This is a genomic window from Sphingorhabdus sp., assembly GCF_040079335.1.
Taxonomy (GTDB): domain Bacteria; phylum Pseudomonadota; class Alphaproteobacteria; order Sphingomonadales; family Sphingomonadaceae; genus Sphingorhabdus_B.
This window is the reverse complement of record NZ_JBEBKL010000011.1, coordinates 1-56123: the sequence shown is the minus strand read 5'-3', so window position 1 is coordinate 56123 and position 56123 is coordinate 1. Positions and strand designations below refer to the sequence as shown.

At 58.9% G+C, this 56123-nt stretch carries 56 protein-coding genes (1 of these 56 running past the window's edge); 22 read left to right on the top strand and 34 right to left on the bottom strand.

The features are described 5' to 3' along the window. A protein-coding gene (gltB, locus tag ABL922_RS05305) for a glutamate synthase large subunit (RefSeq protein ID WP_349023165.1) crosses the window boundary here: on the top strand, positions 1-459 show its end. 4065 nt of this gene lie to the left of the window's left edge; only the last 459 of its 4524 coding nucleotides appear in the window; its start codon lies off the left edge, out of view; its stop codon occupies positions 457-459. Positions 460-624: 165 nt separating this feature from the next. Next, positions 625-1167: a hypothetical protein gene (locus tag ABL922_RS05300; RefSeq protein ID WP_349023164.1), complete on the top strand. Its 543-nt coding sequence runs from the start codon at positions 625-627 to the stop codon at positions 1165-1167. Between the two features lie 88 nt (positions 1168-1255). Here the strand turns inward: ABL922_RS05300 and ABL922_RS05295 are convergent, their stop codons facing one another. Together ABL922_RS05295 and ABL922_RS05290 are read right to left on the bottom strand one after the other, a co-directional pair. Beyond that, on the bottom strand, positions 1256-4225 hold the full coding sequence (locus ABL922_RS05295) for an L-glutamate gamma-semialdehyde dehydrogenase (RefSeq protein ID WP_349023163.1): 2970 nt from the start codon (positions 4223-4225) through the stop codon (positions 1256-1258). Positions 4226-4277: 52 nt separating this feature from the next. Continuing rightward, positions 4278-4616 carry a glycine zipper 2TM domain-containing protein gene (locus ABL922_RS05290; protein WP_349023162.1) on the bottom strand — a complete coding sequence of 113 codons (339 nt, stop codon included), beginning with the start codon at positions 4614-4616 and terminating at the stop codon, positions 4278-4280. A gap of 139 nt (positions 4617-4755) precedes the next feature. Between ABL922_RS05290 and ABL922_RS05285 the strand changes: the two genes are divergently transcribed. Next, positions 4756-5808, top strand: coding sequence for an esterase-like activity of phytase family protein (locus ABL922_RS05285; RefSeq protein ID WP_349023161.1), 1053 nt, complete (start codon positions 4756-4758; stop codon positions 5806-5808). A gap of 6 nt (positions 5809-5814) precedes the next feature. On the opposite strand, the gene rpmB is transcribed toward ABL922_RS05285, so the two are convergent. From rpmB to ABL922_RS05270, 3 genes are all read right to left on the bottom strand, one after another. Further along, a complete protein-coding gene (rpmB, locus tag ABL922_RS05280) occupies positions 5815-6105 on the bottom strand; it encodes a 50S ribosomal protein L28 (protein WP_349023160.1) in 291 nt (96 codons plus the stop codon). A 107-nt stretch (positions 6106-6212) separates the two neighbouring features. Then, positions 6213-7334, bottom strand: coding sequence for an acyl-CoA dehydrogenase family protein (locus ABL922_RS05275; protein ID WP_349023159.1), 1122 nt, complete (start codon positions 7332-7334; stop codon positions 6213-6215). Positions 7335-7423: 89 nt separating this feature from the next. Next, entirely contained in the window at positions 7424-8713 is a 1290-nt protein-coding gene (locus ABL922_RS05270) for an adenylosuccinate synthase (RefSeq protein ID WP_349023158.1), read from the bottom strand. 150 nt (positions 8714-8863) lie between these two features. Between ABL922_RS05270 and ABL922_RS05265 the strand changes: the two genes are divergently transcribed. Continuing rightward, entirely contained in the window at positions 8864-9913 is a 1050-nt protein-coding gene (locus tag ABL922_RS05265; RefSeq protein ID WP_349023157.1) for an alpha/beta hydrolase, read from the top strand. 41 nt (positions 9914-9954) lie between these two features. Here the strand turns inward: ABL922_RS05265 and ABL922_RS05260 are convergent, their stop codons facing one another. From ABL922_RS05260 to ABL922_RS05250, 3 genes are all read right to left on the bottom strand, one after another. Next, a complete protein-coding gene (locus ABL922_RS05260) occupies positions 9955-11016 on the bottom strand; it encodes an ATP phosphoribosyltransferase regulatory subunit (protein WP_349023156.1) in 1062 nt (353 codons plus the stop codon). An 18-nt stretch (positions 11017-11034) separates the two neighbouring features. Beyond that, positions 11035-12618 carry a phosphoglycerate dehydrogenase gene (gene serA / locus ABL922_RS05255; protein WP_349023155.1) on the bottom strand — a complete coding sequence of 528 codons (1584 nt, stop codon included), beginning with the start codon at positions 12616-12618 and terminating at the stop codon, positions 11035-11037. Positions 12619-12714: 96 nt separating this feature from the next. Continuing rightward, complete coding sequence (locus tag ABL922_RS05250) at positions 12715-13836, bottom strand: phosphoserine transaminase (RefSeq protein WP_349023154.1); 1122 nt, start codon at positions 13834-13836, stop codon at positions 12715-12717. Between the two features lie 208 nt (positions 13837-14044). On the opposite strand from ABL922_RS05250, the gene ABL922_RS05245 reads away from it, so the two are divergent. Both ABL922_RS05245 and ABL922_RS05240 read left to right on the top strand, forming a co-directional pair. Then, on the top strand, positions 14045-14695 hold the full coding sequence (locus ABL922_RS05245) for an extensin family protein (protein WP_349023153.1): 651 nt from the start codon (positions 14045-14047) through the stop codon (positions 14693-14695). A 38-nt stretch (positions 14696-14733) separates the two neighbouring features. Beyond that, positions 14734-15609, top strand: a complete 876-nt coding sequence (locus tag ABL922_RS05240) for a TIGR00730 family Rossman fold protein (RefSeq protein ID WP_349023152.1) — start codon at positions 14734-14736, stop codon at positions 15607-15609. 41 nt (positions 15610-15650) lie between these two features. Here the strand turns inward: ABL922_RS05240 and ABL922_RS05235 are convergent, their stop codons facing one another. Both ABL922_RS05235 and ABL922_RS05230 read right to left on the bottom strand, forming a co-directional pair. Continuing rightward, on the bottom strand, positions 15651-16076 hold the full coding sequence (locus tag ABL922_RS05235; protein WP_349023151.1) for a cytochrome c family protein: 426 nt from the start codon (positions 16074-16076) through the stop codon (positions 15651-15653). 16 nt (positions 16077-16092) lie between these two features. Then, positions 16093-16731: a cytochrome c family protein gene (locus ABL922_RS05230; RefSeq protein ID WP_349023150.1), complete on the bottom strand. Its 639-nt coding sequence runs from the start codon at positions 16729-16731 to the stop codon at positions 16093-16095. A 150-nt stretch (positions 16732-16881) separates the two neighbouring features. Between ABL922_RS05230 and ABL922_RS05225 the strand changes: the two genes are divergently transcribed. Next, positions 16882-17775 (top strand): prephenate dehydratase, encoded by an 894-nt coding sequence (locus tag ABL922_RS05225; RefSeq protein ID WP_349023170.1) that lies wholly within the window; start codon positions 16882-16884, stop codon positions 17773-17775. On the opposite strand, the gene ABL922_RS05220 is transcribed toward ABL922_RS05225, so the two are convergent. Beyond that, positions 17772-18815 carry an acyl-CoA desaturase gene (locus ABL922_RS05220; RefSeq protein WP_349023149.1) on the bottom strand — a complete coding sequence of 348 codons (1044 nt, stop codon included), beginning with the start codon at positions 18813-18815 and terminating at the stop codon, positions 17772-17774. The two genes, ABL922_RS05225 and ABL922_RS05220, sit on opposite strands and share 4 nt — an antisense overlap. 172 nt (positions 18816-18987) lie before the next feature. On the opposite strand from ABL922_RS05220, the gene ABL922_RS05215 reads away from it, so the two are divergent. Beyond that, entirely contained in the window at positions 18988-19503 is a 516-nt protein-coding gene (locus ABL922_RS05215) for a hypothetical protein (RefSeq protein WP_349023148.1), read from the top strand. A 6-nt stretch (positions 19504-19509) separates the two neighbouring features. Here the strand turns inward: ABL922_RS05215 and ABL922_RS05210 are convergent, their stop codons facing one another. The 3 genes from ABL922_RS05210 to ABL922_RS05200 all read right to left on the bottom strand — a co-directional run bounded on the left by ABL922_RS05210 (position 19510) and on the right by ABL922_RS05200 (position 23642). Continuing rightward, positions 19510-20061 carry a lipocalin family protein gene (locus tag ABL922_RS05210; RefSeq protein ID WP_349023147.1) on the bottom strand — a complete coding sequence of 184 codons (552 nt, stop codon included), beginning with the start codon at positions 20059-20061 and terminating at the stop codon, positions 19510-19512. A 62-nt stretch (positions 20062-20123) separates the two neighbouring features. Beyond that, entirely contained in the window at positions 20124-22940 is a 2817-nt protein-coding gene (gene polA / locus ABL922_RS05205; RefSeq protein ID WP_349023146.1) for a DNA polymerase I, read from the bottom strand. A gap of 42 nt (positions 22941-22982) precedes the next feature. Beyond that, positions 22983-23642 carry a hypothetical protein gene (locus tag ABL922_RS05200; RefSeq protein ID WP_349023145.1) on the bottom strand — a complete coding sequence of 220 codons (660 nt, stop codon included), beginning with the start codon at positions 23640-23642 and terminating at the stop codon, positions 22983-22985. A 132-nt stretch (positions 23643-23774) separates the two neighbouring features. Here ABL922_RS05200 and ABL922_RS05195 point away from each other — a divergent pair, with 132 nt between their 5' ends. Both ABL922_RS05195 and ABL922_RS05190 read left to right on the top strand, forming a co-directional pair. Then, a complete protein-coding gene (locus ABL922_RS05195; RefSeq protein ID WP_349023144.1) occupies positions 23775-24815 on the top strand; it encodes a helix-turn-helix domain-containing protein in 1041 nt (346 codons plus the stop codon). A 91-nt stretch (positions 24816-24906) separates the two neighbouring features. Next, a complete protein-coding gene (locus ABL922_RS05190) occupies positions 24907-25728 on the top strand; it encodes a sterol desaturase family protein (protein WP_349023143.1) in 822 nt (273 codons plus the stop codon). Here the strand turns inward: ABL922_RS05190 and ABL922_RS05185 are convergent. Beyond that, complete coding sequence (locus ABL922_RS05185; protein ID WP_349023142.1) at positions 25725-26198, bottom strand: SH3 domain-containing protein; 474 nt, start codon at positions 26196-26198, stop codon at positions 25725-25727. The genes ABL922_RS05190 and ABL922_RS05185 overlap by 4 nt on opposite strands. 109 nt (positions 26199-26307) lie before the next feature. Between ABL922_RS05185 and ABL922_RS05180 the strand changes: the two genes are divergently transcribed. Continuing rightward, positions 26308-27306 (top strand): D-glycerate dehydrogenase, encoded by a 999-nt coding sequence (locus ABL922_RS05180; protein ID WP_349023141.1) that lies wholly within the window; start codon positions 26308-26310, stop codon positions 27304-27306. Between the two features lie 142 nt (positions 27307-27448). Next, a complete protein-coding gene (locus ABL922_RS05175) occupies positions 27449-28717 on the top strand; it encodes an ammonium transporter (RefSeq protein WP_349023169.1) in 1269 nt (422 codons plus the stop codon). 13 nt (positions 28718-28730) lie between these two features. Here ABL922_RS05175 and ABL922_RS05170 read toward each other — a convergent pair whose 3' ends face one another. From ABL922_RS05170 to ABL922_RS05155, 4 genes are all read right to left on the bottom strand, one after another. Beyond that, the gene (locus ABL922_RS05170) at positions 28731-29063 is read right to left on the bottom strand and encodes a PilZ domain-containing protein (RefSeq protein WP_349023140.1); all 333 of its coding nucleotides are present in this window, start codon (positions 29061-29063) and stop codon (positions 28731-28733) included. A gap of 66 nt (positions 29064-29129) precedes the next feature. After that, the gene (locus tag ABL922_RS05165) at positions 29130-30533 is read right to left on the bottom strand and encodes a nitronate monooxygenase (RefSeq protein WP_349023139.1); all 1404 of its coding nucleotides are present in this window, start codon (positions 30531-30533) and stop codon (positions 29130-29132) included. A gap of 70 nt (positions 30534-30603) precedes the next feature. After that, a complete protein-coding gene (locus tag ABL922_RS05160; RefSeq protein ID WP_349023138.1) occupies positions 30604-31752 on the bottom strand; it encodes a glycosyltransferase family 4 protein in 1149 nt (382 codons plus the stop codon). A gap of 5 nt (positions 31753-31757) precedes the next feature. Continuing rightward, a complete protein-coding gene (locus ABL922_RS05155; protein WP_349023137.1) occupies positions 31758-32615 on the bottom strand; it encodes an alpha/beta hydrolase in 858 nt (285 codons plus the stop codon). Between the two features lie 40 nt (positions 32616-32655). Between ABL922_RS05155 and ABL922_RS05150 the strand changes: the two genes are divergently transcribed. From ABL922_RS05150 to ABL922_RS05130, 5 genes are all read left to right on the top strand, one after another. Then, positions 32656-34041 carry a protein adenylyltransferase SelO family protein gene (locus tag ABL922_RS05150; protein ID WP_349023136.1) on the top strand — a complete coding sequence of 462 codons (1386 nt, stop codon included), beginning with the start codon at positions 32656-32658 and terminating at the stop codon, positions 34039-34041. Positions 34042-34141: 100 nt separating this feature from the next. Further along, complete coding sequence (gene astD / locus ABL922_RS05145) at positions 34142-35593, top strand: succinylglutamate-semialdehyde dehydrogenase (RefSeq protein WP_349023135.1); 1452 nt, start codon at positions 34142-34144, stop codon at positions 35591-35593. Positions 35594-35601: 8 nt separating this feature from the next. Then, the gene (nth, locus tag ABL922_RS05140) at positions 35602-36252 is read left to right on the top strand and encodes an endonuclease III (protein WP_349023168.1); all 651 of its coding nucleotides are present in this window, start codon (positions 35602-35604) and stop codon (positions 36250-36252) included. Positions 36253-36346: 94 nt separating this feature from the next. Beyond that, a complete protein-coding gene (locus ABL922_RS05135; RefSeq protein ID WP_349023134.1) occupies positions 36347-36598 on the top strand; it encodes a DUF465 domain-containing protein in 252 nt (83 codons plus the stop codon). Positions 36599-36600: 2 nt separating this feature from the next. Beyond that, positions 36601-36933, top strand: a complete 333-nt coding sequence (locus tag ABL922_RS05130; RefSeq protein ID WP_349023133.1) for a TraR/DksA family transcriptional regulator — start codon at positions 36601-36603, stop codon at positions 36931-36933. Here the strand turns inward: ABL922_RS05130 and ABL922_RS05125 are convergent. Next, positions 36930-38033: an AI-2E family transporter gene (locus tag ABL922_RS05125; RefSeq protein WP_349023132.1), complete on the bottom strand. Its 1104-nt coding sequence runs from the start codon at positions 38031-38033 to the stop codon at positions 36930-36932. The two genes, ABL922_RS05130 and ABL922_RS05125, sit on opposite strands and share 4 nt — an antisense overlap. Positions 38034-38278: 245 nt before the next feature. On the opposite strand from ABL922_RS05125, the gene ABL922_RS05120 reads away from it, so the two are divergent. Continuing rightward, entirely contained in the window at positions 38279-38536 is a 258-nt protein-coding gene (locus tag ABL922_RS05120) for a YjhX family toxin (protein ID WP_349023131.1), read from the top strand. A 152-nt stretch (positions 38537-38688) separates the two neighbouring features. On the opposite strand, the gene ABL922_RS05115 is transcribed toward ABL922_RS05120, so the two are convergent. Both ABL922_RS05115 and uvrC read right to left on the bottom strand, forming a co-directional pair. Then, positions 38689-39579 (bottom strand): alpha/beta hydrolase, encoded by an 891-nt coding sequence (locus tag ABL922_RS05115; RefSeq protein ID WP_349023130.1) that lies wholly within the window; start codon positions 39577-39579, stop codon positions 38689-38691. After that, positions 39579-41519: an excinuclease ABC subunit UvrC gene (uvrC, locus tag ABL922_RS05110; RefSeq protein ID WP_349023129.1), complete on the bottom strand. Its 1941-nt coding sequence runs from the start codon at positions 41517-41519 to the stop codon at positions 39579-39581. Before uvrC ends, ABL922_RS05115 begins: the two co-directional genes overlap by 1 nt. Before the next feature lie 45 nt (positions 41520-41564). Here uvrC and ABL922_RS05105 point away from each other — a divergent pair, with 45 nt between their 5' ends. Continuing rightward, positions 41565-42290, top strand: coding sequence for an SDR family NAD(P)-dependent oxidoreductase (locus ABL922_RS05105; protein ID WP_349023128.1), 726 nt, complete (start codon positions 41565-41567; stop codon positions 42288-42290). A 159-nt stretch (positions 42291-42449) separates the two neighbouring features. On the opposite strand, the gene ABL922_RS05100 is transcribed toward ABL922_RS05105, so the two are convergent. The 8 genes from ABL922_RS05100 to ABL922_RS05065 all read right to left on the bottom strand — a co-directional run bounded on the left by ABL922_RS05100 (position 42450) and on the right by ABL922_RS05065 (position 49115). Continuing rightward, the gene (locus tag ABL922_RS05100) at positions 42450-43067 is read right to left on the bottom strand and encodes a F0F1 ATP synthase subunit B (RefSeq protein ID WP_349023127.1); all 618 of its coding nucleotides are present in this window, start codon (positions 43065-43067) and stop codon (positions 42450-42452) included. Next, entirely contained in the window at positions 43067-43555 is a 489-nt protein-coding gene (locus tag ABL922_RS05095; protein WP_349023126.1) for an ATPase, read from the bottom strand. The genes ABL922_RS05100 and ABL922_RS05095 overlap by 1 nt, the downstream gene beginning before the upstream one ends. 86 nt (positions 43556-43641) lie before the next feature. Then, entirely contained in the window at positions 43642-43869 is a 228-nt protein-coding gene (locus ABL922_RS05090) for a F0F1 ATP synthase subunit C (RefSeq protein ID WP_115548870.1), read from the bottom strand. Positions 43870-43920: 51 nt separating this feature from the next. Then, complete coding sequence (locus ABL922_RS05085) at positions 43921-44676, bottom strand: F0F1 ATP synthase subunit A (protein WP_324332965.1); 756 nt, start codon at positions 44674-44676, stop codon at positions 43921-43923. 116 nt (positions 44677-44792) lie between these two features. Then, entirely contained in the window at positions 44793-45110 is a 318-nt protein-coding gene (locus ABL922_RS05080; protein WP_349023125.1) for an AtpZ/AtpI family protein, read from the bottom strand. Between the two features lie 194 nt (positions 45111-45304). Further along, entirely contained in the window at positions 45305-45709 is a 405-nt protein-coding gene (locus ABL922_RS05075; protein WP_349023124.1) for a YdbL family protein, read from the bottom strand. Beyond that, on the bottom strand, positions 45709-46002 hold the full coding sequence (locus ABL922_RS05070; RefSeq protein ID WP_349023123.1) for a YnbE family lipoprotein: 294 nt from the start codon (positions 46000-46002) through the stop codon (positions 45709-45711). Before ABL922_RS05070 ends, ABL922_RS05075 begins: the two co-directional genes overlap by 1 nt. Beyond that, positions 45999-49115 (bottom strand): YdbH domain-containing protein, encoded by a 3117-nt coding sequence (locus tag ABL922_RS05065; protein ID WP_349023122.1) that lies wholly within the window; start codon positions 49113-49115, stop codon positions 45999-46001. The genes ABL922_RS05070 and ABL922_RS05065 overlap by 4 nt, the downstream gene beginning before the upstream one ends. 94 nt (positions 49116-49209) lie before the next feature. On the opposite strand from ABL922_RS05065, the gene radC reads away from it, so the two are divergent. Next, positions 49210-49905 (top strand): DNA repair protein RadC, encoded by a 696-nt coding sequence (radC, locus tag ABL922_RS05060; protein ID WP_349023121.1) that lies wholly within the window; start codon positions 49210-49212, stop codon positions 49903-49905. A gap of 4 nt (positions 49906-49909) precedes the next feature. Here radC and ABL922_RS05055 read toward each other — a convergent pair whose 3' ends face one another. From ABL922_RS05055 to ABL922_RS05040, 4 genes are all read right to left on the bottom strand, one after another. Beyond that, positions 49910-50488, bottom strand: coding sequence for a hypothetical protein (locus ABL922_RS05055; RefSeq protein WP_349023120.1), 579 nt, complete (start codon positions 50486-50488; stop codon positions 49910-49912). 2 nt (positions 50489-50490) lie between these two features. After that, a complete protein-coding gene (gene fdxA, locus ABL922_RS05050; RefSeq protein WP_349023119.1) occupies positions 50491-50829 on the bottom strand; it encodes a ferredoxin FdxA in 339 nt (112 codons plus the stop codon). Between the two features lie 91 nt (positions 50830-50920). Continuing rightward, entirely contained in the window at positions 50921-51181 is a 261-nt protein-coding gene (locus ABL922_RS05045) for an RNA-binding S4 domain-containing protein (protein ID WP_349023118.1), read from the bottom strand. Between the two features lie 2 nt (positions 51182-51183). Beyond that, positions 51184-54015 (bottom strand): helicase-related protein, encoded by a 2832-nt coding sequence (locus ABL922_RS05040; protein ID WP_349023117.1) that lies wholly within the window; start codon positions 54013-54015, stop codon positions 51184-51186. Positions 54016-54129: 114 nt separating this feature from the next. Here ABL922_RS05040 and ABL922_RS05035 point away from each other — a divergent pair, with 114 nt between their 5' ends. Together ABL922_RS05035 and ABL922_RS05030 are read left to right on the top strand one after the other, a co-directional pair. Next, positions 54130-55296 carry an isovaleryl-CoA dehydrogenase gene (locus ABL922_RS05035; protein WP_349023116.1) on the top strand — a complete coding sequence of 389 codons (1167 nt, stop codon included), beginning with the start codon at positions 54130-54132 and terminating at the stop codon, positions 55294-55296. Then, positions 55293-56030 (top strand): gamma-glutamyl-gamma-aminobutyrate hydrolase family protein, encoded by a 738-nt coding sequence (locus ABL922_RS05030; protein WP_349023115.1) that lies wholly within the window; start codon positions 55293-55295, stop codon positions 56028-56030. Before ABL922_RS05035 ends, ABL922_RS05030 begins: the two co-directional genes overlap by 4 nt. The last annotated feature ends 93 nt before the right edge of the window (positions 56031-56123 follow it).

Below are 56123 nucleotides of genomic sequence, written 5' to 3'. Positions count from 1 at the left end.
TATGGCGCGACCAGCGGGAAGCTGTTTGCCGCTGGTCAGGCGGGCGAACGCTTTGCCGTGCGCAATTCGGGCGCGAAGGTAGTTGTTGAAGGCTGCGGCGCCAATGGCTGCGAATATATGACCGGTGGGATCGCCGTGATTCTCGGCGAAACTGGCAGCAATTTTGGCGCAGGGATGACAGGCGGCATGGCGTTTGTCCTCGATCCCGATGGTCGTTTTGCAGAACGCGCCAACCCCGACGGTATCGTCTGGCAACGCCTCGATAGCGCCTTTTGGGAAGCAGGGCTGAAGGCACTGATCACCGAACATGCCGCGGCCACCGACAGCCAGTGGTCGAACTCGATCATCGAGGATTGGGAACGGCGACGCGGCGAGTTTTGGCAGGTGTGCCCGAAAGAGATGCTGTCTCGACTCGAACATCCGCTCTCAGATGCTTTGGCGAGCGTGGCCGCCGAGTAGGCGCAGTCGGCACGGAATTTTACAACCATTTACCTTGCTTGCTGTTTATTGACAGCATTGTTCAGTGCGACGTCAGCCTTGGTTTGCTAATGGCAGCGAGTTCAGACCGAAATGGGGTCTGTCGCGCGCCTGCATGAACAGCAGGCAATTTTGGGGTGATGGGCCATGCGCTCGATTGATTTGCGGGTTCCGGCAGTGGCCGGTTTTGCAGTCTTGCTTCTCGCATTCGCGCCGGGAGCGAAAGCTGCTGAGTATCAGGAAATCCAGTTCGTTGCTGGAACAGGTGAAGTGTCGACCGCTGCGCCGCTAGCACTTGCGAATAGCGAGCGCGACAGTCGTGATGCCGAAGCCAAACTAAACGATTTGGCCAAAGATCTGATCGACCCACGGGTCCAGAATGGAGTTGCCGCTATCGTCGAACGCATGGGTGAAACCATGCTCGACCTACCCGTCGGTAAATTTGCCGCTGCTATAGAAAAAGCGCGTCCGGGAACAATCGAGAAGCGTATCCGCGAAGATGCGACCGTTGCCGATCTGGCAGGTCGCGATGCGGAACGCCTTCCGCGTGAGTTGGGCAAGGGCAGCCGTCAGATGATGACGATGCTGAGCGGATTTGCATCAGCCTTCGCAACCATGATGCCCGAGTTTGAGGCGATGGGTCGCGATCTGGAACGCAGCATGAAAGACATCAAGGCCACGCGCGACTGAGAATTTTCGTCAACAGGGACACCGTTAACGGGGGGCAATTTCGTTAACGGGGGAGGGGCGGTGCCGGATCGCGCACCGCCCCTTTTCTTTAGCTATCCTCCAGCGAAAGCAAAGACGCATTGCCTCCCGCGCTAGTTGTGTCGATGCTGGTCGTCCGTTCGGCGCAGAAGCGGTGCAGATAATTGGGCCCGCCTGCTTTAGAACCAGTGCCCGAAAGCCCCTCACCGCCAAAGGGCTGGCTGCCGACGACGGCACCAATCATCGACCGGTTGATGTAGAGATTGCCGACCCGTGCTGTGCTTTCGACCAGTTCAGAAACCCGCGCGATGCGGCTGTGCAGACCCATGGTCAGGCCAAAGCCCTTTGCGTTGACCGCCGCTATGGTCTCTTCCAGTTTGCCTGCAGGCCAAGTCGCCACATGGACGATCGGGCCGAACCATTCGGTGTTGAGGTCATCGAGGCTATCAAGGCGCACCAGCGTTGGCGGGATGTACAGGCCGTCGGTGGGCACCGGAACCTCAAACACGATCCGGTCGGCGACTTTCTGACGATAGGCCATCAGCCGGTCATAGGCCGCTTTGTCGATAACCGGGCCGATGTCATTCGCTGGATTGGCAGAATCACCGACCACCAGTTCTTTCATCGCGCCGACAAGCATTTCGATGGTGTGCTCGGCAATTTCGTCCTGCAGCAACAAGAGCCTGAGAGCCGAACAGCGCTGTCCGGCGGACTGGAAGCCGGAGATGACGACATCGCGTACGACCTGTTCGGAAAGCGCAGTCGAATCGACGAACATCGCGTTCAAACCGCCGGTTTCGGCGATCAGCGGTACCAAAGGTCGGGCATCGTCGATGAGGAGGTTGCGGGCGATGGCTTTGGCGGTGGGGACGGAGCCGGTGAAAACGGTGCCGACGATGCGGCGATCATTCAGAAGAACCTGACCTATGTTACCGTCTCCGGTCACAAGCTGGATGGCGCCTGCGGGGATGCCGGCCTTGCGTGCAAGGTCGATAGAATATCGCGCAATATCAGGTGTTTGTGGAGCAGGCTTAGCAACAACTGTATTGCCGGTGACGAGTGCAGCCGCCACTTGCCCTAAAAAGATAGCAAGCGGGAAGTTCCACGGCGCAATCGCCGCCCAGACGCCGCGGCCTTCATAGCGCAGCACATTACGCTCCCCTGTCGGCCCGGGCAGTTCGACCGGCCGCATATCCTCACGCGCCCGCGCCGCATAATAGCGACAGAAATCGACCGCCTCGCGCACTTCGGCGAGCGCATCGGGAATCGTCTTTTTGGCCTCTTGCACCGCAATCGCCATCAAGGCCGCGCGATGTTCCTCCAACAGGTCAGCGAGCCTATCGAGACAAGCGGCCCGCTCTTCAACCGGCGTCGCAGACCAAGCCGGATAGGCCGCCTCTGCCGCAGCAATCGCGGTTGCCACATCGACATCGATGTCCGCTGGCACCGCTGGCATAGAAGCAACCTTGCCAGCTATCTCGGCCAGCACCGCTGCATCCTCCAGATCCATTCCCTCACTATTCGAGCGTTCGGGCAAGAACAATTCGGACGGCAGGCGGATGGCCGGATGGCGTGTGCCGCCAACTTCCATGACTTTCTCGACCGGATCGGCGAGCAGTTCGTCTTCGCTCACTTCCTCATCGGCCAGCTGGTGCACGAAACTGCTGTTCGCGCCATTTTCGAGCAGGCGACGGACCAGATAGGCGAGCAGATCGCGATGCCCGCCCACTGGCGCGTAAATGCGGCAGTGATAGCCGTCATCCTGCACCAACCGTTCGAACAGCCCCTGCCCCATGCCGTGCAGCCGCTGAAATTCGAAATCGCGCGTCTGCCCGGCCCATTCGAGGATGGTCGCAACGGTCAGCGCGTTGTGCGTGGCAAAGGCGGGGCGGATATTGGAGGCGCGCAACATATCTTTCGCGCAGGCTAGATAAGAGGCATCGGTCGAAGGCTTGCGTGTGAACAACGGATAATCGGAAAGCCCGCGTTCCTGCGCCCATTTGATCTCGCTATCCCAATAGGCACCCTTGACGAGCCGGACCTGCATGATGCGGCCGGTATCGCGCCCCAATGCATCGGCCCATGCGAGCACCGGGCGGGCGCGCTTTGAATAGGCCTGCACAGCCATACCAAGCCCGTCCCAGCCCTTGAGCTGCGGATCGCGCGCTGCGGCCTCGATGATGTCGAGGCTCATTTCCAGCCGCGCGGCCTCTTCGGCATCAACCGTCAGTTGCACACCAGCCGCTGCAGCCTGACGCGCCAGATCGATCAGCATCGCGGACAATTCGGAAACACAAGTAGCTGCCTTGGCGGTTTCATAGCGCGGATGAAGCGCGGAGAGCTTTACCGAAACGCTATGCCCGCGTGCCGGATTGGCACCTACAGCAGCAATGGCGCCCCGATAGGCCTCGAAATAACGTTCGGCATCGGCGCGGGTGCGCGCAGCTTCGCCCAGCATGTCAAAACTGGCGGTGAAGCCTTTATTCTCTGATGCCTCCATGCGCTTGATCGCTTCGTCGATGGTGCGGCCCATGACAAACACCTGCCCCATGAGGCGCATGGCAGCGCCTACGGCCTGACGGACGAAAGGTTCGCCTGCGCGCGACACCAATTTGCGCAACACGCCGCGTCCATCTTCGCCGACCATCGCTTTGCCCAGAACCAATCCCCAGGTCGCGCTGTTGACCAGCAGGCTTGCGGATTTGCCGCTGTGCGAACGCCAATTGGCATCGCCCAGCTTATCGGCGATCAACAGGTCGGCCGTGTCCGCATCGGGCACGCGCAGAAATGCCTCGGCGAGCGAGAGAAGCGCGGTACCTTCTTCAGTGCCCAGGCGATATTCCTGAAGGAACTGGTTGACCCAGCCGTCGGTCTGCGCCGCGCGCAATTCGCCCAGCAGGTCGCGCGCTCGGGTAACCACACCATCGCGCTCAGTTGCCGAAAGCTGTGCTGCGGCGACTAGCGGTGCGAGAGTTTCGGGTTCGGATGCGCGGAACATCGGCCGGATGGCCGCACGCGCGGAATCGACTGGATTTGCCATGCCGCCGCATAGCGCCAGTGGCTATGCGGCGACAAGTTTCAATTGTTACCAATTAACGATAGCGACGGCGGCAGTTGCTGTCCGACTTGTCGATCGCACGGCCGGCGAGTGCACCAACTGCGGCACCGATGATGGCGCCTTCGGTTTTGCTTCCCCGACGCGCTATCTCATTGCCTGCCAGTCCGCCAGCAACTGCGCCAATGATCGTGCCGCCGGTACCCTTGTCGCAACGATATCCACGATCGCGGCGGCTGTAACGATGATTGTCGCGGTCACGATAGCTGTAATAGCCATCATCGTCATAACGATCGGCAAAGGCCGGGGTCGCCGAAAAGCCGGTAACCAGAGTTGCGGCTGCGACCAGTGCGCCGAGTGACTTTTTCATGTTCATCTTCTTTCTCCTTTGCGCTGGCGGGTTCTTGCTCCCAACCCGCCTCGAATTTTGCCCTGTTGAGCATTGGCTAGGCGATTCGGCTTGAGCCTTTGCTGAATGCGGATGTTATCTCCTGTTCAGGCTTGGGCTTTTTTAGATGAATGCTATGAGTGCGACGATGCGCCACCGCCTGCCCCGGATATTGCTGCTCTTGCTGCTGATGGCGGCCTCGGTCGGTGGCCACCGCGTCTATTCGCGCAACGATAGCCAAAGGATCGAGCTGCTGCCGTTGGCGCTTGATGAAACCAATCTCGAACGCACGAAAGTGGGCGCACTGACATTTCTGAACGCGTGGGAATTGCAGAGTGATAATAGCAATTTCGGCGGAATTTCCGCTTTGGTCGTCACACGCGACAGCCGATTTCTTGCGGTCAGCGACGCCGGAACCTTGATCGGCTTCACCCTTGGACAGAGCGACCGGATGGAGAATAGCTTCATCGCCGCCCTTCCCGGCGCCTTTGGCGATACAATCGATTATCGGGATCGCGACAGCGAAGGCATGGCCTATGATCCCGCCTCTGGACGCATCTGGATCAGTTACGAAGCGCACCACGCGGTTCGCCGTATTTCCCCTTCCTTGGGGAGAGTGGATGGCATCAACAAACTTACCTTCACCATTGGATGGAGGGCAAATGGCGGTATCGAAGCAATCGCCCGGTTGCGCGATGGCAGGTTCGTGCTGTTTTCCGAAGCGCATCAGCGTGCAGATGGCAGCAATAGTGCTTATCTCTATTCTGGTGATCCCGTTGAGCCCGGTTCGCGAGCGACAGTCTTCGGTTATGTAGCGCCGGAGGGATATCGCCCGACCGATGCGACGCTGCTGCCCGATGGTCGCTTGCTGATCCTCAATCGCCGGATCAGTTTTCCCAACGGCTTTACCGCGAAACTGGCAATTCTCGACCCGGCCGAAATAGAATCAGGCAAGGCGGTAGCACCAAAAGTCATCGCAACACTCGCGCCGCCACTTCTGGTCGATAATATGGAGGGTGTGGCAATCACCGAGGAGGAAGGCCGCATCATCGTCTGGATGATTTCCGACGACAATTTCACCGCGCTGCAGCGCACGATCCTGATGAAATTCGCGCTCAATCTGCGCATTAAAAAACCGGAGGCGGAAACCGCCCCCGGATTTGAAACTCTATCAAATTAGGCGCGATTAAGCGGCTACAGCCTGCTTCTTCGAAACGGCCTTCTTCACTTTGCGGGCGTTGGTGCTCAGCTTCTCGTCCGAGGTCTTGAGCAACCAGTTGTCGAGGCCGCCAACATGCTCGACCGAACGCAGGCCCGAAGCCGAAACGCGGAACTTGAATGCCTGTTCCAGAGCGTCTGAAAGCAGCGTGACATTCTGCAGGTTGGGCAGGAAGGTGCGCTTGGTCTTGTTGTTAGCGTGGCTCACATTGTTGCCTACCATGCGACCCTTACCGGTCAGTTCGCAAATGCGCGACATCTTCAAAATCCCTATAAATATAAGAGTTACGGGAATCGCTGTTCCCGGAAAGTGGCTGCCCCTAACCTTGTGCCCGTCAAAGGTCAAGCCTTTGCGCGGCATGTTGCTCAAACCAGCAGCAAATCCGCCAGTTTTTTGCGGTGCCAGGCGGCATCGCCAAATTGCGAAGCGTGGAATATCGCCGCCCGGCGGTGGAGCCCGGCATCGCAATCATGGGTGAAACCGAATCCGCCGTGAAACTGGATCGCCCGGTCTGCAGCAAAGCTATAGGCACCATCCGCCGAAGCCTTGGCCATGCGCACGGCAACCTCACCCCTGCCCTGATCCGAAATGCTGTGCGCCGCGCTGTACAAATGCGTGCGCGCTTTTTCATAACCGACATAGGCATCGACCATCGGATGTTTGAGCGCCTGATATTCGCCGATCAACTTGCCGAACTGCTTGCGGGTACGCAGATAATCCAGCGTATAGTCAATCACCGCCTGCGACCCGCCGCACATTTCAGCGGACTGAAGCAGGTTTGTAGAAAGTTCGATCTGGGCCAGTGCTGCACCAGTCCGCGACACATCGAGGGCCGCGTTTTCGGCCACCGATATTCCGTCCAGTTTGAGTGCAAAGCTGCGTTTGGTTTCATCGGTGATGATTTCACGGCGAAGTGCACCTTCGGGGATGGCCCCCTTTTCAACCAGAACGAGCGCTGGCTTACCGTCGAGTTGGACCGAAACCAGCACCACTGCGGCACTATCGGCCCACAGCACGAAATGCTTGATTCCCGACAACTCGATCTGGCCACCCGCGCGCTTCGCCGTTGCCGTGATATTGGCGAGGTCCCAATCGCCATGCGCCTCTCCCAGCGCCAGCGTTCCGATTTCGCCGGCAGCCAGACGCGGCAGCCATTCGGCCTGTTGTTCAGATGTGCCGCCCGCGAGCAACGCCTGCTGCGCCACGATAGTGGACACAAAGGGAGAGGCCAGAAGATTGCGGCCCATCTGCTCGACCACTGGTACAACTTCCGCCAACGACAAGCCGACGCCGCCTTGTGCTTCGGGAACGGCGATGGCCAGCCAGCCCAGCTCGGCAATTTCCTGCCAGACGTCGGCATCGAAGCCGCTTTCGCTTTCGAGCAGTGCTCGCACCTTGGAAATCGGCGATTTTTCGCGGCAAAATTCGCTCGCCACGTCGAGCAACTGGATCTGCTCCTCGCTATAGCCGATGCCTGCAAATTCCATGATACGTTCCTCTTTCCAAGCCTCCTGCTTGAGTTAATCGAATGATTAAATCAAGCAGGGAATTCGGAAAATGCGCGTTTCTGGCAGCCTCAATCGGCGAACGGATCGCGCACCAATATGGTGTCTTCACGCTCGGGCGAGGTGCTGACCAGCGCCACCGGTGTTTCGATCAATTCCTGGATGCGTTGGACATATTTGATCGCCTGTGCAGGCAAATCGGCCCAGCTGCGCGCGCCTGCCGTGGTTTCCTGCCAGCCGGGCATGTCCTCATAGATCGGCTCGACATTGGCCTGATCGGCAGAGTGGCTCGGCAGATAGTCGAGGATTTTGCCGTTGAGGCGATAGCCGGTGCAGATCTTGATCGTCTCGAAACCGTCAAGCACATCAAGCTTGGTGAGCGCGATACCGGTGACACCTGAGACCGCACAGCTTTGCCGCACGATCACGGCATCGAACCAGCCGCAACGGCGCTTGCGCCCTGTCACCGTGCCGAATTCATGGCCGCGTTCGCCAAGGCGCTGGCCGACTTCGTCTTCCAGCTCGGTCGGGAACGGACCCGAACCGACGCGGGTGGTATAGGCCTTCACAATGCCGAGCACGAAACCAGTGGCATTGGGGCCAAGGCCTGACCCTGAGGCCGCCGTGCCGCTGACCGTGTTCGAGCTGGTGACGAACGGATAGGTGCCGTGATCGACATCGAGCAGCACGCCCTGCGCGCCTTCGAACAGCACACGCGCACCCGCCTTGCGGACTTTTTTCAGTCGTTTCCAGACCGGCTGGGCATATTGCAGCACATAAGGCGCAATTTCTTTGAGGTCATCGAGCAGGCGCCGCCTGTCGACCGGGGGCTCTCCGAAGCCAGCGCGCAGCGCGTCATGGTGCGCGCACAACCGGTCGAGCTGCGAATCGAGCGCGTCGAGATGGGCCAGATCGCACACACGGATGGCGCGACGCCCGACCTTGTCTTCATAGGCGGGGCCGATACCGCGGCCGGTGGTGCCAATCTTGCCCGAACCCGCTGCAGTTTCGCGCAGCCCGTCCAGATCGCGGTGTATCGGCAGGATCAGCGGGCAATTGTCCGCGATCGCGAAATTCTCAGTATTGATGACAACGCCCTGCCCTTCAAGCTTTTCGATCTCGGCCTTCAGATGCCAGGGATCGAGCACCACGCCATTGCCAATGATCGACAAAGTGCCGGTGACTATGCCGGAGGGGAGGAGCGATAATTTATAGACCTGGTCGCCAACCACCAGAGTGTGTCCGGCGTTATGCCCACCCTGAAAGCGGACCACGGCATCGGCGCGGCTTGCCAGCCAATCGACAATCTTGCCTTTGCCTTCGTCGCCCCATTGAGCGCCGATTACGGTTACATTTGCCATTACGGATTTCCCGAAACAACACATGCCCCAAAGAGGACATGGTGGCCTTTTTCTGCGCAGAAGGGATTTTCCGCGAAGGGATTCGCCGTGAGCCCCGTTAAGACGATGGACGCATACAGTCCACCCCAAAGAAAGTTGAAAGGGCAATAGATGCGTAAGTGGATAGTGACGGCCTCGACAATCGCGCTGGTGGCGACCGCCTGTCAGGCGCAGCGCGGCGACAGGCTGAGTCGCGAATGCCGCCGCGAGGTGGTTGAGCTGTGCGGCATGGATCGCGGCAAAATGCGCGAATGCCTGCAGACCAAAAGCAGCGAATTGTCGGAGAAATGCTCGGGCGAGATTATGGAACGCGTGAAGGCGCGCCTCGGCAATGACAAACGCAGCGCCAACCCGACCAACGACCGGCAATATGTCGCGCTGGGGGGCGTTGAACATGCCTATGGCAGCGATGACTTGCAGAAGCTGGATTTCTACAAGGCCAAGACAGAAGCCGCGCGCGCACCCTTGCTGATCTTCGTCCATCGCGGTGGGTGGAAGCGCGGCGACAAACGCAATGCGACCGGTAGCGACAAGGTGACGCACTATACGGGGCTTGGCTATCATATGGCGTCGATCAACTACCGCTTGGTGCCTGCGGCGACCGTTGAACAGCAAGGTGCCGATGTCGCGGCAGCCATCGCCTACCTCCTCAAAAATGCCGAAGAGTTCGGAATCGACCGGTCGCGCGTGGTTTTGATGGGGCATAGTGCAGGCGCGCATCTTTCGGCGCTGGTAGGCAGCGATCCGCAATATTTGCGTGGAGCGGGTCTCGATCTTGACGATCTGTCGGGCGTAATTCCCATCGACGGAGCGGCGTACGACGTGCCTGCTCAGATGAGCGAAGGCGCCAAGATCATGGGCGAAACCTATGTGCAGGCCTTTGGCACCGATCCTGCGCGGCAGAAGGCGCTATCACCTTATTGGCATGCGCAGGGGCCCAATGCGCCTGCCTTCCTGATCCTCCATGTCGATCGTGAAGATGGAAAACGTCAATCCGAAGCACTGGCCGACGCCTTGCGCAAGAGTGGCACCAAAGTGCAGATCAACGCGTTCGAGGGCAAAGGCTTGCAAGGCCACGCCGATATCAACCGTAAGCTCGGCGATCCGGCCTATCCGGCAACGCCGGTGGTGGATGCTTGGTTGAAGGGGATGTTCCGTTGATTATTTCTCCCCATCGCAAGTCGATGGGGAGGAAAATTTGTTCAAACAGGCTCAGGTCGCCCTTCGCGCAATACATGGGTGCAAATCTGCGCTTCGGCGTTATCGTCCTCGGTCAGTTGCGCGACAGTAACCCAACCCTCGGCGCGCAGGCTTGCGGCCTTTTGCGGCATTGTTCCGATAGGCAGAAACAGGCGGCGGCGTTCGCCTTGTGCAAGGCCAGCATCTATCAGCGGATCGATATAAGCGGAGAAGCCGATCGCTGGCTCCTTGCCAATGCGATAGGCCCCGCCGCGACCGATTTCGCCCGAGGCGTGGGCGGAGAAGAGTGAGAAGCCGAACCAGGTCTGATATTCGAACCCATGCCGTTCGGTTGGATCGAGGGTGACGCGCACATCGGCCGGCACGGCAGCGGCGATCGACTCAATCGCATCAAGCCGATCCTTGAGCTTGCCCTCACCATCAAAGGCGCGCATTCGATCCAGTGCATCGGGCAAGGCTCCGGCAGCTGCAATCAACGGCGCCAGTGCAGCTGGAACCGCGCCTGCATCCTTGGCATCGAGCGCAGCTTTCAACTCTTCCCTATCGCCTTTCGGTTTCAGGATATCGAGTAGGTCGGGCATGGTCAGGTCAAGGGTGATGTCCTTGACGCCTGCCGATTTCAGCCCTTCGATGGCAACTGTCACCACTTCGGTCGCAGCAGCCACGCTGTCGAGGCCGATCAGCTCCGCGCCCACCTGCATCATCTCACGCTCTGGGCGCAATTGCGTCGCGCGCAATTTCACCACCGGCCCGCCATAAGACAGGCGTACCGGGCGGGGATGGTGCCCCATGCGGGTCGAGGCAATCCGTCCGATCTGGCCGGTAATATCACTGCGCACCGCCATCGTTTCACCCGATACGGGATCGACAAAACGCAGGAGATCGCGCGCCGAAGTGCCGAGGCTGCCCGTCAGGCTCGCCTCATATTCGGCGAGCGGCGCCTGCACGCGCTCATAGCCATGGCTTGCTGCGGTATCGAGAATAGCACGCACCAACCGCGCCGAGGCATCGGCCTCAGGCGGCAGGCGGTCACGAAATCCGGTGGGCAGCAGGCTGTTGGTCATGAGGCGCGCCTTAGCACATCAGAAGCGCAACGCCATCGCGCGCTTCACGCCCGGCAGGTTGTGGATCGCCTCCAACGTGGCAGCAGGCACCGGCGTATCGACCGAGAGCAGCAGCACAGCAACGCCACCGGCTTCCTGACGGCCAAGGTGGAAGGTTCCGATATTGATACCGGCTTCGCCCAATGTCGTGCCCAGACGACCGATGAAACCGGGCGCGTCCTGATTGACGACGTAGAGCATATTGCCTTCAAGATCGGCCTCTACCTTCACGCCAAACAGTTCGACAAGACGAGGTGTAGCGTTGCTGAAAATCGTGCCAGCCACCGAACGCTCGCCAATGTCCGTCTTCACCGATACGCGCACCAGCGTGTGGTAATCGCCTTCGCGATCATGGCGGATTTCGCGGATGTCGAAGCCGCGTTCCTTCGCGAGATAGGGCGCGTTGACCATGTTCACCGCGTCAGAGAAGCGGCGCATGAAACCGGCGAGCACGGCAGCTGTAATCGGCTTGATGTTGAGTTCGGCGGCCGCGCCTTCAACCTCGATGCTGATCTGCGTCAGATCACCATGCTGCAACTGCCCGATGAGCGAACCCAATTGCTGGGCAAGCGCCATATAGGGCTTCAGCTTCGGCGCTTCCTCGGCACTCAGGCTCGGCATGTTGAGCGCGTTGGTGACGCCGCCATTGACCAGATAGTCCGCCATCTGCTCGGCAACCTGCAATGCCACATTAACCTGCGCTTCGTTGGTTGATGCGCCCAGATGCGGGGTGCAGATGAAATTGGGGGTGCCGAACAGCGGGCTGTCCTTCGCCGGTTCGGTTTCGAACACGTCAAGCGCCGCACCAGCCACATGGCCGCTGTCGAGCGCTTCCTTCAGCGCCACTTCGTCAACCAGCCCGCCACGCGCGCAGTTGATAATGCGCACGCCCTTTTTGCACTTGGCGATATTGGCGGCAGATAAGATGTTGCGCGTCTGGTCGGTTAGCGGCGTGTGCAGGGTGATGAAATCGGCCTTCGCCAGCAATGTGTCGAGATCGGCCTTTTCCACGCCCATTTCAATGGCGCGTTCCGGCGTCAGGAAGGGATCGAAGGCGACGACCTTCATCTTCAGGCCAAGCGCGCGGCTGGCAACGATGCTGCCGATATTGCCGGCGCCAATCAGGCCAAGTGTCTTGCCGGTCACTTCGACGCCCATGAAGTCATTCTTGGGCCATTTGCCCGCCTGCGTCTGCTCATTGGCTTCAGGGATCTGCCGGGCGAGCGCGAACATCAGCGCGATGGCATGTTCGGCGGTGGTGATCGAGTTACCGAACGGCGTATTCATCACGACCACGCCCTTGGCAGACGCGGCGGGGATATCGACATTGTCGACGCCGATACCGGCGCGGCCAACAACCTTCAAATTGGTTGCTGCTTCGAGGATTTCTTTGGTGACTTTGGATGAACTGCGAATCGCAAGGCCATCATATTGGCCAATAATTGCTTTCAGCTCTTCGGAGGTTTTACCGGTGATGACATCAACGTCACAGCCACGCTCCTGAAAGATCAGGGCGGCATTGGGGTCCATCTTGTCAGAGATGAGTACGCGGGGTTTGGTCATGATTTTGTTCCTAAAATACCGTAGGGCTGAGCCTGTCGAAGCCCGGCTCTCGGCTGAAAAGCGCCCTTCGACAAGCTCAGGGCTACGGTGAATCTATTAAGAGTTCAGCGACTCAAAGGCCCAGTCGAGCCATGGCCCGAGTGCCTCGATATCAGCCGTGTCGACGGTCGCGCCGCACCAGATACGCAGGCCGGGAGGGGCATCGCGGTATCCGGCGATGTCATAGGCCGCACCTTCGGCTTCGAGCAGCCCTGCTAATTTCTTGATGAAATCCGCATCAGCACCTTCAACTGATAGGCAAACGCTGGTTTTGGAGCGAATACCACTATCGGCCGCCAGATGGCTTAGCCAGGCGCGGTCGGCGACAATCTTGTCGAGCGCGTGGGCATTGGCATTGCTGCGCGCCTGCAAGCCCTTCAATCCGCCCAGGCCCTTGGCCCATTCGAGAGCGAAGATCGCGTCTTCGACAGCCAGCATCGACGGAGTGTTGATCGTTTCACCCTTGAACACGCCTTCGGCCAGCGCACCCTTTGACATCAGGCGGAACACCTTGGGCAGCGGCCATGCAGGGGTATATTCTTCGAGGCGCTGCACGGCGCGGGGGCCGAGGATCAGGACGCCATGGCCGCCCTCTCCGCCCAGAACCTTTTGCCAGCTAAAGGTGGCGACATCGATCTTGTCCCACGGAATGTCATAGGCAAAAACCGCGCTGGTCGCATCAGCAAAGGACAGACCTTCACGATCGTCAGGGATCCATTCGCCATCGGGAACGCGCACGCCAGATGTGGTGCCGTTCCAGGTGAAGAGAACGTCGTCGGTCCAATCGACTTTGTCGAGATCGGGTAGCTGGCCATAATCGGCGCGGTGCACCTTGGGCTCCAGCTTCAATTGTTTGACCGCGTCAGTAACCCAGCCCTCGCCAAAGCTTTCCCAAGCGAGTGCCGTCACGCCACGCGCGCCGAGCATGGTCCACATCGCCATTTCAAAGGCGCCGGTGTCCGAACCGGGTACGATGCCGATGCGGTGCGTATCGGGAAGCTGCAGCACTTCGCGCATCAGATCGATGCAATATTGCAGGCGCGACTTGCCGATTTTCGCACGGTGCGAACGGCCGAGTGATTCGGTGTTAAGTTTGGAAGCTTCCCAGCCCGGCGGCTTTGCGCAGGGACCAGAGGAAAAATAGGGGCGGGCCGGTTTGGCCGCGGGTTTACTCGTCATGTCATTCTCTCCTTGCAGAGAGCTCGCGCGGCGTTGGGACCGCGTGGCCCGGCGCCGCGTTTAGGGACGACCCCGGGAATGTCAAATATATTCTCCTACCTACCTCCAGCGGGAGCAGCAGAACAGGGCGGCAGTCATATCTGGATTTGCGGCCAACCGTTGGCGCCATTTACCCATTGTTAACCATGCTGCTTACATTTTATTACATATGGTACGCAGCGCATCCATCTTGCTTCTTGCCCTTCTGGTCACCGCATGCGGCGGGCGTTCGGAACGTGAGGTGGTGCGTCGCGACAATGATGTTTTCCGCAGCGAGCCGGCACGCGTATGCCTGTCGACGCTGAAAGCGGCCAATGTTCGCTTCACCCCCCTGCCCAATCAGAGCTTTACCGGCGGATGCCAGACAATCGACACGGTCAAGCTGATGTCGTTCGGGACAGAGGCGACCAATTTGGGGGCAATGACTTGTCCGCTCGCGGCCAATTTCACCGCATGGGCCAAACATGCGGTAGCACCTGCCGCCAAAGCCTATCTAGGCAGCGACGTGGTCCGCATCGAAACCATGGGCACCTATAATTGCCGCAACATCAATGGCGGGCGCAGCGGGCGGTTATCGCAGCACGCTTTTGGTAATGCCGTCGATGTCTCGGCCTTCATTCTCAAAGACGGACGCCGCATTTCGGTGCTTAGCGGCTGGAATGGCAAGGCCGATGAACGCGCCTTTCTGCGCCGCCTTCACCAATCGGCGTGCAAGCGTTTTGGCACAGTATTGGGGCCGGATTATAACGCTGCGCATGCCAATCACCTCCATTTCGACATGGCGCAATCGATGAAGGATGGCAGCGCCTTTTGTCGCTGAGGGGTGGATATTCATACCCAATCGTCTATCAGGCGGGCATGACACAAAAAGACTTGAAAGACCGCCGCTTCTACAAAGCGAAGCAAGAAGCCAAATTTGCCAAGGACCTGACCCCCCAGACCCTGCAAACGCAGAGCAAATCCTATAAGCTCGCGTTTCAGGACAATGAGTTCCTGCTGCGCGAAGAATTGCGCCCGGTGCGCTTTCAGCTTGAATTGCTCAAGCCCGAAATGCTGCTCGACGAGGCCAAGGTGGCGTCAACGCTCGTGGTCTATGGATCGGCGCGCATCCCTTCGCCGGAGAAAGCCGACGCGCTGTTGGCCGCTGCAACCGACGATCGCAGCCGGACGATAGCCGAAAGACTGAAAGCCAATTCGCATTATTACGATGAAGCCCGCAAGCTCGGCCAGCTCGCCAGCAGTTGCGGTATCAAGGACGAGCATGGCAACCGTCACTTCGTCGTATGCTCGGGCGGCGGTCCGTCTATTATGGAAGCGGCCAATCGCGGTGCGCGCGATGTCGGCGCCGACACAATCGGCCTAAACATCGTTCTGCCGCACGAACAAGCGCCGAATGAATATGTGACCCCGGACCTCAGCTTCCAGTTCCACTATTTCGCTTTGCGCAAAATGCACTTCCTGCTCCGCGCCCGCGCGGTGGCGGTCTTCCCCGGTGGCTTTGGCACCTTTGACGAATTTTTCGAACTGCTGACGCTGGTTCAGACCGGCAAGATCGAACCGATGCCAATCCTGCTGTTCGGCAAGGCGTTCTGGGAGCGGGTGATCAATTTCGAGGAGCTGATGCTCGAAGGTGTGATCAGCCCCAAGGATCTGGATCTGTTCCAGTTCGTCGAAACCGCCGAAGACGCCTGGCGCGAAATCTCTATCTTTTACGAGCTTGAGGCGTGTGATTGAATGATCGTCACCCCGGCGCAGGCCGGGGCGACTTTTAAAGCTTACTTCTGCTCTTTGAGCCAGCTGATAAGCGCCTTGCGTTCTTCGGCATTGTTGAGGCCGGCAAAGGCCATTTTGGTGCCGGGAACGACCTTGCGCGGATTTTCGAGATAAGCGTCGAGGGTCGCTTCATCCCAGACTCCGCCCTTCGCCTTCATCGCCGGCGAATAGTTGAAGCCTTCAACCGAAGCGACGGCCTTGCCGACTATACCGTGCAGGTTCGGACCGACGCCATTGGGCGCACCCTTTTCAACCTTGTGGCAGGCAGCGCATTTGGCGAAGCTTTTCTCGCCAGAAACTTCGGCTGTTGCGGCAGGTGCAGCTTCAACGGCTTCAGTAGCCTCAGGCGCGGCGGTTTCGCTCTGCTCCGAACCACCACAAGCCGCCAGCGCGACCAGCACCGGGGCGATCATTGTAAATTTGCGCATAACTTATGCTCCCTGTTTATTTGGCCGGAGCGGCTGCGGCCTCCTTGGCGGCGTCAGCCGGAGCGGCGGCAGCCGCGTCTCCACCTTCTGCCGGGGCAGCGCCCTCTGCAGGCGCAGCTTCAGCTGCAGGAGCCGCGGGTAGCGGCAAGTTCGAGCCCTGTGCGTTGAGATACAGCAACAAGGCAGCACGCTCTTCGGGATTGCCAAGACCGGCAAAGCTCATCTTGGTGCCCGGCGCATATTTTTTCGGGTTGGCGAGCCATTTGTTCATGCCTTCCCAATCCCAATTGCCCGGAACGCTCTTCAACGCGTCCGAATAAGCGAAACCGGCAACATGGCCATGCGCCTTGCCCATAGTGGCATACAGATTGGGGCCAACGCCATTGGCGCCACCCTGATTGACAGTATGGCAGGCCTTGCACTTGGCAAAGATCGCTTCGCCCTTGGCGGGATCGGCAGTCGCGAGCAAAGTTGCGAGCGGAACTTCGGCGGCACCGCCGCCTTCACCGCTTTCGACGCCCTGGATCACATAGCCTTGTTTGCCTTCACCGGGCACTTCGCTGTGAATGATCTTGCCGAATAGGATCGACGAACCGAGAGCGGCAATGCCCGCTGCCAAGGCCCAGCCTGCGATGGTGTTGTTGCGATCTGCCATGATGAAACGCCCTGAATATTCGCTATGGCCCGCACAAGCGCGCGGGGCCGGTTGATTCCCCTCGCCCCTCTAGTTTGCTAAGCTGGACGGTGCAATAGGCCAAATCCCGCTTGCCCACGCCTTTTGACTGCCCTATCGGCCAGCCCCGATATGGAGAGCTTCCCCAAGAGCGCCCTCGCCCGCGTCGAGGAAATGACCAAGGCCGCCGCAGCCGACCCCGCGCGTGCGGTTTCCTTTCAGGGTGCGCCCGGCGCCAACTCGCATCTGGCCGCGCTCGAAGTCGACCCCGATTGCTTGCCGGTGCCCTGCTTTTCATTCGAAGACGCGATCGATGCGGTAAAAGAAGGGCGTGCCGCGCGCGCCGTGATCCCCATTGAAAATTCGCTGCACGGGCGGGTTGCCGATATCCATTTCCTGCTGCCTGAAAGCGGGCTTTCGATCATTGGGGAGCATTTCATGCGCATCCGCCATTGTCTGATGGCAAAGCATGCCGATGCCAAGCTGACCACCGCGATGAGCCACCCCCAAGCTCTCGGCCAATGCCGCCACTATCTGCGCGCAAACGGAATCACGCCAATCGCCTATGCCGATACGGCGGCAGCCGCTGCCTTTGTGGCAGACAGCGACGACGAAGGCGCGGCCGCCGTCGCACCGCCGATTGCAGCGGGCATTTACGGACTGGAGATGATCCAGGAAGGCATCGAGGACGATGACCGCAATACCACACGGTTCGTCGTGCTCTCCCGCGATCCTGTAACTCCAAACGCCGACGATGGCACCTTGATGACGACCTTCATCTTTGAGGTGAAGAACATACCCGCCGCGCTCTACAAGGCGATGGGCGGATTTGCTACCAATGGCGTCAACATGACCAAGCTCGAAAGCTATCAAAATGGCGCGAGTTTTGCGGCGACAGAGTTTTTCGCCGACATTGAAGGCGCGCCCGGCAACCCTGCAGTCGACCGTGCGCTCGAGGAGCTTGCCTTCCACTGTAACAAGGTGCGCCTGCTCGGGACCTACAAGCAGGAACGCAAACGGGGTTAGGAAACGGCTTCGTCGGCCTTGGCGGGTTCGGCGAAGTTCATCACGGGTTTGCCTTCCAGTTGATGCGGATCAGGATGGCCTGCAGCGCGGTATTTATCGCGCTTTTGCACATTCCAGACCAATCCTAGCTTGCCCAATGTTTCGATGGTCCAGCCGTTGAAATCCAGTTCCCACCAACTGACATGGTTGCTCGCCGCACGCGGTTGGGCATGGTGGTTGTTGTGCCAGCCATCACCCAAAGTCAGTATGGAAATGAACCAGTTATTGGTCGCTTTTCCAACATCATGATAGCGGCGATAACCGAAATAATGCGCCAGACTGTTGGTGCCCATCACGCCATTCAAGAAGATGAAGGTGCGCAAAAAGCCGCCGATCAGAACGGTGCCCACGACATGTTCGGGCCCACCAAAGGCCAACGCCCAGCCCGCAGGCAGGATGACCAGCGAAAAGGCAACCCACAGCCAGCGCGTCTTGTGACAGAACTCGACAACAGGATCGCCAACCAGCCCTTTGCCATATAGCCGCATATCGGTGTGCGCATTGTCCCACAGCCAGCCGAGATGCCCGATCAACAATCCTTTGAAGGGACCCATCTTGCGACCGTGGCCGTCGATATGCGGGCTGTGAATATCGCCGATTTCATCGGAAAAGGCGTGGTGACGCCGATGGTCTGCCGCCCATTTTTTGACCGACCCCTGACAGGCCATCTGCCCGCAAATGCCGATCAGATAGCGCATCCATATCGAGGTTTCGAACGAACGGTGCGTGAAATACCGATGAAAGCCACAGGATAGGCCATAGTTGATGATCAGATAGCCGGATATAAAGGCCGACCATTCGACCCAGCCGCTCGGCTGGGTGAACATCCACCAGATCGCCGCCATAGCACCGCCAACCTGCAGCACCGCGAGGATGCTATATTCGATCTGTTTGGCGCGCGCAGCAGGGCCGCCGACGAGAACGCCCGGGTGCGGTTGCCCCCTGCCTTCCAATTCCCATTTTCGGTCGCTTGGATACAAGCCGGTTGTCGTTCGTGGCATGTGCGTCCCTCTGAATTCACGCGACACGCGTCGCTGGTTGGAGCCACCATGTGTAAAATTGCGTCATTGTTAACGCCGCTGTCAATCACGTTAACGGCGTTTGTGCGACGAACCGAGCTTGACGGCTCACCATGACTGTATTATCTATATAACACACATGGAGGTTTTATCGATGAAATATGCCCTGATCGCCTTGCCGCTTGCGCTTGGATTGGCTGCGTGCGGTGCCAAGGAAGAGCCTGAGGAAGGCACCACCGTCAATATCGACGCCACAACTGATAAAGGCTCGACCGTCAAGATCACTGCAGACGGCAAAACGGGCAATGTCGGGTTCAAGGTTCCTGGATTCGATACCAATATCCGTCTGCCGAAAAAGCTGCTCGACGACAGCAATTTCGACATTGACGGCGTGAAACTCTATCCGGGTTCGACCGTCGAAACGGTCAATATCACCGCCAATGACAAGGGCGGCAAAGATGAGCAGACCGATGTCCGCATCGGCTTCACTTCCCCGGCCGATCCTGCAAAAGTCAGTGGCTGGTTCAAGGATCAATTCGGCAAGCAGTCGATCAAGGCTGAAGGCGATGCAGCCAAGCTGACCGGCACCACGAAGGACGGCGAAGCCTTCACCATCGAACTGACCGAGAAAGACGGCAAGACTGCCGGTCTCGTCAATATCCGCAAATAAGCCGGTTTAGCTGGCGGGTTGCTGGGTTATCCTGAGCAACCCGACATCATATCCCAGTTCGGCGGCCCGCGCTTTCATACGATTGAGCGTCGCCGCACCGGGATAGGGCTGGCGATGCAGCAGCCACAAATAGCGTCCGCTCGGTTCGCCGACGATCGACCAGCTATAGTCCTCGGCATGGTCGAGCACCCAATAATCGCCGTAAAATGGCCCGAAGAAGGAGACGCGCAATTTGGCGTTCTGGCTGCCTTCGACGACCTTGGCCTTTCCATTGGCCTGCTTGCTTTTGCCCTGCAGCGATCCCTGCAGGCAGGTGTTGATCACTTTGATCCGCCCGGGTGCCGTCAGGCTGTAATCCGCAGTGACGCCCTCACAATCCTTCTGAAATCCCGCTTCATAGCGGGCAAGCTCATACCAGCGCCCCAGATAGCGATCGACCTCGACCGCCTTCGCAGGTTCGGGAACGGCGCGATTACCGACCGGGCCGGCCTCAAAAGTGGAACAACCGGCCAAAGCCAATATGGCTGTGGTGATGACGAGTGCTTTGCGCTTTTTCATACCAATCAAGGTGGTGCACACCGACCATGGTTACAAGGCGGGAGAAATCCCCATATGCCTGTTCAATGCGCGGCGCCCCAGCTTGAGCCTGTGCCGATTTCAACGCCTAGAGGAACCGACAGCTTGACCAACGGTTCTGCCGCGCTTGCCATCACGGCTTCGATCACCTTGCTCGCGGCAGGCACATCATCCTCAGGCAGTTCGAACACCAGTTCGTCATGAACTTGCAGCAGCATTTTGACATTGGGCAGACCCACCTCGATCAAGGCAGGCCCCATGCGCACCATCGCGCGCTTGATGATGTCGGCGCTGGTGCCCTGAATCGGCGCGTTGATTGCTGCACGCTCGCTGCCCTGCCGCTCGGCCTGGCTTTGCGAGGTGATGCGCGGGAACCAACATTTGCGGCCGAACAGGGTCGTGGTGAAGCCGGTTTCTTTCACGCTCGCCAGCGTTTCCTGAATATAGGCGCTGATACCCGGAAAGCGTTTGAAATAGGCGTCGATCAGCTGTTGCGCCTCTTCCGAGCTCGACTCGAGCCGCTTTGCCAGCCCCCAGCGCGAAATGCCGTAAAGGATCGAGAAGTTGATCGTCTTCGCCCGACCGCGAGTATCGCGGTTGACCTCTCCAAACAGTTCGCGCGCGGTGCGGGCGTGGATATCCTCGCCCTGCTCGAAGGCTTCGCGCAACGGCCCGACATCGGCCATATGCGCCGCCAGACGCAACTCGATCTGGCTATAATCGGCAGACAAGATGACATTGCCGGGCTCCGCCACAAAAGCGTCCCTGATCTGCCGCCCGGTTTCGGTGCGGATCGGGATATTCTGCAGGTTCGGATCGGTCGAGGCCAGACGACCGGTCTGCGCACCGACCAGGCTATAGCTGGTATGAACCCGCCCGGTCTTCGCGTTAATCTGTTCCTGCAAACTGTCGGTATAGGTTGATTTCAGCTTCGCCAGCTGCCGCCAATCGAGCACCTTGCGCGCAATTTCGACGCCCTGCCCTGCCAGATCCTCGAGCACGGTGACATCGGTCGAATATTGCCCCGACTTACCTTTCTTGCCCCCCTTGTGGCCCAATTTGTCAAACAGGATCGCGCCCAATTGTTGCGGACTGCCAATGGTGAAGGGCTGGCCAGCAAGCCCGTGAATTTCTTTTTCGAGTATCTCCATCTGTGCCGCAAATTCGGTCGACAGCCTGGCCAGAACAGTGCGGTCGACCTTTATCCCCGCACATTCCATCTGGCTCAGCACCGGCACCAATGGCCGGTCGACCAGTTCATAGACGCGCGTCACCTTTTCAGGCGCCAGACGCAGCTTCAGATGGTGCCACAGTCGCAGTGTGACATCTGCGTCTTCGGCAGCATATTTGGTTGCCTCGACCAGTGGCACTTCGGCAAAGCCAATCTGGCTCTTGCCGGTGCCGGTGAGTGATTTGTAGCTGATCGGTTTATGCCCGAGCCAAAGCTCGGACAGTTCATCCATCCCATGCCCCTGCCGTCCCGCATCAAGCGCGAAGCTCATCACCATCGTGTCGTCGAAGGGCGCAATGGTCAGGCCGTGCTGGCGCAGTACCGACATGTCATATTTGAGATTCTGCCCGATCTTGAGGACGCTCTCGTCCTCCAGCAATGGCTTCAACCGCGCCAACGCGGCATCCAGCGGGATCTGATCGGGCTTTTCGGCGAACATATCGGTTCCGCCATGCGCGAGCGGCACGTAACAGGCCGTGCCAGGGGCGGTCGCTAGACTGAATCCCACCAACCGCGCGGTCACAGCCTCCAGGCTATCGGTCTCGGTGTCGAAGCCGACCACGCCGACCTTAGTCGCTTCGGCGATCCAGTGTTCGAGCCGGTCGAGCGTGGTCACGCATTCATATTTGCTGGCGTCGATAGGCGGCATCGGTGCGGGCGTTGCGGCTTTGCCTGTCTCGACCGCCTGCGCTCCACCGTCACCCTTACGCTCGGCCTTGGGCTGGCCTGCAATCGCCTTGTTTGCCGACGCAGTGTCGCTGGTTTTGCCGATGCGGTTGAGCAGCGAGCGGAAGCCATGCTCCTCAAGGAAAGGCCGCAACGGTTCTTCGGGGATCGGACCCAGCGCCATATCTTCCAGCGCGATCGGCAGCGGGCAATCTTCTTTCAGCGTCACCAGCACTTTGGAAAGCCGCGCCAGTTCGGCATGCTCGATTAGATTGTCGCGCATCTTCGATGGCTTCATATCTGGCGCTGCTGCCAGCACTGCTTCGAGATTGCCAAATTCGGTGATCAGCTTGGTCGCGGTCTTCGGGCCGATACCCGGAACGCCCGGGACATTGTCCGAACTGTCGCCCATCAGCGCGAGGACATCGCCGACCAGTTCGGGGCCGACGCCGAATTTCTCGATCACCTCTTCGCGCCCGATGCGCTTGTCCTTCATCGTGTCGAACATGTCGACGCCGTCGCCGACGAGTTGCATCAGATCCTTGTCCGAAGAGATGATCGACACATCCCACCCCGCCGCACGCGCAGCAATAGTATAGCTTGCGATCATGTCGTCCGCCTCGACATTCTCCTCCTCGATCATCGGCAGCGAGAAAGCGAGCGTGGCATCACGGATCAGCGGGAATTGGGGGCGGAGATCTTCGGGTGCTGGTGGACGGTTGGCTTTATACTGATCGTAAATCTCGTTACGGAAACTGGTGCCTGCCTTGTCGAGCACTACTGCCATGTGTGTGGGCCCGTCAGCAGCGTGCAGGTCGCTGGCGAGCTTCCACAGCATGTTCGAATAGCCCGCAACGGCTCCCACCGGCACGCCCGCCGGATTGGTCAGCGGCGGCAAGCTGTAATAAGCGCGGAAGATATAGGCGGAACCGTCAACGAGGTAGAGATGCTTGTGATCAGACATGCCGGACGGATAGCAGCGGCGTTGCCCCAAGTCTTGCGCAAATCACGCTGCGGACAGCACAACATTCATATCGGCAAGCGCACCACCCGAAAGCATCACGATCCTCGGTTTACCATCGGACATATATTGCCAGCGGAATAAACGGATCGCGGTAATATGACCTACCGTTACCGCTCCCATGCGCTTGTGTGAAAGAATGGATGGCAGGTTGTAATCGGCAATCCGGCTCATCGACCATGTGCGGTTCTGCGAACGCAACCAGTCCGCCGTCCCGGCCCAAAGGGCTGCGAATCCGCGGCCTAAACGATGTTCAGGGCGCACCCAAAGCCCTGTATCCCAGCCCGCATCGACGGGCACCGAAAAGCGGACATGGACTTCATCTTCAACGAAAGGCCCGCTGCCGACCCAATTGATCCCAACCAATTGATCATTGGCGTTGAAAGCGCCGAGGCAGATCAGACCCTGCGCAAAGCGTGCAGCTTGAACCGCTTGCGAAACATCGATTTCATGACGCGACAATGCCTCTGCAGTCATCTGCTCTACGCGAAAACCGCGCGGCATTTTAGGCATGCCATCTACCGGCACGGCCACCAGCGTGTATCGATTATATCCAATCACGCCTGCGCGCGCCGCAAAGCGTGCGGCGGCGTATGACATCAGCCCGGCGAGCCCAAGCATCTGCAATGTAGTGGCAGTCGGCAAATACGCTTCCTCTGTTGCGACCCCCATAGCGGCCAAATTGCAAAGAATCGCTGAATGCGTGTTGATACTCGAAAGCCTAGCCGATTCCGAAATCAACTTGTCGTTCTTCCTGTGCTATGTCAGCAACACGCCATGACGATGTTCACGCAAATCGACTTGATGGCGCGCGGTGCTTCGATTGCGCTTTTTGTGCTCTGGAGCTGGATCTTGATGCGAGATCATCGCGAAATGCTCGCGGCACGGATAGCCGTCGCGATGAATGTCGCGATCATGTGCTACATATTGATCGCCGCGAACTGGCAATGGCCCAGCGAACTGGCGCGCATTCCGGTCAACATGGTCGCGGGTTCGGCACCCGCGCTTTTCTGGCTCTTCACACGTGCATGGTTCAATGACGAGAATCAGCTGCCGCGTTGGGGCATCCCGGCTGTTGTTTTGACCGCGCTGAATATCATGGTGATGCAGCTGGCATTTCCATACAAAAATCTGATCTTCTACACGACGTCAGTAATATTCCGGTTCTTCATGTTCGGCTTTGCCGCAGCCGGCCTATGGGAGGCATGGCGCGGGCGCGCGGGCGACTTGGTCGAGTTTCGGCGCAAATTACGCCCGCGCATTGTGGTTGCTGTCGCTATATATGTTATGTTGATCGCTGCTTCCGAAATTGCAGTCTACAGCTATGATGCACCCGACTGGGTTGTCCGCAGCGTTGGCAGCAGTATCGCTGTCATCACCTTGCTATTTTGTGGCGCGATGTTCGGCATGCGCCAAGCCGATTTATTCGGCCCATCGAAAAAGGCTTCATCCGCTAATCACCGCCCTCCCGCGGACGAGGCGCTAACCAAGCGGCTGCTGGCATTCATGCAAAGCGAAATGCCGCATCGCGACGAAGAGATGACAATATCCAAGCTCGCCTCCGCGCTGGGTGAGCAGGAATACCGGCTTCGCCGTCATATCAATGGTGCAATGGGCCACCGCAATTTTGCAGCCTTCCTCAATGGCTATCGTCTCGACGAAGTCAAATCCGCTCTGGCTGACCCCTCCCAGAAAGATGTGCCGATCATCACTATCGCGCTTGATGCAGGCTTTGGTTCGCTCGGTCCCTTCAATCGTGCCTTCCGTGAAGCCGAAGGCATGACGCCCAGCGAGTATCGGGCGCGCGCCACTGGCTGATTCCAGAATCGGCTAGCCAGTTTCGAAAAAACGGGAGTAATCGACGCTGGTAATACGCAGATGGCGATCATCCACTGCCAAGGAATAGATTATGACAACAGGATTTCCTCCCTTCGATATACTGCTCGAAAAAGGGCACTATGTGTTTGCCTTTGATTTCGGGCGCTATCTGATTGCGGCGACGCTGACGGTTGGCATCGTCTGGATCCTTCGGCGATCCAGCCTGAAAGCGCGTAAAATACAAGCGCGCGAAGCGACCGCTTCCGAAATGCGGCGCGAGTTCCTGCAATCGCTCCAATCGGCATTGGTTTACACCTTTGGTGCGGCCTTCCTGATTTGGGGAACGCAGAACGGCATTTTTCAGAAATTTGATGGCAGTTTTGGCTGGGGTGTCGACCTACTGATCCTCGCTGGAATTGTGATCGCCCATGATGCCTATTTCTATTGGGCGCACCGGATGATGCACCATCCGAAACTGTTCAAGCATTTCCACCGCGCGCACCACAAATCGATAACGCCAACACCATGGGCGGCCTATAGCTTCGCAATACCCGAAGCCTTTGTAATGTTCCTGTTCGTGCCGATCTGGCAATTCTTCGTGCCGACTCCGGGCTGGGTGATGTTTGCCTGGCTGAACTTCCAGATCATCCGCAACGCCATGGGGCATGCCGGATTTGAATTTTTCCCGCGCTGGTGGCTGTCTACGCCGCTGACGAGCTGGATCAATACGACGGTTCACCACGACCTGCACCACAATGGTGGATTCAATACGAATTACGGACTCTATTTCACCTGGTGGGACAAGTGGATGGGCACGGAGCACCCTAAATATCATCAAAAGTTCGATGAAGTGGTCAACCGACCACGGGCGATCACAGGTGAAACAAGTTCTCCTAAACCGATTACATTCTAGGGCACTTCCTCGCCCCAGATGCGGTCCGTCTCGATATAGCCAACTCTCCCGGCGATATCGAGGCGGCACCAGCCTTTTTGGCAATCGTCGATACGACCGACGACGCCTTTTTCCACTCGCCACGAAATTCGCGCGGTAGCGGAAGGTGCATCGCGCAGATCGGAAACACCAGGTGCCGTGACGATCGCGGTGCGGTCCGGGCTCAACAAGCGGACATGCATCCAACCCTGATCGCCGTCTGGATCCTCCACTTTGCGCCAGACTTCATGCACAGAAACCACTTTAACCGGAAGAAACTGTCGTTTGTAAACCCATTTGACCGGGAACTCCGTGCTCGGCCCAGTGCGAGTCCGCGCTTCAGGTTCGTCAATCGACGCCCAATAAGGTGTCTTTTTTGTTGTTTGCGCCGATGCACCGCCCCCTGCGACAACCAACGCAACAACAATCAAGGATTTTACGATATTTTGCATATATTCCAGCAACCTGCCGCCCCAATCCATCCCCTATAGTGTAAGCTGTGCCGACAGTTCAAGGGTGATAGCTTGACGTCGCCTTTCTTCGCGCCATAGGGTCGTCTGCATGACCCAGTTTCAACGCATCGAACGCCCGCGCGTCGCCGTCACCCGCAAACTTTTGCCTCAGATTGAGGCGCGCATGGCTGAACTGTTCGATTGCCGTTTCAACGCAGACGATCAACCGATGTCGGCGGATGAAATCGTGGAACTGATGCAAGATGCCGACATATTGGTGCCGACCGTCACCGATCGCATTGATGCGGACTTAATCGCCAAAGCGCCCGCCTCGCTCAAAATGTTCGCCAATTTCGGTGCAGGTGTGAACCATATCGATCTGGCTGCGGCCAAGGCGAAGGACATCCTCGTTACGAATACGCCCGGCGTGTTCACCGACGATACGGCTGATCTCACGATGGCACTGATCCTCAATGTCCCGCGCCGATTGGGCGAAGGCCACCGCCTGATGCGCTCCGGCGAATGGCAGGGCTGGACTCCCTCGGGCATGCTTGGCCACCGGATTGGGGGAAAGACACTTGGGATCATCGGCTTTGGTCGCATCGGTGAGGCGGTTGCCCTCCGCGCGCGCGCTTTCGGGCTCAACATCGTCTATAACAAACGCCACCGCCTGCCTGCGAGTATCGAGGATGAAATGGGCATCACTTTTGAACCCGACCTCGACCGATTGATCGCCAAAAGTGACATCATCACGCTGCACTGCCCATTGACCGCCGAAACCGACAAGTTGATGAGCCGCGAGCGCATCGGGCTGATGAAGCGCGACGCCTATCTGATCAACAGTTCACGCGGCGAACTGGTTGATGAGGACGCGCTTATCGAGGCACTGCAACGTGGGCGGATCGCGGGTGCGGGGCTTGATGTCTATAATCACGAACCAGCCATCGACCCGCGCTTTCTGGCGATACCCAATGTCGTGCTGTTGCCGCATCTGGGTAGTGCGACATTTGAAGGGCGCGAGGCCTCGGGCGAAAAAGTTATCGCCAATATCCGCATTTTCAGCGACGGCCACCGCCCTCCCGATCAGGTGCTCGAAGGCTGGGCGTAATTTCCTGTCGACAAAGCCCGCATTCGCGCAATTAGCAATTGCGAGCGCCCACCCTCTGGCTTAGAGACCTGCCCAAAATAACGACATATCGGGGAGGTTTGCCGTGCGCGGTTCGTTCAAGATTGCTGCATTTTTCAGCACATTGTTGTTTGCATCTGCCGGGTTTGCGCAGGATGTCGTGGCAGAAGCCGTCCCCGACAGCGGCGATACGGCCTGGATACTGACGTCGTCGGCACTGGTGCTGATGATGACGTTACCCGGCCTTGCGCTTTTTTATGGTGGGCTGGTGCGCACCAAAAATTTCCTCTCCGTGCTGATCCAGTGCGGTGCGATTGCGGCAATCACGTCGCTGCTGTGGATCGTGATCGGTTACAGCCTTGCCTTCTCGGCCTCCGAAGGCACGGTGATCGGCAATCTGCAAAATATGATGTTCGCCAACATGTTCGCGATGCGCGATGGGCAAACGATCGGCGAGTTGGTGTTCGGCCTGTTCCAAATGACCTTTGCTATCATTACCCCTGCCCTGATTGTCGGCGCATGGGTTGAGCGCGCGCGCTTCGGCTGGGTGGTGGCGTTCAGCGCGCTCTGGAGCCTTTTGGTCTATGTCCCCGTCGCCCGCTGGGTTTGGGGTAACGGCTTCTTGGCCAATCAGGGCGTGATCGACTTTGCCGGCGGCATCGTCGTGCACACGACCGCCGGTGTTTCGGCATTGGTTGTCGCATTGATGCTCGGCAAGCGCATCGGATTTCCACGCACGCTGATGCTGCCGCACAGCCCGGCGCTCACCGTCGCGGGTGCAGGTCTGCTGTGGGTGGGCTGGTTTGGTTTCAATGGTGGATCGGCGCTGGCCGCGAATGATGACGGCGCGGCAACCGCGATCATCGTCACCCATCTTGCAGCATCGGTCGCAGCGCTGGTCTGGATGCTGCTGGAGAAGATCAAGGTCGGCAAGGCAACAGCCGTCGGCTTTGCGACCGGCGCAGTCGCTGGCCTTGCAACCATAACGCCCGCATCTGGTTCGGTCGGACCGCTCGGCGCCATCATCCTTGGCGTCCTCGCAGGTGTGGTCTGCTTTTACGCGGTGCATCTGGTCAAAGGCAAATTGCAGATCGACGACTCACTCGATGTATTCGCGGTGCATGGCGTGGGCGGGATCATGGGTTCGATCCTGCTTGCGATCCTGGTCGCACCAACCTTTGGCGGCAATGGCTATGCAGAAGGAATGGCAATGGGCAGCCAGTTGTGGGCGCAGATCAAGGGCGTCGGCATTGTGGGCGTCTATTCCGCCGTCGTGACACTGATTATCGGCTATATGGTTGCGATGGTGATCCCGATGCGCGTCAGCGAAGAGCAGGAGCGCGATGGCCTCGATATTTCAAACCACGGCGAAAGGGCGTGGGATCTGGATTGAGCGCAATTAGCGCTCAGTCAAAGACCAGCGTCAGCGACCGGAAGACATCACGCTCAAGCGGTTCGTCAAAGCGGCAGCCCAGTTTGCCGCCGTCGCACCAGACGGTGCTGGCCGCAATCGCTTTGCCACCCGCGAAGCGCAGCCACAGTCGCTCGCCGGTCTTGAACTCACCATCGACCGAAATGCGGCAGCCATAGACCGAGAGGTCGTCCAGCTCGGCATCTGCTGGCTGGCGGCCATGCCCTCTTATGCTTGCGCGCTTTATGGCGACCGGATGGCGCACGGCTCCACGCTGTTCAAGCCGTGCCGGAGCTACCTTGCGATAGGCAGATGTTGCTAAACCCATACCCTGTTCCCCACTAGACCGAAGTCTAAGGGAACAAGGTCAACGATTGGTAAATGTAAACGCAGATCAATCGCCGGTCAGGATGCGATCAACCAGCTGCTTCACCGTCGGCACGAAGCCATTGGAATAAAAGGGATCGCGCCCAAATTCATAGGCCGAATGCCCGGCAAACATCAGGTTTTCGTCGATCGGCGCACCATGCGCGATATTCTGCAGCGCCTTTTGGATGCAGAAACTGCGCGGATCGGCGAGGCGCCCGGTCGTATTATTCTCATGGTCTTTCCATGACGAAAAACCGCAATGTGACAGACAGCCCATGCAATCGGTTTGATCCTTGCGGATAACGGCACCTTCGTCGGGCTTGACGAAAATCACCGTATTGTCCGGCGTTTTAAGCGCCATCGTATAGCCGCGCGCATCCCATTCGCGCGCGCGCTGCAGATCATGCGGGGTTACCCAGAAATTCTTGCCGCGCACCCCGACATCAAGCGTCGCGGTGTGATCGCCCGCCTGTTCGGTCGAATAAGGTATCTGCCGTTCCGACCGCGCCTGCAATTGGCGCAGGAACGGGTTGATGACAGCACTCGAATAGAAACCGGTGGGCGAGAATTTGTGCAGCAGCACACCGCCTTCGGGAATCTTGGTCAGATGGTCTTTCCAACCCTGCGGGATCGGGCTTTCCTGCGTCAACAACGGCCGCGTGCCATATTGGAAGGCGATCTGCCCTAGTTCGGGATTGTCGATCCAATTCTCCCAATCGCGCAGATACCAGACGCCACCCGCCATCACGATCGGCAGTTCGTCAGGGATGCCTTCCTGCCGCATCGTTTCGCGCAACGCCTTGACGCGCGGATAGGGATCTTCGGGCTTGGTCGGATCTTCGGCATTGGAGAGGCCATTATGGCCACCCGCGAGCCAGGGATCTTCATAGACCACTGCACCCAGCCATTCGGGCACCTTGTGATAGGCGCGTTTCCACAGCGCGCGAAAGGCGCGGGCGGAGCTGATGATCGGTAGATAATAGACGCCATATTGCGCAGCAATTTCGGATAGCTTGTACGGCATCCCTGCACCACAGGTAACGCCGGTGACCAGCCCCTTGGTCTGTTCAAGGATGCCGTGCAGGATGCGCTGCGCACCGCCCATTTCCCACAGCACGTTGATGTTGACCGCACCGGTGTTGCCCGCAATATCATGCGCGCGCTTGACCTGCGCGATGCCGCCGCGAATGCCATATTCGACAAGCTCTTCATGACGCTCTGCGCGGGTTTTGCCAAAGAAAACCTGCGGGATCATGTCGCCATTATCGTCATAGCTGTCGGCATTGACGGCAGAGACAGTACCGATACCGCCAGCGGCGGCCCACGCGCCCGAGCTGGCATGATTGGTTGCAGCAACGCCCTTGCCGCCTTCGATTAGCGGCCAAACTTCGCGGCCACCATAAATAATGGGTTTCAGACCCTTAAACACTCAAGCTACCCCTATCAATTTGCGCCAACCGGCGCGCCTTCCCCAATGGCAGATTCGCTAAACGAATGCCTCAATCTTGTCGCGCAAAATCTGCGCGCCGCATCGTTGCACCATAAAGCTGCTGATAGCGTGCCAGCATTTCTGCCTCGCCATATTCGGCCAGCGCGCGGGCATAATTGGCGTGTGCCAGTTCGGTGCGCAATTCCGGATTGTTGCCAATCTCCCGCAATGCCGCGGCAAAGCCCGCCTCGTCATTCCGATCGACAATGAACCGCCGGTTTTCGCGCGAAACCATCGCGGCGACATCGCCTACCTTGGTTGACACAACCGGCCGCGCCGCCGCCATAGCCTCGACCAGCGAGATCGGATATTGCTCACTGTCGGACGACAGCGCAAAAATGTCGAAAAGCCCGACAAAACGCGCAGGGTCTTTGAGGAAGCCGGGCATGATCAGACGGTCGGACAAACCGACCCGCTGCGCCTCAGCCAATATCGCCTCGCGCTCAGGCCCCTCACCCGCAATCGCCAGCCGGAAGTTCGGTCCAGCTGCTGCAACCGCCCGCACCAGCCGCGGCAGGTTTTTGACGGCGCGCAATCCGGCAATCGTGCCGACGACAATCTCGCCATCGCGTTTGACATAGCCAGGAAAGGAACCACGCTGCGGCTTCTTCTCGTAACGATGAACGTCAACGCCATTAGGGAAACGATAAACTTTCTCGGCAGGTTGATGCCACACCTGCTTGGCAATCTTCTCCAGCGTCAACGAAGGCACCACCAGCGCCGCCGAACGCTGCAACGCGATGGTGCGGAACCAGTTGCGTTTCCAGTTCAGCTTTTCCCACTCGTCTTCATTGAAGCCATCCTCATGGTGGATCAGCGGTGGCAGCCCCATGCTCGAACCGAACAAAGTGCGCGCCATCACCCCGTCCATCGCTCCCCAATTATAACTGAGCACCAGATGGAATTTCTTCATATATTGGGCCAGCTTGCGATAGCGCCCCATGCCCGGCCGCCCGTGCAGCGCCGGAGCAGCATCGCCCGGAAAGGTGACCTCGATCCTGCGATCTATCGCCTCGCGCGCGCCCAAGGCATCTGGAACGGCGCTCAGCACCGTATGCATCGCCTTGTCGCCAAAATGGTTCATCAGGCGCACCGCACGCGCCTCTTTGCCGCCAAGATCGAAGCTGCTGAAAAGATGGAGGATACGGACTTTGGACATTGTTCTTATTTGATAGTTTTCAGAAAATCGGAAATCGCCGACAGCGCTTCAGGTTCATCCAGCGAGGGTGCATGACCGGTGGCGTTGACGGTGACGAGCGTCGCCTGCTTCGACTTCTTCACCATCTTGGCAGCGGTTGCCTTTTCAAGAATATCTGAATTCTCACCGCGTATCACCAGCAAGGGCACTTCTTCCAGCATGGCGAACAAGGGCCAGAGATCAACCCCTGCTTCACCGCCGGGCAGCTTGAAGGGTTCGGAAATCTTCATGTCATAATCGAACACGATGCGCCCGTTCGACGCCAGTTTGCAGGTGCGCTTTGCAAAGCGCAGCCACTCTTCCAGCCCATAGCCCGGATAGATATCGCCTTGCGCCTCTGCCATCGCGCGGGCGGCGTGCATCCAGGTTTCGAAACTACGCCCCTGCCCGACATAGTTGCGGATACGCTCCGCCCCGGCCTTGCCGATTTCGGGGCCGACATCGTTCAGGATAAAGCCCGCGAGCCGGTCTTTCCATTGCGCCGCGAGCAGCATCGACACGATCCCACCGAGCGAGGTGCCGCACAGGACGAACTTCTTCAGATCCAGTTCGCGCAGCAGGACATCCATATCCTGCGCATAGGTCAGCGGGACATAGGTCATCGGATCCTTGGCATAGGCACTTTCGCCGCGGCCACGGAAGTCGATCGCCAGCATACGACGCTTTCCGCCCAATAATGCCGCCACCGGTTCGAAATCGCGGGCGTTGCGCGTCAGGCCGGGCATGCAGATCAGTGGTGCACGGGTAACCGGCCCAGCATAATCCCGGTAATGCAGCCGCAGCTCGTCGCCCGACCACCAATAGCCGTCTTCAAATTCGGCCATGCTTGCCTTTCCTGCCCTATGCCCCCAGACATTGCGGACGATGAATGTGAATCCCTCCCCCGCCCCCTACCGCGCCGATCCGAAAATCACCAGCCTTGGCGACAAAATTGGTGATCCGGTGCGGCCTGCCGACTTTCCTGATGCCATATTGCGGTATCGCAATGATCGCTGGGCGGCGACGGTCGGGCTCGACAGGCTGAATGATGCCGAATGGATCGAACATTTCGCCCGGTTCAAGCCGCTGCCCAACAACCTACCGCAACCGCTGGCGCTGCGCTATCATGGCCACCAGTTCCGAGTGTACAATCCCGACATTGGCGACGGACGCGGTTTCCTCTTCGCGCAATTGCGGGACCATCAGGGGCGGTTGCTTGACCTTGGCACCAAGGGGTCGGGGACCACCCCCTATAGCCGCGATGGCGACGGACGTCTGACATTAAAGGGCGCCGTGCGCGAAATATTGGCAACCGAAATGCTGGAGGCTTTGGGCGTTGAGACCTCCAAAACCTTTTCGGTGATAGAAACCGGGGAGGATCTGGCGCGCAATGACGAACCTTCGCCGACCCGCTCTGCCGTATTGGTGCGTCTCAACCACAGCCATATCCGCATCGGTGCCTTTCAGCGACTGGCCTATGAAGACGACACCGGGATGGTCGATCGGCTGACGCGCTATGTCCTCATCCACCTGTACGAACAGGAACCCGGAGAGAACCCGGCGGCTCAGCTGCTCAACGGCGCTGTAGAACGGATTGCGCAACAAGCCGCCAGCTTCATGGTCGCCGGATTTGTCCACGGCGTGCTCAACAGCGACAATATCAATGTGACGGGGGAAAGCTTCGATTACGGCCCCTGGCGCTTCAACCCGAATTGGGACCCGCGTTTCACCGCCGCCTATTTCGATCAGCAGGGGCTCTATGCCTTTGGTAGGCAGGCCGAGGCTATGCACTGGAACCTTGCGCAACTGGCGATTTCATTGCGCCTGATCAGCGAAGCCCCGCCTTTGGTCGAGGCACTCGAACGCTTTCCAGCCTTGTTTCAGGCGGCGATCGTTGAGCGCTTCCTGTGGCGACTTGGAGTCGTGTCCAAGGGCATCGAAACCGACCGTGCGCTGGTCGAGGCTGGCGAGCGGGCGATGATTGATGCAGCGATTCCGATTGCAGATTTCTTCCACTATCATCGCGGCGGAATGCTTCCAAACCGGGGCTATGAGGGCGAACGCTATTCCGCTTTCACCGAAATTCTGAGCCAGTTTGGACCCGCGACATCGACCCCGTCAACTTACTGGGCGGAACACGCACCTTGTTCGATGCTGATCGAAGAGGTTGAGGCGATCTGGCAGGCGATTGCATCAGACGACGACTGGGCACCGCTTTCGCAGAAAATCGAAGCTATTCGCACATTTGGCGCCGCGCTTCGAAACGGGTGATTTTACATCCCGAAAGTCGGTATATTTACTTGATATAAAGCCGGATGCGGCAAACTATGGTAAATGGCCATGAAATGATTGCGTAAGGGCAAGTTTGAATTTGACGGAACTGGTATCCTACGAACCCGCGACCGGGGCCGAGCTGTGGCGCGGCGCGACCAGTGATGTCGATGCGGCTGTGGCTGCCGCAAGGGGGGCCTGGCCCAATTGGGCTGCCGCCCCGCTGAGTGACAGGATTGCGTTCGTCCGTTCGTTCGGCAGCCGGGTGAAGGCCGATCTGGAAAGCTTTGCCGATTGCATCGCACGCGAAACCGGCAAGCCGTTGTGGGAAGCGCGCAACGAGGTCGAATCTGTCGTCAACAAGGTCGACATCTCGGTCAAAGCCTATGCGGACCGCACGTCGCAACGCCGCTTTGACGGCAAGCCCGGAACGCGCAACGCCGTTCGCCACAAACCGCATGGCGTGCTCGCAGTGCTTGGTCCCTATAATTTCCCTGCCCATTTGCCCAACGGCCATATCGTTCCGGCCCTGATTGCTGGCAACGCGATAGTGTTCAAACCAAGCGAGAAAACACCTGCGGTCGGCGCGATGCTGATCGACTATTTTCGCAAGGCCGGGATTCCGGACGGGGTCGTCAATATCGTCCAAGGCGGGCCCGACACCGGAAAGGCCCTTTCGGGTCATGCAGGACTGGACGGGCTGCTGTTCACCGGCTCCGCGCAGACAGGCATAGCCCTCAACCGCCAATTTGCATCGCGCCCGGACAAGATATTGGCGCTGGAAATGGGCGGGAACAATCCGATCATCGTGTGGGATACGCACGATCTGCACAGCGCCGCCGTGCTGGTCGTTCAATCCGCATTTCTGTCGGCGGGCCAACGCTGCACCGCCGCGCGGCGATTGATCATCAAACAGGATCTCTACGATCTTTTCATTCCCGAACTGAAGCGGCTGGTCGACCGGTTGGTGATCGATGAACCGCATGCCGAAGTGCCGCCGTTCATGGGGCCTGTGATTGATAACGAGGCCGCCGATGGCCTGACCGAAAGCTTTCTGGCGCTGATGAGCCATGGCGGTCGCCCAATCCGGCACATGACCCGGCCGCAGCCGCAACGGCCCTTCCTTTCGCCGGGTATCATCGATGTCACCGATATGCGCGAGCGGCCCGATATCGAGCTGTTCGGCCCGCTGTTACAGGTTATTCGCGTTGCTACATTCGACGAAGCGATTGATGAAGCCAACAATACCCGCTTTGGCCTGTCTGCCTCATTGGTCGGCGGGACGCCGGAGCAATATAACGAGTTTTGGGCAAACAGCCGGGCTGGTGTCGTCAACTGGAACCAGCCGACCAACGGCGCGTCCTCCGCCGCCCCCTTTGGCGGCATCGGCCTATCGGGTAATCACCGCCCCAGCGCCTATTATGCCGCCGATTATTGCGCCTTTCCGGTGGTTTCGGCGGAGGCCGATGTCCCGAGGGCAATGATCGGTATTGGCCTGCGCGATGATAGCGTCGCTTTTTCCGATGACAGCGCGACAGAATCCGCCAAATAGTGGCGGCTATGAAAAAGGCGGATATTTTCGAATTCTACCGGCGGTTGGCTGAGGATAACCCCTCGCCAGAAACCGAGCTGGAATATGGCAACGACTATCAGTTGCTGGTCGCGGTGGTGCTATCCGCCCAGGCGACCGACGTCGGTGTGAACAAGGCGACGCGGAAGCTGTTCGAAAGCGTGAAAACGCCGCAGCATATGCTCGATCTGGGCGAAGACGGCCTGAAGCAGCATATCAAGACCATCGGCCTGTTTAACGCCAAGGCAAAAAATGTGATCGCGCTGTCCGAAATATTGGTGCGCGATCATGATGCCAAGGTTCCGGCGGATCGCGATCTGCTCGAAACCTTGCCGGGAGTCGGGCGAAAGACCGCCAATGTCGTGATGAACACCGCATTCGGCGCCGAAACCTTTGCCGTCGACACCCACATCTTCCGCGTCGGCAACCGCACCGGCCTTGCCAAGGGCAAGACGCCGCTTGCAGTCGAAAAGCAGCTCGACAAGAAAACTCCAGCCCCGTTCCGCCTGGGCGCACACCACTGGCTGATCCTGCATGGCCGCTATGTCTGCAAGGCCCGGACACCCGAATGCTGGCGTTGTGCGGTCGCCGATTTGTGCAGCTTCAAACCCAAAAGTGCGGCACCAAAACGCAAATCCTGACCCGCAGGGTTCAAGCCTTTGATCTTGCGCAAAGCGCAGAAGCAAAAACTGCGCCATACTGGCCTTTGTTGAACCAGAACATAAAGGACAGAAAATGACCCATGTTTCGCACGAACTGCATGCCGAATTTCCCGAAGATGCCGAAATCCTGCACGGATTGAAAGTCAGCGACCCGCACTTTGCCAAGCTCGCCGACCATTATCACGATCTCAATCGCGAGATTCACCGCATCGAAGCAGGGATCGAACCCGCGTCCGATGCACGGGCGGAAGAACTCAAAAAAGAACGGCTGTCGATTCTCGATCAGGTTTCAGCTATGATTTCTGCGGCAAAGGCAGGAGCATAAGCATGACCGATCTTAAAAGCGTCAAAGCCGGATTGGAGGCAAGGCTGGCGGAGCTCGAAGCGCGCGCAGCGCGTATCGAGGCTGATCTGGCCGAACCCCTGAGCGCCGATTTTGCCGAACAGGCAACCGAACGCGAGGATGACGATGCACTGGAAGGTCAGGATGCCCTGCTCGGACGCGAAATCGTTGCGGTTAAGGCAGCCTTGGCGCGAGTGGACGTCGGAAGCTACGGCGAATGTACGCGCTGTGGCGAAGATGTCGGCGAAAAGCGGTTAGAGGCTTTTCCCGAGGCCGCTCTGTGCATCAATTGCGCCCGCGAGGTTGAACAGCACTAGCTGATGCTATGATTGGCGACGGCCCTGTTTTCGGTGAAAATTTCCCACGCGGAAATGAACATTGCCGCAACGACGGGGCCGACAATCAATCCGTTGATACCCAGCACGCTCAATCCGCCCAGCGTTGAAATCAGCACAACATAGTCGGGCATTTGCGTGTCTTGCCCGACGAGTATCGGGCGCAGGACATTATCGACCATGCTGATCACGAAAATGCCCAGAAGCAACAACGTCACGCCTTCCCAAACGCTTCCGGTTGCCAGCAAATAGATCGAAACCGGCACCCAGATGATGCCGGTGCCTACGGCAGGGATCAGCGAGAACAAACCCATTACTACACCCCAAAGCACGGCGGCCCTTATGTCGAGAAATGCAAAGATTACGCCGCCCAAGATGCCCTGAACGATGGCGACCACGATGCTGCCCTTTACCGTCGCACGGATCACGGTGGTGAATTTGTCAAAAAAGGCCCGGCGTTGTTCGGCGCGCATAGGAATGGCTTCGCCAATACGACGAGTGATCTGTCGGCCATCGCGCAGCAGGAAATAGGTGAGATAGAGCATCACGCCCAGAGCCATCGCAAAATTGAACGCGCGCTGCCCAACCGAAACAGCCTGCCCCGCAATGATCTGCACCCCACTTGTCACCAGCGCGCTCGCCTTTGACTGCAGCTCCTCAAAATCAGGGGTGAAATAGCGCCCGGCCATATCCTGCCAGCGCTGTGGGATGACGGCCTGTAGATCCTGCCCCAGCTTGGCGAAGTCGATTTCCTTGGTCTGCACCGAATCATAGGTGCGCAAAGCTTCATCGACCATCAGCGAGCCGACGATGAAGGCGGGAATGATCACCAGCGCGATCACCAGCAACAGCGTGAGCGAGGCGACCGTGTTCTTGCGCGCGGGCATTTTGAGCAGCAACCGGTCGTGCACCGGGGCGAACGCAATTGTCACCACCAGCGCCCACAGGATCGCCCCGAAAAACGGCCAGGCAATCCACGCCATCGCCAGCGACACCGCCAGCAAGAAGCCAACCAGCACGCGATCCTCAAACTGAGTGTTCGCCGGAGTGGCCGTTGGCTGGGGCTTGGACTTGTCGTTCATAGCGTGAGGACTAACGCCTAATCAGCCCGATGTCATGCGCAGAGTTAGGCGGATAATACAGCTTGGCTCTTTGCCGCGGGGTAGTTCGATGTTATTTCACCCGCGAATCCGTTGAGGGAATAATGCAAGAGATTGCCATCCGTTGATCCGGCGCGCGTGACCAGTTCACGCTGACCGCCGACCGTGAAGTCCGAAGCGCACAACGCGTTCCGGATGAATTTCCGCGTTCAACGGACAGGTTTTCCATGAATGTTTCAAAATATGAACAGCGCGTGCTGCACGCGCTGGCGCAGGGCGGTTCGATCATCCACCGCTTTGACGACAAAGGCCGCATCATCGAAGTCGACTGCATGAACCGCGATGGCTGGCGGTTGGGCGATTGCACCATTGCGGTTTTCCAGAAGCTGCGGCGCAAAAGGCTGATCGCCAGCGCAGGCGGCGCACCCTATCGTATTACACGAGAGGGATTGCGGGCTGTGCGGGGGCAGTTGGATAATAGGTGAATGATCCTCCCCATCAACTTGCGATGGGGAGGTGGCATCGCGCAGCGATGACGGAGGGGAATTGCAACGGCCGTTAGGCGGGCTCACGCCCGCTACCCCTCCACCACCTTCGGTGGTCCCCCTCCCCATCGCAAGTCGATGGGGAGGATTGGTTAGTTCGTCGAGGATGCATGCCCAGCAATCAGCCCGACCATGCGGCCCACCTGCGATGGCGGCAGGTCGTGGGCCATTTCGTCGATAATCTCCAGCCGCGCATCGGGCACATGGCGGGCAATGTCGATACTGCCATCCTTGGGAACCAGCGGATCGGCACCGCCATGGATGACCAAGGTAGGCGTGCTGATCGTTTTCAAACGCTCGACCCGGCTGCCATCAGCAATGATCGCCAGCAACTGGCGTCTGGTGCCAATCGGATAATAGCCCCGGTCAAAGGCCTGCCCGGCCATTTCGGCATGGGCATTTTCCGGGCGGGCAGGATCGGGATAGGAAAAAGACTTCACCAGCTCCGCCCCAAAGGCGACCGCCGCATCACGGTCGGCTCCCGATGGACGGTTTGCCATCATCCCCCGACGTATATCCGCACGTGGGCCGGGCAATCCCGGTGCACCGCTGGAGGACATGATCGATGTCATGCTCAACAGCCGTTCGCGGTGGTTTGCGGCCATCAGCTGCACAATCATCCCGCCCATCGACGCACCGACGACATGCGCGCGCTCGATCCCAAGCGCATCAAGCAGCCCGATCCCGTCCTTCGCCATATCGGACAGCGTATAGCCCACGCCCAACGGCAGGCCGAAACGCGCCTTCAACATCGTCCACACCAGATTGGGCGTCGCCGCCTGCTCCATCCGCTGCGACATGCCGACATCGCGATTGTCATAGCGGATAACGCGAAAGCCCTCGCCAACAATGCCCTGAACAAACTCGTCCGGCCAGGCAATCATCTGCGCGCCCAGCCCCATGACGAGCAGGATAGCGGGTGCGCCGGTTGGGCCGTGGTCTTCGTAATGTAGTTCAATTCCGTTGGCTGAAATATTGGGCATTATTCGCCTCCCCCATGATAAAAATCATACACCGTCTGCGCCACTGCAGCTGACACCCCCGGCGCCATCTGTAAATCCTCAAGGCTCGCTGAACGCACCGCGCGGGCGGTGCCGAAGTGGAGTAGCAGCGCCTTTTTGCGCGAAGGGCCGATGCCGGGCACTTCGTCGAGCGGGCTCGCGGTGATCGCCTTGGCGCGCTTGGTGCGGTGGGCGCCGATGGCATAGCGGTGCACCTCGTCACGCAGGCGTTGCAGGTAAAACAGCACGGGCGCGTTCACCGGCAGGGTCAGCTCGCGGCCGTCGGGGAAGTGGAAAACCTCGCGCCCCTCGCGGCCATGATGCGGGCCTTTGGCGATGCCGATATAGGGAACATCCTCTATGCCGAGGCGTTCGAACACCTCGCGCACCGCGCTCACTTGCCCTTTGCCACCGTCGATCAGGACGAGATCGGGCCATTCGCCCTTCTCGCGATCCGGGTCCTCTTCCTGCGCGCGGGCAAAACGGCGCTCGAACACTTCGCGCATCATCGCGAAATCATCGTCGGTGGCCGCCTGCTTGATGTTGAACTTGCGGTACTGCCCCTTGATGAAGCCTTCCGGCCCCGCGACCACCATCGCGCCGAGGGCATTGCTGCCCTGAATATGGCTGTTGTCGTAAATCTCGATGCGCTGCGGCGGCTCGGCCAATTCGAAGAGTTCGGCGACCTCGCGCAACAGCTTCCCTTGCGTGGTCGTCTCCGCCAGCCGCCGGTCGAGCGCCTCCTCGGCATTGCGCTTGGCCTGTGCAACCAGCCTTGTACGGTCGCCACGTTGCGGGACGGCGATCTCGACCTTGCGCCCTGCCCGTTCGCTCAGCGCCTCGGCGAGCAAATCGGCCTCGGGCAGTTCACGGTCGAGCAGCAGCAACCGCGCGGGCGGCACTTCTTCGTAAAATTGCGCGAGCACCAGCGTCAGCACTTCTTCGTCGCTGCTGTCCTGTGTGTGTGCGGGGAAGAAGGCGCGGTGGCCCCAGTTCTGCCCGCCGCGGATGAAGAAAGCCTGGATTCCGATCACACCCTGCTTATGCGCCATCGCAAAGATATCAGCATCGCCAATCCCCGCCGCGTTGATCGCCTGCGAGCCCTGAATGAAGGTCAGTGCCTTCAACCTGTCGCGCACCATCGCCGCGCGTTCGAAATCGAGCGCTTCTGCAGCGCCCTCCATTTCCTTCGCCAGCTTGGCCTGCACCGCGGTCGATTTGCCGCCGAGGAACGCCTTGGCGTCCGCCACCAGCTCGGCATAGCCAGCCTTGTCGATCCGATCGACGCAGGGGGCCGAACAGCGCTTGATCTGATAGAGTAAACAGGGCCGGTCGCGATTGTTGAAGAAGCTGTCGGTGCAACTCCTCAACAGAAACAGCTTTTCAAGCGCATTCAGCGTGACATTGACCGAGCCGGCGCTAGCGAAAGGCCCGTAATATTCACCCTTATGCCGCCGAGCGCCGCGATGCTTCTGGATGCGCGGGAAATCATGGTCGGCGCGCAGCAGGATGAAGGGGAAGCTTTTATCATCGCGCAGCAGCACGTTGTAAGCGGGGCGATAGCGCTTGATCAGCTGCGCCTCAAGCAACAGCGCCTCGGCTTCGCTGTTGGTCGTGACAATCGTCATGCTGCGCGTCAGCGAAACCATCCGCCGTAGCCGGTTGGGCAGCCGGTCAACCTGCGTGTAATTGGTGACGCGGTTCTTGAGCGCCCGCGCCTTGCCCACATAAAGCACATCGCCGCGCGCATCGTGCATACGGTACACGCCGGGCTTGGTCGGCAGCGTTTTCCAGACATTGCGGATCGCGGCGACCCCGCCCTCTAAATCAGGCTGGTCGGCGCCGCGCACGGCATAGGTCTGCGCCTCCTCGTTAAAGCGAGAAGCCGAGTTGGGCTGGTCTGGACGGTCGGCCTTTGACATCTAGTTTCAAAATGCTACTTAAATTGGATCTGAGGAGGACATTAGATGCAAGTTTCGGGAAAGACCATATTGTTGACCGGTGGCACCGACGGCATCGGGCGCGAACTGGCAGGGCAACTCAAGGCCAAGGGCGCGACAGTAATCGTCACCGGTCGGACGCCAGAGCGGATTGAGGCGGCCAAGTCAGCGGGTTATGAAGTGATTGCAGCCGATCTGTCGTCGAAGGCGGGTGTCGATGCGATCCTTGCTGCGGTTAAGGACCGCGATATCGATATCCTCATCAACAATGCTGGCCTTGGCAGCGACCATGATTTCCGCGAGGCTATGCCGGATCTCGCCGACAATGACCGCTGCATCGCCGCGAACCTCAATGCGCCCATCCACCTGATTACCGGTTTGATGCCCGTGTTGCGCGCGCGACCTGAGGCGATGATCGTCAATGTGACGTCGGGCCTTGCCATCGCGCCACGATCGGGCGGGCCGATCTATTGCGCGACCAAGGCGGGACTGCGGAGCTATACGATGGCGCTGCGCCACCAGTTGCGCGACACTGCTATCCATGTGCTCGAGGTGCTGCCGCCTGTGGTCGAAACCAAGCTGACCGCAGGGCGCGGCGGCAAAAGCAAGATGCCTGCGCCGGAATGCGCGGCCCAGATTGTCGATGCGATCGAGACCAATGCCAAGGAAGCCAATGTGGGAATGACCAAGCTTTTGCGCATCGTCGAAAGCATATCGCCTGCCTTGGCGCGGAAGATTATGATCAATTATTGATGCAAAACCCCTCTCTCCTTCAGGGGAGAGGTGTGAGACTTGCGAGCGAAGCGAGTTAGTCGCAACGGAGAGGGGTTTGGCGCACTCCCCCTCTCAACTTCGCCTAAGCCGCATACGCGGCAAAGGCTTCATATCTCTCCCCTGAAGGGGAGAGAGGATTCAGTTCAATTTTGCAATCGTTGCGTCAACCAGACCGGCATCGGCCTTGCTATCGTGATGCTTGGCGATCAGTGCCTCCGCAGCTGCAGCAGCCGTAGCGGCGGCCTTGGCGCGAACATCGGCAATGGCTGCGCGTTCGGCGGCGGCGATCTTGTCTTCAGCAGACTGGGCGCGGCGCGCGATCAATGTGGTTGCGTCGGTTTTGGCCTTGGCGAGAATTGCTTTCGCCTCTTCCTCGGCATGCGCTGTCATCGCTTCGGCGTCGGCAGCGGCCTGCTTCGCCTTGGCTTCATAGTCAGCCTTGATCGCTTCGGCCTCCTTGCGCAGGTTGGTTGCCTGATCGAGCTGCGCCTTGATGCCGTCAATCTGCTTGTCGAGCGCCGCACCGATCATAGCGGGCACTTTTTTCCAGATGAACAACGCGATCACGACGAGCATCGCGAGCGCGACCCACATCGTCGCATCCATGCCGAGCGCGGCGGGTGCGGCATGTGCTTCCGCACCGCCATGCGCCTCGGTGGCAGCGTGCGTGTCCGCAACGGGTGCGCCATCAACCGTGGTGTTATCGATCACGGCCTTTTCGGTGGCCATTGCTTCGGGGGCTGCTGCCTGTGTCATCAGCTCAATACCGCCTTCACTGCAGTCGCCGCCTGCGCAGCGCTGACCTTCGCACCCGAAATCTTGGCGACAATATCTGCCGCGGCTTCGGCTGCAACGCTTTCAACCCCAGCCATCGCCTTGGCGCGTGCCTTGGCGAGGTCGGCTTCGGCTGCGGCCAGCTTGGCTGCAACTTCTGCGTCCGCTTTGGCAAGACGTGCCTCGGCATCCTTGGCACCCTTGGCCTTGGCGGCAGCCGCCTTGGCCTGGGCTTCACCGCGAGCGGCGTTCAATGCCTCACTACCGCCCGCTACCAGTCCGTCGGCTTCGGCACGTGCCTTTTCGGCGGCGGCAAGGTCATCGGCAATCTTGCGATCGCGGGCTTCGACATTGGCGTCGATTTTCGACACCATGCCGCGGCCAATCACGAAATAGAGAATGCCGAAAACCAGCAGCATCCAAAAGAACTGCGAGGCATAGGTTTCCAGTATCTGGGCGATTTGAGGCATTTGATCCGCTCGCTAAATGGAGGGTTTTTAATTTGGAGAAGTGGCCCCCGGCGTCAATGCGCCGGGGTGTCCTCCCCTAATAACTCTTAAGCAACGAAGATCAGGATCATCGCCACGACGAACGCGAGCAGGCCGAGAAGTTCGGCAGCCGCGAAGCCGATGAAGAGACGGCCCTGCTGGCTGTCGGCAGCCGCGGGGTTGCGCAATGCGCCCTGAAGGAACGAACCGAAGACGTTACCCACGCCGCCAGCTGCGAGACCCGCACCGATAGCTGCGAGACCGGCACCGATCAATTTTGCTGCTTCTGCTTCCATGATATAAACTCCTGTTAAAACTCAAACTTGGTTGGAAAACGTCGAAAAAACTCAGTGCAGATTGACCGCGTCGTTGATGTAGAGCGAGGTCAAAAGCGCAAAGACATAGGCCTGGATGGCGCACACCAGCAGTTCGAGCAGGGTGATACCGATCATCAGGATGAAGGAGGGCAAGGCGACGAGCGGGGCAACCCACAGCGCCTCGGCATTCAGGCCGTTAATTACGAAGCCTGCGAGCACCTTCATCAGCACGTGGCCCGCCGTCATCGCGACGAAAAGACGCAGCGCGAGGCTGAAAGGGCGGATGAGGAAGGAGAAGAGCTCGATCAGCGGGATGAGCCAGAGAAGCCACCAGGGTGTACCGTGCGGAACAAACAGGCTGAAGAAATGCAGGCCATGCTTCCAAAGACCAACGACCAGCACCGTGCCGAAGCTGAGAACCGCGAGCACCGCAGTGACAGTCAGGTGGCTGGTAACGGTGAATGCATGTGCGCCGGGGACTATACCGATTGGCATCATGCCCATGAAGTTTGCGAAAAGGATGAACATGAAAAGCGAGAAGACCAGAGGCACATATTTCTTGCCCTCGGGCCCGATGCTCGAGCTCATCATGTTGTTAATGAAGCCGGTTACGCCTTCAACTGCCATCTGCCAGCGGCCGGGCACCAGTTCGCGCTTCATCCCACCAGCCATGAAGACCCAGATGGCACCCAGCACGACCAGCATGAACAGCGAAGAGTTGGTGAAGGAGATGTCATATCCGAACAAATCCAGCTTCGCCAAAGGCTCGATCTGGAACTGGTGCATCGGATCGATTTTGCCGCTTTCGCCTGCCACTTTTCCCGTACCCTGCTTATGCCAACAGCCCCGCAAGCGGGGCCGCGTTTATACGACGAGAACGCCCAGTTGCAGCACAAGTAGTGCTATTCCGGACGCTCCTGCGAAATCCTGTATATATTCCTGAAGGCGACCGCGATGCCCAAAAACATGCAGACCAACAGAAGCGCTGGCGTGGTCTCGAACAGCTGGTCAAACAACCAGCCGACAAGAGCACCACCCGCAGGACCGGCGATCAGTTCGGTCAAGACCCGGTTCCCCTGCCGCATTCCTTTGGCCGGGGGCACGTCTTGCCCCGTACGTTCTGCCTCGGCCTTCCGGACCATTTTCAGCTGCATGTCTAACGAATCGAGCCGAGGGTCTTTTTGGCCTTTGCCATCCTGCGCGGGATCTTCTGAAGCCATGCAATTCCTCCTATTTTGATACTCGGTATCAACTGGGGAGAACCGCCAAGACTCCGGGCAACCCCGCCAAGGCACGCGCGCTTTAGGAGAGGGCCTGCCCCAAGTCAACTGCCCGGCGGCAAATATGCTGCAGTGCAAAAGCAAAGGCCCGGAAAATTGCTTCTCCGGGCCTCCTAAACTTTTTTTACCGGCACTTAAGGGCAGCGCACATCCACCACTGGATCGGTAGCGTCGCGGTTTTTCCACGTCTTGTCTGGCGCCTGATATTTCTCACCCGGCGCCGTGCGTTCCTTGATCAAACGACAACCTGTTCGGAACGCCATTTCTTCAACCGTTGCACCGTTGGCGAGCGCCTCTTCGGTATATTTCGCCTTGCGCTTGATATTGAGGTCGTCAACCAGCGCTTTCACGGCAGGCGAAGGTGCGCTGACAAAGCCGAGATAGCCGTCTGTCTTCTCACCGATCAAACCTTCGGCACGCGCCTGTTGATAGGCCGGGTCGCGCTGCGCCATTGCGCCGCTGCCTGCAACAGCAGCACCGATCAGCAGCGCGGCTGCAACCATTTCGATACGGTCTTTCATCTTTTCACTCAAAGCCATCAGAATATCTCCGAATTCTCTTCGATCACTTCCTTCGAAGCCTGATCCAGCCTGTACAGCACTTCCTGACGGATAGCGATGTTGAGGTTGATCACAATTGGCTTGTCAGGCGCTGTTACCTGCACACAACCCGGAAGGGCCGATGCAGCCAAACATAGGAAGAGAATTGCCCCTTTCGTCATCTTTCGACGGATCGCACCATTGCCATCCATCGTCAATCTATGTTGCATATACCCCTCCCTCGCTTTCGGCAGGCTGAATAGGCCGTTCATTTGGCGATCAATTTCGTTCATCTTTTCCCTCCGGGCGGCGGACCCTCACCGGGAACCGGTTTGTTCTGGCTTTCGATAATATCCCTGCCCTGCTGCAACGCATAATCTGCATCATAAAGCCCGCGGATCGAGCCGATCAGCTGCAGAAACTCGGCTTCGATGCGAACGTTGAACTTGATCGGCACCTTGGCAAGTTGCTTGGTGATGAAATTCTGCTTGGCAAGGCTGCCCTGCTGCAGCCCTTCAAAGGCGACATCGGTGACGATCTCACCATCTATCTTGCCATCAACACCAATGCGCATTTCGCGGAAGCGTATCGAGCGCAGCGCCTGAAAGGCGAAATTGGCGAAGACGCCCATATCCTCATAGGTCAACTCGCCCAGATAAGAGAGCTCACCGCCGCCAGGACGCGAAGCCAGATATCCGCCCACGATACGCCCGCCTTCCTGATTGAACACCATCGGCAAAGTCCCGTCGAAAACGCCCTCAACCTGCAAATTCTGCAGATCGTAACCGGCAAGGAACTTCTCGGCATCGAGGCCTATCACTCGGAAAGTCAGCTTGCGTTCCGATGCGATATCAAAATCGAGCACCGTCGGCTCAAGGATAAGCTCACCGCCATAAAATGGCCAGCGGCCCTCCTCTATCCGGACCTGCTGGTCGGGTAACAACTGGTATCGAATAACGCCTTCATAGGTTGGAATGCCGGGATTAACCGAACGGACGCGGGCAATCTGCCCCGGCTCGGTCACCATGCCAAGCAGATCGGTGAACTTGATCTCGGTCTCGATCCCTTCGACCGGGCCAAAGGCAGCGGCGAGATCGGTATTCAGCACAGTGAAATGGCCCGTGCTGCGCACAGCTTCCGGAGTCCAGTCGATACGTCCATCTCCAGTCAATCGCCCTTTCACATTGGCAATCACACCAAGGGTGAGCGGCGTAATCTTTTCGGGCTGAAACTTGTCGTTGAATGCCAGGCCGTCAACCGACAGCACGGCATTCCCAGTGCCCGAATCGAGACTATGCAATATCTGCGCATCGGCGACCTTCACGCCGGTGTCGGGTTCCAGCAAGTTGCCGATGGCCGACAGGACATTGTTGGTAAGAGTCACCTGCAAATCGGGCACGCGCAGCTGGTTGAACCGGTCAACCTGTTCGGCATCCGACAAATAGAGGCTGGAATCTAGCCCGAGAACATCGCCCTGCCAACGCCATTGGCCGTCGGCTTCGCTTATCAGCAGCGGCACTTCGCCGATCCGGCCTGCTCCACCGCTGATAGTGCCGTGGACACCTGGGCCTTCAAGTTTCCCATCCAGCCGGGCAATCGTGAAGCGGCTTTGTGTGCGTTCGCGGCCCAGATCTATCGCCAGATTATTTGCGCCAAATCCGCTGTCGAGATCAAAGCTGATGCTGCTGCCGCTGGCTTTCAACTCAGAGGAGCCTAATGTGCCGTCGACGCTGAGCGAAGGTATCACCAGCGCAAATCGTGTTTCGCCGCCGGCTACATTCAAAATCGAACCACGCTGGGGGCATGCCCGCAAACTGCCCGCCGGCAAACGCAACGATCCGGTCGCGAGCCCGCTATACCGGATATTGGTGCAGGCGGCGTTCATCGCGAAGCTATTGCCCGAAAACGACCCGTCTATCGGAAGACTGAGGCCAGTCACGATCCCGCCCAGCAATGGTCCTGTGACCGTTGCCTGACCGTTGAATCGCCAAGGCCTCCGGCCACCGCCTTCAAAGGCGAGCGTGGGAATGTGGATACTGCCGCCGGGGGCCGAATAGGGCTGCAGATTGAGCGTGCCTGCCCAGCCGCCGCCCTGCTGACGCAGCAAAACCTTGCCTGTGGGCAGATCACCGCCGGTCATAGTCAACGACACCGGATTGCTCAACCGGCCATCCGCAAGCGCAAATTCTGCCTGTTGCCGCAGAATGACGCCGCTGTCCGAACGGACAAAAAGGCGGTCCACTGCAACCTTGCTGCCCGCCGGAGCAGTTGCGATGTCGAAATTCAACGTTCCATCAAAGCTGCGGATCGCACTGCGCAGCGCCGGATCGAGGCGAGCAACGACAGGCCCGACCGGTGTGGGCTTTGTACCGCGCACCAGCTCGTCCATCGAAGGCAGCATCGATTGCGGCAAAGCGGTGCCCGTCAGTTTCGCATCGCCGCGCGCCGTCAAGGCAAGGCCGGCGTCGGAAAAAGAAAGCGTGCCCTCAGCGGCACCTGCCAGATTGCGCATCGACAATTCGGGCATGCGCAGCGCGGCTTTTGTCAGTGCCAGATCATATTCGGTTCGTTGCTGGCTGCCGTTGAAGGCCAGCTTTCCGGAGAGGCCATCGGCGCGGCGCTTGTTCGCTTGCGCGGACTTGGCGGCGATCGCCACATCGCCGATCCAGCGGTCGAACGCTTCGGTAAACTGGACTTTGCCATTGATGACTGGGGCGTCGAGCGCCAGCTTTTGTGCATCGCATTTCGCAGCGGTCGCCGTCAGCGGGCCAATAAATTCTGGCCGGACGTTGCGAATCTGGACCGTGCCGTCATAGCGCACACCAGCAGCGCTGCATCCGCCACCCGCCATCTGCCGCGAGCGTGCAACAATTTTGCCATCGAAACGATTGCGCAAATTGCCTTTGCCCTGCGCCGCTATCCCTACCCCACCCCAGGGCGTGGCAAGCGACAGGATCGCGTCCGACAAGGCAAGGTTGAGGTCAGGCAGCGACAGCGGCTCTTTGCTCTCCATATCGCGCAGCTTGTCAACTTCGCCGAGATAGAGTTTGCCGTCTGCAAAGCGCCCTTTCAAGCGCACACCATCGGCGCGGATCTCGCGCAATTCGGGTTGCCCGAAGCCGATTGCCAGTTCGATTTCAACGAGCTTTGCTGTCAAATCGGGTTTGGCTGGATCGCCCAGAACGACGTTGCGGATCCGCTGGGTACGAAATCCGATATCCTCGATTTCATAAGTCGCGCGAACGCCGTTTTTCTCCAGATAGTCGCGCACGAAGCCGTCTGCGATATCGACACGCTTCCACCAAACATAAGCAAGCAGCAGAAACAATAGCAGCAACACAGCGCCGAATATGCGGCGCTTCGTCCAGCGCCTAGCTGGTGGGGCTTCGGGAAGCTCTTCTTCCATCGCGCGACAAATGCGCCAAAGACTTGCGCCATGCAACTCGGATTTCTTCCAAACGCCTTGCAGCGAAGGCAAAATTGCGGAACAAGCCTGTTCAATGGCTACAGCACGCGACAAAGACGAAAATTATGGCGAAGGCCATCGAGAGCGGCTGCGTGAGCGTTTGCTGGACAATGGCGGCGACGGATTACTGGACCATGAGCTGGTCGAATATTTGCTGATGCTTGCCATTCCCCGAATCGATACCAAACCGATCGCCAAGCAACTAATCGCGCATTATGGCAATCTGTCATCGGTATTTACCGCAGACGCCTATAGCCTTCAAAACCAGAAGGGCATTGGCGAAAAGGCAGCGGCGGCAATCAAGCTGGTGCAGGCGCTGGCTTTGCGCATGGCTTCAGAGCCGGTGCGCGAACAGCCCATCCTCTCAAGCTGGCAGGCGCTACTCGACTATTTGCGGCTCGACATGGCGCATCTGACGATCGAGCGGGTGCGGGTGCTGTATCTCAATTCGAAAAATATGCTGATCCGCGACGAGGTGGCGGGCGAAGGCTCGATCGATCAGGCCCCGATCTACACCCGCGAAATCATCCGCCGTTCGATCGATCTGGGCGCTGCCGCGATCATATTGGTCCACAATCACCCTAGTGGCGACAGCGCGCCCAGCCGACAGGACATTTCAATGACGCGCGAGATTATCGAAACCGGAAAGCGCCTTGGAATTTCCGTCCATGATCATGTGATTGTCGGCAAGGATGGCTTTTCGAGCATGCGCAGCGCGGGACTGATTTAGTCGCTCAAGGCTTCTTTGAGGCTGCTTTTATATCGTCAGCCAGACCCTTTCGAAGAGTATCCCAATCGTGAAACCTCAGGTCGTCGATCTTCCACTGCCCACTTTCTCGCCTGAAGCGAAACAATAAAGGTTCGCCCATATCCTTGCCCTCAAAGCGGCCAGGCGAGAACAGGATTTTGGCCTCGATGGCGTCTTTACCCTTAGCGGTATAGCTTTGCCGCACCAGCCGGGAAGTCGCCGGATCATTGTCCTGACACTGGCAATACCAGTCGAAACCATTGAGCCCGTAAAGCTCCTCGCTCTCCTGCATCAGCCTGTCCCACCGCCCGATCAGCGCGGCGAGCGAATGTGTGTAGGGCGGTTCGTAACCGTCAGCCGAAGCGCCTGCTGCATTGTCCGGGGCATAACTGCCATCCTCGGGCGCTTCAGGGATGGGCTGTGAATAAGGCGCGTAGATTTTTGCTACGATTTCCCGAACGGCAGCTTCATCCGTTGGCTCAGGCGCCTTTGCCGCCGCGCCATGCAAGGGCAGCAGTCCAACAGATAAACAAATCGCGAAAATGCGCGCCTTCGCAGCGCGCACGATCAGTCGCCTTGACCCGGATCGGGAGAGAAGAATTTCTCAAACTTGCCTTCGACGCCCTTAAACTCGTCGGCATCGGCCGGGGTTTCGTGCTTCGTCGTGATGTTTGGCCACTCGGCGCTATATTGCGTATTGAGCTCAAGCCACTGCTCAAGGCCATTTTCTGTGTCAGGCAGAATGGCTTCGGCCGGACATTCGGGTTCGCACACGCCGCAGTCGATGCATTCATTGGGGTTGATGACGAGCATATTCTCGCCTTCGTAAAAGCAATCCACAGGGCAGACCTCTACGCAGTCCATATATTTGCATTTGATGCAGGCATCTGTGACGACGTAGGTCATTGCTCGGTTTCTCCCCTGAACAGTTCGGTTTGTTGACCAACGCCTATTGTGCCTTGGGCACGCAAGTCAACGGGGGAAATGTGCTGGGCCATCAAATTTCATCGTAGCAGGCCTGCGCTTCAGTTGCCGGACCGCGCCGTTGCGGGATCGAAAGAAGGCGGATGGCCAGTGCCCCCTCTCCCCTCGGCAGAGTGATTCTGTCGCCCAATTTCGCCTCAACGCTGGGTTTTTCAACACGAATGCCGTTCAACCGCACATGACCTTCGGCGATCAAAGCCTGGGCAAGGCTGCGCGATTTGGACAGGCGCAAATGCCAGAGCAGCTTGTCGATCCGCAACGCGTCGCCCGCCAAGCTCAGCCGCCCATTTTTTCCTTGAGCGCCGCAAGCTGCAAGGCAAGCGCCGATGGGGCTTCATTCTTCGGTTTGGATGCGGCTGGAACGGGCTTTGGCGCATGTGCGGGTTTGCCGGATTTTTGCGGCCTGCGGTCCTGCGTTCGGTCTGGGCGCGGTGCGGGCTTTGCTTTGCGAATTCCGACCCAACGCCAAAAGGTCAAGCTCGCTGTTTGTTCGGGGACTGTATCCTTAGGCGCTTCGGCGACCAGTTCCTCCCCAGCATGGGGAGGGGAACCATCCGCGGGATGGTCGTGGGGCGCAGGCGGGATTTCCTGAACTTCGCTGTCGATTTCTTCAGCTTTGGGCGAGGATTCTGCCGCGTCTGGCTCAGGGACAACTTCAACGTGCTCCTCCACCAAGGCTTCGCCTTGGTCCCCCTCACCCGATGGGGGAGGAATAGCCTCAATCCGACGGAAACCGGCATCGCGCATCAGCGCCTGCAGCCCCTCTTCGCTTAAACCCAGCGATGTCGCAAAGGCCATATCCATGCCGAACTCGAGCGCCTGCCCGCGTGCTTCGTGCGCTTTCTTGATCACCCGCTCGGCCAGATCGATGCGGACATATTCGTTACCGACGCGGCGATAGCCGGCATTGCGACAGTCGGCAGTCGACGCAAAATTCCATTCTTTCAGATGCACCGCGCTTTCAGGCGGCAATTCAGGCATCGGTTTTTCGGTTAGTGCCGCAAACAACGCAGAGCGCCAGCGCGTGGCCGCGGGCTTCAGAATCGCGTGATGATAAACGTCAAGAGCGCCGAAAACGATCCCCGCCTTACGCGCCGCGCCACGGGCTTCCTTGGGCAATGCCGTTAGCGTTTCCGCCAAAAACTGGCGTCCCGCAATACCACCCGCATCGGCTAAACGCGCAGCCAAGGCACGAACCACACCATCGGTCGCCGCATCAGCGGCTAGCTGGTTGAGAGCAACCAGCCCACCCATATGTTTGGCCAGTTGTTCGTGGATCCAGCTCTCGGCTTTTTCGGCGATGGCACGCAAATCGTCGCCTTCAAGGCCGGCCACCGCACGGACCGGCTTGAACAGCGGCTGCAAAAGGCTGCGTCCCCGGGCCAGATGGCCGAGCACAGCGCCATTCCACTGCAATGCCGGACGTCCATCGGCATCGCGTGTCAGCGAAAATTCCTGCCCTTCGGCCATTAATAGCGCCCTCACCTTGTCTTTCAAATATGCTGCCAGATGTCGCTCGGCTGCTGCAAGCAGCAATTTGCGTTCCCCGACTCGCGCCGTGGAATCGACGCGAAAGGTGAAGCCGTCAAGCTCGCCGATATGCTCGCCATCGACGAACACCTGGTTTTCCGCGTCGACCAGAACGGGAAGCAGTGCTTCGTCCTTGCCGCCCTTTCGCAATAGCATTGAAGTGCGCCGGTCAACGAAACGCTGGCGCAGGGCATTGTGCAGCGCGTCGGACAACTTTTCCTCTATCCCGCGTGCCCGTTCTGCCATTGCTGGTGGATCCTCCACCCAATCACCGCGATGGGCGACATAAGTCCAGGTCCGCACCGCTGCGATCCGTGCCGAAATCGTATCAACATCGCCCTGGATATTGTCGAGCCGTGCCAGTTCACCCGCGACATAGCTGTGCGGCAAAGGGCCGCCCTGCGCCATATGCTCCCAAAGCGCTGAAACAAAACGGCTATGATGTTCGGAGCCGGTCTGGCGGAAATCGGGGAGGCTTGCGACCTCCCATAGACGTGCGACGCTTTTCGGACCGGACAGTCGCTGGGTGACCTGCGGCATATCGGCGAGGCGTTTGAGTACGGATAGATCGACGGCCTCAGGTGCTGCGCGCAAAGGCGGACCACCGGGCTTTGCCTCCAGATCGGCAATCAACTGGGCCAGACTGTCAAAGCGCGGTTCTGCTTCGCGCCAATACATCCAGTCGAGCGCCGGGAATTGGTGACTTTCGATGGCGAGCACTTCCTCGGCGGTCATTTCACTCGCCTCGCCGGCCACCGTGCCGAAAGTGCCGTCGCGCTGGTGCCGCCCCGCCCGACCGGCGATCTGCGCCATTTCTGAGACCGTCAGCCGGCGCGTGCGATTGCCATCAAATTTAGATAATCCAGCAAAAGCAATATGCTGGACATCCAAGTTTAGACCCATTCCAATGGCGTCTGTCGCGACCAGATAGTCGACCTCACCCGACTGAAACATATCAACCTGTGCGTTGCGAGTGCGTGGGCTCAACGCCCCCATCACCACCGCCGCCCCGCCGCGCAACCGGCGCAACAGTTCGGCAACGGCGTAAACTTGCTCGACCGAAAAGGCGACGATGGCGGATCGCTTTGGTAGGCGGGAGAGCTTTTTGGGACCCGAATAGCTCAGCGTGGAGAAACGCGGGCGTGAAATGATCTCGGCGTCAGGCAATAACGCCCGGACCATCGGACGCAGGCTTTCAGAACCGAGGATCATCGTTTCCTCACGCCCGCGCACATGCAACATCCGGTCGGTGAAGATATGCCCGCGCTCGGGATCAGCACCCAATTGCGCCTCATCGAGCGCGGCAAAAGCAAATTGCCTTCCAACGGGCATCGACTCCGCCGTGCAGAGATACCAGCGCGCCCCGGGCGGCTCGATCCGCTCCTCCCCGGTAATCAGCGCAACCTCTTTTGGCCCCTTGATTGCGACCACCCGATCATAAATCTCCCGTGCCAACAGCCGCAGTGGAAAGCCCATCACCCCGCTCGAATGCGCACATAACCTCTCGACCGCGAGGTGCGTCTTGCCGGTGTTTGTCGGGCCCAGAACGGCTTTTACAGGAAATTTGGGGGGAGACATTATTGGCTGTGCCTAACAGCGGTTGAGTAGAGCCGCTAGTCCACAATTGGGCGATAGCCAGTGGCGAGCCATAAATGGTTGCAACCGCAACCGTCGCAGGGCATTTGCTTGGCCATGAGCAACCTACCCACACTCGACTTCGCCCTGGGCGAAAATGCGGAGATGATCCGCGAAACCACCTATCGCTTTTCCACCGACAAAATCGCGCCGCTGGCCGCCAAAATCGACGCCGACGACTGGTTCCCGCGCGACGAATTATGGACCGCGATGGGCGAACTCGGCCTGCACGGGATTACCGTCGCCGAAGAAGATGGCGGGCTTGGGCTTGGTTATCTTGAGCATGTGGTTGCGGTTGAGGAAGTCAGCCGCGCCTCGGCTTCGATCGGCCTGTCCTATGGCGCGCATTCGAACCTGTGCGTCAACCAGATCCGTCGCTGGGCCAATCCCGATCAAAAGGCGAAATATCTGCCCAAGCTGGTCTCGGGCGAACATGTCGGCAGCCTTGCCATGTCTGAAGCAGGCGCCGGGTCAGACGTTGTTTCGATGAAGCTGAAGGCCGACAGCGTGCAGGGTGGTTTCGTGCTCAACGGCACCAAATTCTGGATCACCAATGCGCCTTATGCCGATACGCTGGTGGTCTACGCCAAGACCGCGCCCGAAAGCGGATCGCGCGGGATCAGTGCTTTCCTGATCGAAAAGGATGACGAAGGGTTCAGCATCGGTCAGAAAATCGACAAGGTCGGCATGCGCGGGTCGCCAACAGCTGAGTTGGTGTTCAACGATTGCTTCATCCCCGAAGACCGCATCATGGGCCCGCTGCACGGCGGCGTCGGCGTGTTAATGAGCGGGCTTGATTATGAACGCGTGGTGCTTGCTGGCTTGCAACTGGGTGTGATGCAGGCCTGTCTCGACGTCGTGCTGCCCTATGTCCGTGAGCGCAAGCAGTTCGGCAAAGCGATTGGCAGCTTCCAGCTGATGCAGGCCAAGGTTGCAGACATGTATGTCGCGCTCAATTCGGCACGATCTTACGTCTACAATGTCGCCAAGGCGTGCGATACCGGGCAGACCACGCGTTTTGATGCGGCAGGCGCGATCCTGCTGGCAAGCGAAAGCGCTGTGAAGGTCGCTGGCGAAGCGATCCAGGCGCTGGGCGGCGCGGGCTATACCAAGGACTGGCCGGTCGAGCGTTACTGGCGCGATGCCAAGCTGCTCGACATAGGTGCAGGCACAAACGAAATCCGCCGCATGCTGATCGGGCGGGAGTTGATTGGGGCGGCATGACGTCACGCCCCGTCCTCGGCGTTATCGCTTGCAACCGCATCGTGGGAACCGAACCCGCGCAGGCGGTGATGGAGCGCTATATTCGGGCGGCGATGACCTATGCCGATGTCGCGGCGCTGATTGTTCCGTCATTGCCCGACTTGATGACCGCTGGCGAGGTCGCACCCCGGCTTGACGGCATATTGCTGACCGGTAGCCCGTCCAATGTCGCGACCACGCGCTATGGTGACGACGGCGGAGAAGGCCCGTTTGACGAAGGTCGAGACGAAATCGCGCTTTCCATGGTTGACCGGATGATCGATCTGCAAAAGCCGGTATTTGGCATCTGCCGCGGCTTTCAGGAAATCAACGTGGCGCTTGGCGGCACATTGCGCCGCGATACCAGCGCGAGCGACGAACTCATCCGTCACCACGCACCGGATGGCGTATCGTTCGGTGCGATGTTCGACCATCGCCATCCTGTTGAATTGGTCGAAGGCGGCATGCTGGCCGAAGCTTATGCCAAGCCTGCACTGGATGTGAATTCGGTGCATTATCAGGGCATCGGCAAGCTGGCAGACGGCTTGGCTATAGAGGCCCGTGCACCCGACGGCCTAGTCGAGGCCTATAGCGCCCGCCCCAATGGCGCACCGTTGCTTGCAGTCCAGTGGCACCCCGAATGGGGCACCGAGAGCGATCCGGACTCGCAGACCTATTTTCACCTGCTCGGAAAGGCGTTAAGAGGCGAGTTATGAACCGGTGCATCACCCGTTATAACCGATATCAAGCCCGGATCGGCTTTTCGCCCTGAGGCTCCAAAGCCCTTCCCCTTCAGGGGAGGGGTTGGG

Bases quoted from the DNA above. Each gene is read 5' to 3' on its own strand.
- radC (WP_349023121.1), top strand. From the start codon at position 49,210: ATGGCTACAGCACGCGACAAAGACGAAAATTATGGCGAAGGCCATCGA.
- ABL922_RS05275 (WP_349023159.1), bottom strand. From the start codon at position 7,334: ATGGAATTTGCAGGCATCGGCTATAGCGAGGAGCAGATCCAGTTGCTC.
- ABL922_RS05270 (WP_349023158.1), bottom strand. From the start codon at position 8,713: ATGGCAAATGTAACCGTAATCGGCGCTCAATGGGGCGACGAAGGCAAA.
- ABL922_RS05115 (WP_349023130.1), bottom strand. From the start codon at position 39,579: ATGCCCAATATTTCAGCCAACGGAATTGAACTACATTACGAAGACCAC.
- ABL922_RS05295 (WP_349023163.1), bottom strand. From the start codon at position 4,225: ATGGCAAATCCAGTCGATTCCGCGCGTGCGGCCATCCGGCCGATGTTC.
- ABL922_RS05230 (WP_349023150.1), bottom strand. From the start codon at position 16,731: ATGGCAGATCGCAACAACACCATCGCAGGCTGGGCCTTGGCAGCGGGC.
- ABL922_RS05235 (WP_349023151.1), bottom strand. From the start codon at position 16,076: ATGCGCAAATTTACAATGATCGCCCCGGTGCTGGTCGCGCTGGCGGCT.
- ABL922_RS05265 (WP_349023157.1), top strand. From the start codon at position 8,864: ATGCGTAAGTGGATAGTGACGGCCTCGACAATCGCGCTGGTGGCGACC.
- ABL922_RS05225 (WP_349023170.1), top strand. From the start codon at position 16,882: ATGGAGAGCTTCCCCAAGAGCGCCCTCGCCCGCGTCGAGGAAATGACC.
- ABL922_RS05210 (WP_349023147.1), bottom strand. From the start codon at position 20,061: ATGAAAAAGCGCAAAGCACTCGTCATCACCACAGCCATATTGGCTTTG.
- ABL922_RS05120 (WP_349023131.1), top strand. From the start codon at position 38,279: ATGAATGTTTCAAAATATGAACAGCGCGTGCTGCACGCGCTGGCGCAG.
- ABL922_RS05155 (WP_349023137.1), bottom strand. From the start codon at position 32,615: ATGGCCGAATTTGAAGACGGCTATTGGTGGTCGGGCGACGAGCTGCGG.
- ABL922_RS05260 (WP_349023156.1), bottom strand. From the start codon at position 11,016: ATGACCAACAGCCTGCTGCCCACCGGATTTCGTGACCGCCTGCCGCCT.
- polA (WP_349023146.1), bottom strand. From the start codon at position 22,940: ATGTCTGATCACAAGCATCTCTACCTCGTTGACGGTTCCGCCTATATC.
- ABL922_RS05245 (WP_349023153.1), top strand. From the start codon at position 14,045: ATGGTACGCAGCGCATCCATCTTGCTTCTTGCCCTTCTGGTCACCGCA.
- ABL922_RS05240 (WP_349023152.1), top strand. From the start codon at position 14,734: ATGACACAAAAAGACTTGAAAGACCGCCGCTTCTACAAAGCGAAGCAA.
- ABL922_RS05215 (WP_349023148.1), top strand. From the start codon at position 18,988: ATGAAATATGCCCTGATCGCCTTGCCGCTTGCGCTTGGATTGGCTGCG.
- ABL922_RS05285 (WP_349023161.1), top strand. From the start codon at position 4,756: ATGAATGCTATGAGTGCGACGATGCGCCACCGCCTGCCCCGGATATTG.
- ABL922_RS05040 (WP_349023117.1), bottom strand. From the start codon at position 54,015: ATGTCTCCCCCCAAATTTCCTGTAAAAGCCGTTCTGGGCCCGACAAAC.
- ABL922_RS05030 (WP_349023115.1), top strand. From the start codon at position 55,293: ATGACGTCACGCCCCGTCCTCGGCGTTATCGCTTGCAACCGCATCGTG.
- ABL922_RS05085 (WP_324332965.1), bottom strand. From the start codon at position 44,676: ATGCACCAGTTCCAGATCGAGCCTTTGGCGAAGCTGGATTTGTTCGGA.
- rpmB (WP_349023160.1), bottom strand. From the start codon at position 6,105: ATGTCGCGCATTTGCGAACTGACCGGTAAGGGTCGCATGGTAGGCAAC.
- ABL922_RS05135 (WP_349023134.1), top strand. From the start codon at position 36,347: ATGACCCATGTTTCGCACGAACTGCATGCCGAATTTCCCGAAGATGCC.
- ABL922_RS05290 (WP_349023162.1), bottom strand. From the start codon at position 4,616: ATGAACATGAAAAAGTCACTCGGCGCACTGGTCGCAGCCGCAACTCTG.
- ABL922_RS05125 (WP_349023132.1), bottom strand. From the start codon at position 38,033: ATGAACGACAAGTCCAAGCCCCAGCCAACGGCCACTCCGGCGAACACT.
- ABL922_RS05195 (WP_349023144.1), top strand. From the start codon at position 23,775: ATGACGATGTTCACGCAAATCGACTTGATGGCGCGCGGTGCTTCGATT.
- ABL922_RS05220 (WP_349023149.1), bottom strand. From the start codon at position 18,815: ATGCCACGAACGACAACCGGCTTGTATCCAAGCGACCGAAAATGGGAA.
- ABL922_RS05080 (WP_349023125.1), bottom strand. From the start codon at position 45,110: ATGGCTTCAGAAGATCCCGCGCAGGATGGCAAAGGCCAAAAAGACCCT.
- ABL922_RS05065 (WP_349023122.1), bottom strand. From the start codon at position 49,115: ATGGAAGAAGAGCTTCCCGAAGCCCCACCAGCTAGGCGCTGGACGAAG.
- fdxA (WP_349023119.1), bottom strand. From the start codon at position 50,829: ATGACCTACGTCGTCACAGATGCCTGCATCAAATGCAAATATATGGAC.
- ABL922_RS05185 (WP_349023142.1), bottom strand. From the start codon at position 26,198: ATGCAAAATATCGTAAAATCCTTGATTGTTGTTGCGTTGGTTGTCGCA.
- ABL922_RS05095 (WP_349023126.1), bottom strand. From the start codon at position 43,555: ATGCCTCAAATCGCCCAGATACTGGAAACCTATGCCTCGCAGTTCTTT.
- ABL922_RS05070 (WP_349023123.1), bottom strand. From the start codon at position 46,002: ATGAACGAAATTGATCGCCAAATGAACGGCCTATTCAGCCTGCCGAAA.
- ABL922_RS05300 (WP_349023164.1), top strand. From the start codon at position 625: ATGCGCTCGATTGATTTGCGGGTTCCGGCAGTGGCCGGTTTTGCAGTC.
- ABL922_RS05190 (WP_349023143.1), top strand. From the start codon at position 24,907: ATGACAACAGGATTTCCTCCCTTCGATATACTGCTCGAAAAAGGGCAC.
- nth (WP_349023168.1), top strand. From the start codon at position 35,602: ATGAAAAAGGCGGATATTTTCGAATTCTACCGGCGGTTGGCTGAGGAT.
- ABL922_RS05150 (WP_349023136.1), top strand. From the start codon at position 32,656: ATGAATGTGAATCCCTCCCCCGCCCCCTACCGCGCCGATCCGAAAATC.
- uvrC (WP_349023129.1), bottom strand. From the start codon at position 41,519: ATGTCAAAGGCCGACCGTCCAGACCAGCCCAACTCGGCTTCTCGCTTT.
- ABL922_RS05105 (WP_349023128.1), top strand. From the start codon at position 41,565: ATGCAAGTTTCGGGAAAGACCATATTGTTGACCGGTGGCACCGACGGC.
- ABL922_RS05100 (WP_349023127.1), bottom strand. From the start codon at position 43,067: ATGACACAGGCAGCAGCCCCCGAAGCAATGGCCACCGAAAAGGCCGTG.
- ABL922_RS05130 (WP_349023133.1), top strand. From the start codon at position 36,601: ATGACCGATCTTAAAAGCGTCAAAGCCGGATTGGAGGCAAGGCTGGCG.
- ABL922_RS05160 (WP_349023138.1), bottom strand. From the start codon at position 31,752: ATGTCCAAAGTCCGTATCCTCCATCTTTTCAGCAGCTTCGATCTTGGC.
- ABL922_RS05090 (WP_115548870.1), bottom strand. From the start codon at position 43,869: ATGGAAGCAGAAGCAGCAAAATTGATCGGTGCCGGTCTCGCAGCTATC.
- ABL922_RS05035 (WP_349023116.1), top strand. From the start codon at position 54,130: ATGAGCAACCTACCCACACTCGACTTCGCCCTGGGCGAAAATGCGGAG.
- ABL922_RS05075 (WP_349023124.1), bottom strand. From the start codon at position 45,709: ATGGCTTTGAGTGAAAAGATGAAAGACCGTATCGAAATGGTTGCAGCC.
- ABL922_RS05250 (WP_349023154.1), bottom strand. From the start codon at position 13,836: ATGACGAGTAAACCCGCGGCCAAACCGGCCCGCCCCTATTTTTCCTCT.
- ABL922_RS05180 (WP_349023141.1), top strand. From the start codon at position 26,308: ATGACCCAGTTTCAACGCATCGAACGCCCGCGCGTCGCCGTCACCCGC.
- serA (WP_349023155.1), bottom strand. From the start codon at position 12,618: ATGACCAAACCCCGCGTACTCATCTCTGACAAGATGGACCCCAATGCC.
- ABL922_RS05170 (WP_349023140.1), bottom strand. From the start codon at position 29,063: ATGGGTTTAGCAACATCTGCCTATCGCAAGGTAGCTCCGGCACGGCTT.